The organism is Kitasatospora sp. NPDC042419 (assembly GCF_056437345.1).
On record NZ_JBWKAW010000003.1, the window covers coordinates 56138 to 112691 of the forward strand.

The window sequence follows — 56554 nt, forward strand, 5'->3', positions numbered from 1 at the left end:
TGACCGAGGCCGCGACCCGGATCGCCGACCGCTCCGGGCAGGCCGTGCCGGACGAGATCTGGGACGCGGCGGCGGACCACTTCACCGAGGAGCAGCTCTCCGCGATCATCCTGATGGTCGGGCTGACCAACTTCTTCAACCGGATCAACGCGACGATCCAGGAGCCGGCCGGGGCGACCTGGAGCTGACCGGCCGGTGGTCCGGGGCCGGGCTCAGGACTGGTGCCCGCGCCCCGAGTTCGGCGGGCGGCGCCGGCCCGGGCCCGAGGAGCCGCCGGACCGACCGCCCGACGGACCGGACGACGCGCCGCCGGGCGGACGCTGCCGGGGCGGGCGGCCGGGCCCGAGGGCGGCCTGACGGCGCTGGATCTCCCGCCAGATCCGCGGCGGGCACGGGCCCTGCGGGTGGTCGGAGAGGAAGCTCTCGAACGGCACCCGGCGCGGCACCATCCCGACCTCGACCCAGGACTGCTTGCCGGTCCGGTTCCAGCCCTCGTTCTCCATCCGGATGTAGTCGTCGCGGTGGTCCTTGTCCTTGCTGGTGATCTGCAGGACCTCCGCGTACCCCTGCTGGGCCTGCAGGATCACGCAGTAGTGCCGCGCCGCCTCCGCCCGGTCGCGGAACGGCACCATCGCGACCCACACCTCCCCGGCCTCCGGGCGGGCCACGGTGCGGGTAGCGGTACCGGTGCGGGCGCCGGTGCGGCGCGGCGGGGTCCACTCCCGCTCCGGCGGGCCGCCGGCCCAGGACCGGACGCGCAGCCGCCAGGCCCAGGCGACCGCGCCGACCACGACGCACTGGAGGGCGGGCGCGTCGGTCCCGGTCCCGGTCGCGGCCTCCGCCCCGAAGACCCGGGGGACGAGGAACTCGCCGACCAGGAAGGCGACCAGCGCGGAGAGCCCGGTCAGGGCGGCCGCCCGGGCCGGCACCACCCAGAGCGCGACGCGGCGGCGCCGGCCGGCCTGCCAATCGAGCAGCAGCGCGACCAGGTACGCGACGCCGACCAGCAGCGCCACCTGGGCGGGGGTGGTGTGCAGCGGCGGGGTCTGGCTCTTCATGAGGGCGGGGATCAGGACGGGCAGGGCGAGCAGGTAGCCCAGCACCGTGAAGAAGATCAGCATGAAGACGGCGTTCAGGCATCCCCCGCCGCCACCGGGCCGCCGCCCGCCGCCTCTCGGGCCGCTCCCCGAACTGCCGTACCCGCGCGCCATGTTCGCCACCCCCACCGTGGTCGTCCCGGTCCGGCGCAATGTATCGGACATCCGGTGGTGGCGGGAGGGCGGCGATAATCCCGGCATGACCGCCCGCCGACCCGCCGCCCGGACCTCGCCCGGGGCCGACCCCCGACCCGCCTCCCCGAGCGCCCGCCCCGCCTCCCCGAGCGCCCGGAGCGCCGCCCGGGGCAGCGCGCGGACCGGGTCCTGGACCGCCTTCGGCGGCGACCTGCACCTCGACCTCACCGGGCGGCGGGCCGCCGGCGCCGGGCTGCGGGCCGCCCTGGAGGACGCGCTGCGCGAGGCGGTGCAGGACGGTCGGCTGGCGCCCGGCACCCGGCTGCCGTCCTCCCGGGCCCTCGGCGAGGACCTCGGGATCGCCCGGAACACCGTCGTCGAGGCGTACGGGCAGCTCACCGCCGAGGGGTGGCTCAGCTCGCGGCAGGGGTCCGGCACCACGGTGGCCGAACGGGCCACCCCCCGCCCCGCCGGGCGACCCGCCGCCCTGCCGCCGGGGATCCGGCCCACCGGGCGGCACGACCTGCTGCCCGGGCGGCCGGACCTCTCGCTGTTCCCGCGCACCGCCTGGCTGGCCGCCGCCCGGCGGGCGCTGGCCACGGCGCCGCACGACGTCTTCGACTACGGATCGCCGCTGGGCCGGATCGAGCTGCGGCGGGCGCTCACCGACTACCTGGCCCGGGTCCGCGGGGTGCGCACCGACCCGGACCGGCTGCTGGTCTGCGCCGGGTTCAGCCAGGGCCTCGGCCTGCTCGCCGCCGCCCTGCGCGAGCGCGGCACCGCGCGCGGGCACGGCACCGGCCGCGCCCGCGCCGTGGCCGTCGCCGTGGAGGCGTACGGGCTGCCGCCGCAGCGCGAGGTCCTGCGGGCGGCCGGCCTCGCCCTCGTACCGCTGCCGCTGGACGGGGGCGGCGCGCGCACCGACCTGCTGGCCGGGCCGGCCGCCGCGGCGGCCGGCGCCGTGCTGCTGACCCCCGCGCACCAGTTCCCGACCGGAGCGGCGCTGGCCCCCGACCGCCGGGCGGCGGCCGTCCGCTGGGCCCGCGAGCACGACGGCTACGTGATCGAGGACGACTACGACGGCGAGTTCCGGTACGACCGGCAGCCGCTCGGCGCGATGCAGGCGCTCGACCCGGACCGGGTGGTCTACGGCGGGACGGCCGCCAAGAGCCTGGCGCCGGGCCTGCGGCTGGCCTGGCTGGCGCTGCCCGACGCGCTGGTCGAACCGGTGGCCCGGCTCAAGCGGGTGGCGGACACCATGTCCCCGGTGATCGACCAGCTGACCCTCGCGGAGCTGATCACCTCCGGCCGGTACGACCGGCACGTCCGCCGCTCCCGGCTGCACTACCGGCGGCGCCGGGACCGGCTGGTCGCGGCGCTCGCCGAGCGGGCCCCGCACGTCCGGGTCACCGGGATCGCCGCCGGACTGCACGCCGTCCTGCAACTGCCGCCCGGCGCCGGGCCGGAGGCGGAGCTGGTCACCCGGGCCCGGGCCGCGGGCCTGGTCGTCTCGGGCCTCGCCCCGCACCTCGCCGACCCGTCGCTCGCCCCGGACGCCCCGCCCGCCCTGGTCGTCGGCTACGGCACCCCGCCCGAGCACGCCTTCCCGGCCGCCCTGGACGCGCTCTGCGCCCTGCTGCGCGAGGCGGGGGCGTAGGAAGAGGGCGGAGCGGGAGGGGTCGTGGCCGGGGCGGTCCGCAGCCGGCACGGGAGCGAGCCGGAACGGGAACGGGAGCCGGAACCGCCGCGTCCGGGGCGGGGGCGTCCCGGGCACGGCGGTGGCGGTTCCGCGAGGGGTCGGCGCGGCCCCCGCGGGCTACTTGTTCCGGTTGCCGAGTTCGAAGAGGAGCAGGATGAAGCCGGCGAAGGCGTGGGTGGCGACGGTGTAGATCACCAGCCGGATGCCGACGCGGCGGTTGGCCCACTTGCCGGCGTCGATGGTCTTCGGGGCCGCCGCGGGGGCTGCGGGAGCGGTGGGCGCGGCGGGGACGGTGGTGGCGGGATCAGCCATGGGAGATCTCCTCCGAGTGTTCCGACGTCGGGTCAGTGGTGCGGGGCAGGGCCGCCGCCGAGGCAGAGTTCGCCGCCGGGGCTCTGCAGCAGGGTGTGCATGAAGAGCAGCTCGACCCCGGCCGCCGAGTCGGCGGCGATGCAGTGCGGGGTGAGCGAGTCGAAGTGGGCGGAGTCGCCCTCGGCGAGGAGGTGGACGCGGTCGCCGAGGGTCAGCCTGAGCCGTCCCTGGAGGACGTACAGCCACTCCTCCCCGGGGTGGACGCGGACCACCGCGTCCTGCACGCCCGGGGGGACGTGGACGCGCAGCGCCTGCATGGCGCGGCCGGGGGCGCCCGCCCGCCGGTAGCCCCAGCCGCCGGCCCGGCCGGGTTCGATGGCGCCGCCGCGGACCACCGGGTCGGGTTCGACGAGGCTCTCGCCGAGCAGGCCGGAGACGGAGGTGCCGTAGGCGCGGGCGAGGCCGAGCAGGACGGGCAGCGAGGGCTGCCGCCTCCCGGTCTCCAGTCGGGACAAGTACGCTGGGGAGAGCCCGACCCGGGCGGCGGCGACCTCCAGGGTGAGGCGGCTGCCGAGCCGGTGCTCGCGGAGCCTCGTGGCGAGGCCGGCCACCTCCTGCACCTCGTGGTCGTCGAACTGGTCGCCGGGGGCGGTGGGCGGACCGGCTGGGCTGGTGCTCATGTGTCCAGTGGACACCTCACGTGCCGTACAGGCAAGAAATTTGCCCCGGAGGCAAATCCGCCGCGCGCGCTCGCGCAGGCAGGACGACGCCGGCCCCGGCGGGCCGCCACGGGACGCTACGGCCGCGGGATGTTCCGCAGGTTGGACCGCGCCAGGTCGATCATCCGCCCCACCCCGCCGGAGAGCACCGTCTTCCCGGCCGCCAGCGCGAAGCCCTTCAGCTGGGCGGCGGTGATGCGCGGCGGGATGGAGAGCGCGTTCGGGTCGGTGACCACGTCCACCAGTGCCGGGCCGGGCCGCTCCAGCGCCTCCGCCAGCACCTCGCGGACCCGGGCCGGTTCGGTGACCCGCTTGGCCGGGATGCCCATCGCCCGGGCGATGCCGGCGTAGTCGACGTCGCCGTTGTCGATCTCCGCCTCGGGGTAGCCGGAGACGAGCATCTCCAGCTTGATCATGCCGAGTGCGCCGTTGTTGAACACCACCGTCTTCACCGGCAGCCGGTGCTTGGCCACCGTGAGCAGCTCGCCCAGCAGCATCCCGATCCCGCCGTCGCCGGCCATCGCCACCACCTGCCGCCCCGGGCAGGCCAGTTGGGCGCCGATCGCGTGCGGCAGCGCGTTGGCCATCGAGCCGTGCAGGAAGGAGCCGATCACCCGGCGGCGCCCGTTGGGCTGCAGGTAGCGAGCGGCCCAGACGTTGTTCATGCCGGTGTCGACGGTGAACACCGCGTCGTCGGCGGCCACTTCGTCCAGGACCGAGGCCACGTACTCGGGGTGGATCGGCAGGTGCTTCCCGATGTCCCGGGTGTAGGCGCCGACCACGTCCTCCAGGGCGCGGCAGTGCTTGTCGAGCATGTCGTCCAGGAAGGCCCGGTCGGTCTTCTGTTCCAGCAGCGGCAGCACGGCCCGCAGGGTGGCCGGGACGTCGCCGTGCACGGCCAGCTCCAGCGGGGTGCGGCGGCCGAGCCGGGTGGCGTCGTGGTCCACCTGGACGGTGCGGGCCTGCGGCAGGAAGGAGTCGTACGGGAAGTCGGTGCCGAGCAGGACGACGAGGTCGGCGGAGTGCAGCGCCTCGTGGCAGGCGCCGTAGCCGAGCAGGCCGCTCATGCCGACGTCGTACGGGTTGTCGTACTGGATCCACTCCTTGCCGCGCAGGGAGTGTCCGACCGGCGCGTGCAGGGCGTCCGCGACCGCCATCACCTCGGCGTGCGCCCCGCGTACGCCCGCGCCGCAGAACAGGGTGACGCGGCGTGCGGCGTTGAGCGCCTGGGCGAGGGCCTGCACCTGGGACCACGGCGGCGCGGCGACGGCCTGCTCGGTCAGGAAGCTGCTGGTGCCGGTCGGCCCGGCGGCGGGGAGCGCGGCCACGTCGCCGGGGAAGGCCAGCACGGAGACGCCGCGCGCGCCGAGCGCGTGCTGGACCGCGATCCGCAGCAGCCGGGGCACCTGGGCGGGGGTGGAGACGGTCTCGCACCAGCTGCTGCAGTCGGTGAACACCCGCTCGGGGTGGGTCTCCTGGAAGAAGCCGGTGCCGATCTGGCCGGACGGGATGTGCGAGGCCAGCGCGAGCACCGGAAGACCGCTGCGCTGGGCGTCGTAGAGGCCCTGGATGAGGTGGGTGTTGCCGGGGCCGCAGGAGCCCGCGCAGACCGCCAGGCGACCGCTCAGCTCGGCCTCCGCGGCGGCCGCGAACGCGCCGGCCTCCTCGTTGCGGACGTGCACCCAGCCGATGCCCTCGGCCCGGCGGATGGCGTCCACCACCGGGTTGAGGCTGTCGCCGACCACCCCGTAGACCCGCTCGACCCCGGCCTGCCGGAGCACCTCCACCATCTGCTCGGCCACACTCACCACGGGGCTCTCCTTCACCGGCCGGCGGCTGCCACACGACACCAGCACCGTCCGACGTCCGGGCCCGCTCCGCAGCCGGAGCGGGCCCGGACGGGTGAACCCGGGCGCCTCGCCACCACCGGGCCACCACCGGGCCCCCACCGGACCGCCCCCGCTGCCGGGCCGCCGCGCTACTCCGCCGCCAGGTGCTCCGGCCCCGGCCCGACCCGCCCCCCGGCCACGCCCGCCTGCGGCTGCCGGCGGGCCGGTTCGCGGCCCGGCGGCTGGCTGCACCGCTCCTGGGCGGGCGGGGTGGTGGTCGGCACCGAGACCGGCTCGCCGGCCTTCACCTGGACCGCCGCACCGTCGTGCCGCAGGTGGATCACCTCGCCGCGGCGCAGCGTGTACGTGGTCTCGTCGTGGCCGATCCGGACGCCCAGCAGCTGCCCGCGGACCAGCAGCGAGAAGCTGAGCCGCATCAGCCCGGTGGGCAGCCGGGGCCGGAAGGAGAGCGCCTCGCCGTGGTCGCGCAGGCCGCCGAAGCCGGCCACCAGGGCGACGCAGGCCCCGGCCAGCGAGGCCATGTGCAGTCCGTCCCGGGTGTTGCCGCCGAGGTCGTGCAGGTCCATCAGGGCGGCTTCGGCGGTGTAGTCGTACGCGAGGTCGAGCTGGCCGACCTCGGCGGCGATCACCGCCTGGGTGCAGGCGGAGAGCGAGGAGTCGCGGACGGTCAGCCGCTCGTAGTAGGCGAAGTTGCGGGCCTTCTGCTCGTCGGTGAAGGCGTCGCCGCGGACCTGCATGGCGAGCACCAGGTCGGCCTGTTTGACGACCTGCTTCCGGTACAGGTCGAAGTACGGGTAGTGCAGCAGCAGCGGGTAGTTCTGGGGCGGGGTGTTCTCGAAGTCCCAGAGCTGGTGGTCCGTGAAGCCGTCCGCCTGGGGGTGGACGCCGAGGTTCTCGTCGTAGGGGACGAACATCGCGGCCGCGGCGTCGCGCCAGGCGGCGGTCTCCTCGGTGTCGACGCCGAGCGCGGCGGCCTCGCGCGGGTGCCGGGCGGCGGCCTCGGCGGCGGCGCGCAGGTTGGTCTGCGCCATCAGGTTGGTGAAGACGTTGTTGTCGGCGACGGCGCTGTACTCGTCCGGCCCGGTGACGCCCTCGATGCGGAACTTGCCGACCGCGTCGTGGTGGCCCAGCGAGCGCCACATCCGGGCCGTCTCGACCAGCAGTTCCAGCCCGTACTCGCGCTCGAACCCGACGTCCCCGGTGGCCCGGACGTAGCGGGCGACGGCGGCCGCGATGTCCGCGCCGATGTGGAACGCGGCGGTGCCGGCCGGCCAGTAGCCCGAGCACTCCTCGCCGCGGATGGTCCGCCACGGGAACACCGCTCCGGCGAGGCCGAGCTGGACCGCCCGCTCGCGGGCCAGCGGCAGCGTGGTGTGCCGCCAGCGCAGCGCCTGGTTGACGGCGGACGGCAGGCAGTAGGTGAGCACCGGCAGGACGAAGGTCTCGGTGTCCCAGAAGCTGTGCCCGTCGTAGCCCGGTCCGGTCAGCCCCTTGGCGGGGATGGCCCGTTCCTCGCTCCGGGCGCCGGCCTGGAGGACGTGGAAGACGGCGAACCGCACGGCCTGCTGGAGTTCGACGTCGCCCTCGATCTCGACGTCGCTGGTGTCCCAGAACTCCTCCAGGAACGCGGCCTGTTCGGCCACCAGGCCGTCCCAGCCGGTGTACCGGGCGGCGGTCAGCGCGGCCTCGACCTGGTCCCGGACGGCGGGCAGCGAACGGGTCGCCGACCAGCCGTAGGACATGAACTTCACCAGCCGCAGCCGCTCCCCGGGCCGGAGCACGGTGGTGACGCTGATCCGGCAGTGGTCGGCCTCGGACTCGGCCACGGTGTCCAGCCGGTCCGGGCCCTCGATGACGTGGTCCATGCCGGCCGCGACCCGGATGCCGCTGTACCGGGTGCGGTGGACCAGGACGGCCTTCGTGCCGCCCGCGTGGTTCACCTCGGCGAGCAGCGGCGCCTCCAGCACGGCGGCGGCCCGCGGGTCCCCCTCGGGGCCGCCGGGCAGCTGCTCGTTGGCGACCAGCTCGGACTGGAGCACGATCCGCACCGGGCCGTCCACCGCCTCGACGGTGTACTCGACGGCGGCGATGGCCCGTTGGGTGAGCGAGACCAGCCGGGTGGACTCGACCTTGATGGTCCGCCCGGCCGGGGAGGTCCACTCGGCGGAGCGCCGCAGCAGCCCGTCCCGGAAGTCCAGCCACCGCCGGTGGCTGAGCAGTTCGCCGTACCGGAGGTCGAACGGCTCGTCGTCCACCAGCAGGCGGATGATCTTGCCGTTGGTCACGTTGATGACGCTCTGGCTGGACTCGGGGTAGCCGTACCCGCCCTCCCCGTACGGCAGCGGGCGCAGTTCGAAGACGCCGTTCAGGTAGGTGCCCGGCAGGCCGTGCGGCTCGCCCTCGTCCAGGTTGGCGCGCAGGCCGATGTGGCCGTTGGAGAGCGCGAAGACGGACTCGGCGCGGGCCATCGAGGTCAGGTCGAGGCCCTGTTCGGCGATCTGCCACGGGTCGACGACGAAGGACTGCTCCTGGCCGGTCACGCCGTCTCCCCGGGGATCAGTTCGGCGAGGTCCCGGACCACCACGGTGGCTCCGTCCCGGCGCAGTTCGTCGGCCTGGCCGGTGCGGTCCACCCCGACCACCGCGCCGAAGCCGCCGGCCCGGCCGGAGGCGACCCCGGCCAGCGCGTCCTCGAAGACGGCGGCGTGCGCGGGCTCCACGCCCAGCGCCCGGGCGGCGGCCAGGTAGGTGTCCGGCGCGGGCTTGCCCGGCAGGCCCTCGCGGCGGGCGACGACGCCGTCCACGACGACGTCGAAGAACGCCTCGATGCCGGCGGCGTGCAGCACGTCCCGGCAGTTGGCGCTCGACGAGACGACCGCCGTGGGCAGCCCGAGCGCGCGCAGCCGGCGCACGTACGCGACCGAGCCGTCGTACGGGCGGACGCCCTGCTCGCGGATCATCCGCAGCACGGTGTCGTTCTTGGCCCGGGAGACGCCGTGCACGGTGCGGGCGCCGGGCGGGTCGGTGTCGGTGCCCTCGGGCAGGTCGACGCCCCGGCTGTGCAGGAAGGCCCGGGTGCCGTCGAGTCTCGGGCGGCCGTCCACGTGGGCGTCGTAGTCGGCGACGGCGTCGAAGGGAACGAACGGCCCGCCGGTGCGGGCCGATTCGGCGCGCAGGAAGGCGTCGAAGGTGTCCTTCCAGGCCGCGGCGTGCACCGTGGCGGTCTGGGTGAGCACCCCGTCGAGGTCGAAGAGGAAAGCGCGGATGTCGTCCGGTAGCCCCAGCATGGGTGCAGTCTTACCCGCGGACGCGCGCCGCACCGCCCATTCCCGGCGGCGCGTCGCGGGAACGGGCGGCTCCGGCCCGGCGCGGTGGGGTCAGGGCGAGTCGGGTGTGGCGGTCAGCGCGAAGACGGCGCCCTGCGGGTCCTGGACCACGGCCATCCGCCCGGCCTGCATGTCGAACGGCGGCTGGATCACCGACCCGCCCGCCTTGACCAGGGCGTCCACCGTGGAGTCGGTGTCGTCCACCGAGAAGTACGTCATCCAGTGCGGGGGCGTGCCCGGCGACAGGTACCCGGCGACCGGCTGCATGCCGCCCACCGTGTGGTCGCCGACGTTGAGGGAGTAGAACCCCTCCATGCCCTGGATGGTCCCCGGGCGCAGGCCCAGCGCCTGCTGGTAGAAGCGGCCGGACGCCTCGGTGTCGGTGGTGTTGAGCTCGTTCCAGACCAGCGCGCCGGGCTCGTTGACGATGCCCGCGCCGATGAACTCCAGCTTCTGCCAGACCCCGAAGACCGCGCCGGTCGGGTCGGCGGCGACCAGCATCCGGCCGGTGTCGCCGACCTCCATCACCGGGTACAGGATGGTGCCGCCCGCTCCGGTGATCGCCCGGCCGGTCGCGTCGGCGTCGTCCGAGGCCAGGTAGGTGGTCCAGGAGACCGGCGGCAGCGGCTGGCCCTCGGGGGCCGACCGGGCCATGATCCCGGCGACCGGCCTGCCGTTCAGCGAGCACACGGAGTAGCCGCCGAACTCGGGCGGGCCGACCTCGCCCTGCCAGCCGAACAGGTCACGGTAGAAGTCGAGCGCGGCCTGCTGGTCGCTCGCCATCAGGTCCACCCAACACGGGGTGCCGGGCTTGTACGGTGCGGTGACTACGGGCATTCCTGGGCCTCCCAAGCGATGGTCCTCCGCCGCGGCCGGTCGGGACGCCGCGGCCGTCCGGCCGCGCGACCGAAGGGCCGTACAGGCCCACGATCGCCGCGCCCCCGCGATCCCGCCACCGGACGGCGCCCCGGCGGGCGACCGTTCACCGGGCGTGCCCGGGCGGTGACCCGGCCCCCGCCGCCCCGGCGGCGGCTCCGGCCGGCGTCCCGGCCCGCCGGTCGGCCGGTCGTCCCGCGCGCCGGTCAGCCGCCGGAGCCGTAGGTGGTCTTGGCGCAGATGTCGTCGTCCGCCGAGCGGGTCTCGTCGATGACGCTGGTGGGCAGCGGCTCCGGCACGGCCGGGGTCCCCGGGGTCGTCGGGGCGGCCGAGGCACCGGGGCCGGCGGTGTCCGTCGTGCCGCCGTTGGCCGCCGCGTAGTCCTTGCCGAGGATCACCGTGACGCCCGCGGTCTTCCCGGCCTCGACGCTCGCCCCCGGGAAGAGCGCGGCGACCTTCTCCGCGTTCGCCTTCTGCCCGGCGCCGTACTCGATCATGGTGGTCGCGTACTTGGTGCCGGCCGCCGTGCCCATCTTGGTGGCGGCGAACTTGGCCGCCTTCAGCTGCTCGGTCGCCTTGCCGTCCAGGCCCCGGGAGGTGGTGCCGTTGTAGACGCCCACCTTGATGCTCTGGTTGGCGGTGTCGGAGGCGGTGGTGGTGGGTGCGGCGGGGGTGGTCGGCGCGGCGGGGTCCGCCGACGGGGTCTCGGCCTGCGCGGGCTGCTCGCCGGTGGCGTTCTGGCCGTCGATGGTGCGGTCGGCCTTGAGGGTCGCCCAGAGCTTGTCGGCGTCGCCCTTCGCCAGTTCGAGGACCTCGTTCTTGTTGCTGTCGACGCGGTAGTGCCAGGGCGCGGTGACGAACTTGAGGTCGTGCAGGTCGATGTCCTTCAGCGAGAGGCCGAAGGACATCAGCTTGTCGACCGAGTCGAGCCCCTCGTCGACGGTCAGCGACTTGGTGGCGGCGTCGGCGAGCGGCAGCAGGTTGGCGGGGTTGAGCCCCTGCTTCTTGATCTTCGAGGCGAGCGAGCTGAGGAAGGCCTGCTGACGCTTCATCCGGCCGATGTCGGAGCCGTCGCCGATGCCGTGGCGCAGCCGGACGTAGTCGAGCGCCTGCTGCCCCTGGACCTTCTGCGGCCCCTTCTTCAGGACCACGTTCCCCTTCTTGGGCAGCTTCTCGTTGAGGTCCTTCTCGTAGATGTCCTCCGGCAGGCATATGTCGACGCCGTCCACCGCCTTGGTCATCGCCGCGAAGCCCTGGAAGTCCACCACCATGGTGTGGTTGACGAAGATGCCGGTGATCTTCTCCACGGCGTTCTGGGTGCAGGCCGGGTTGCCCTCCTCCGCCCCTCCGGTCGAGAAGGCCTCGTTGAACTTCCCGGTGTGCTCCTTCGTCCACTGCCCGTTCGGCTGCTTGCACTTGGGCAGCGTGACCATGGTGTCGCGCGGGAACGAGATGCCCACCGCGTGCTTGTGGTCGGCGTACACGTGCAGCAGGATCGTGGTGTCGGAGCGGGCACCGCCGTCCTCGCCGCCGCCCAGGTCGGCGTTGTTCTTGCCGCGGCTGTCGGAGCCGATCAGCAGGATGTTGACCGGCTTGTTGCCGTTGGCGTCGGCCGGCGCCTCCGGCGGGCGCTCGGCGGCGACGCCGTCCGGGCCGAAGGACTTGATGTTGCCGTTGAGCTTCCAGTAGATCGCGCCACCGGTGCCGGCTATCAGCACCAGGGCGCCGGCCGCCGACCAGGCCGCGATCTTCTTGACGTTCCGCTTCGGCTTCCGGCTCGCCCGGGCCGCCGCACGGCCGCCCGTCGCGGGTGGGCCCGCCGGGGGCGTGCCCGGTGCCGCGGGACCGCCGCCGCCCGGTCCGCCGCCGCCCGGACCGCCCCGGCCGGGGCCGCCCTTCCCCTGCGCGGCCCGGCGGGCCTCGGCCCGTCCTCCGGTCCGCGGCGGCGGCACCGATCCGCCGACCACGCCACCGGCCGCGCCGCCGTCCGTCAGCGCACCGGGCGCGTCGTCGCCACGAGCCGGGCTGTCGCCCCACTGACCTGACATGCGTGCACCTTTCACTGCCGGACGCCGCGCCCCCCTGCGACCGGACGCACTGCACACAGAGAAGACGGTCGAGACCGCCTCCGGGTTGCACATACGACGGTCGCAATAACCGACGCGCGCCCGCGGCCGCCGCCGGAACCCCGCCCGGCCCCACCGGCCCCGGTGTTTCCCAGGAGATTCACCGGGAGCGTACAAAACGCCCATACGAACGCCCTGGCCTCGTCACAGGCCCCATCCCGCACGCCGCCGGGGGTGTCCAGTGACGGGTGCATGCTTTATGTTGCACAGGCAGCACACGGGGGAGACGGCAGGCGGCAGATGGCACGGGACTACGACAGTCAGCTCCTGGAGTCCGTGGCGGTACGCCGCCGCAGGATGCGGGACTCACTGCTGTTCGGCGCGGAGCGGGTGCGCCGCGCGGCGGACGAACGGCTCGGGAAGGTGTTCGCGGGCATCGCCATCGCGGCCGTCCTCTGCGCGGGATGCGTCGGCTGGTCCTTCCTCCAGGCGACGCTGGCGAAGCAGAAGGCGGAGCAGGAGAAGCAGCAGCAGCGCCAGGTGCAGCCGTACACGGGGCCCTCCGGATCACCGCTCCCGGCCCCGCCGGGGCACCCCGCGCAGTCACCCCAGCCGAGCGGACCGTAGCGGCCCCGGACCCTCCCGGACACCCCTGGACGCCCCCTGACGTAGAAGCACTGGCCCGAGAGGTCGAGATCGGCGCGATGATAGGTTCCGACAAGTGGTGAGCACAGCAACGACTTCCCCGGCGCGACAGAGCAGGGTGACCCTGATCGGGGAACGGCGCCAGGCCGACGTGGTCCTGCCCGCCGACACCCCGATCGGCATGCTGCTCCCGGACATCCTGCAGCTGCTCGACGACCGGACCGCGTCCCGCCCCATGGCACGTCAGCTGATGACGCCGGACGGCTCCGCGCTGCCGCACGACAGCACGCTGGAGTCGGCGGGAGTGGCCGACGGCGCCGTCCTGCGCCTGGTGCGGACCCACTCCGCGCCACCCGCCCCGGTCGTCCACGACGTCATCGACCTGGTCGCCGACGACCTCAACCTCCAGGCCTGGCGCTGGCGCCCGGCCGCCCGGCGGGGCAGCGCGGGCGTGGCGACCGTCGCCTTCGCGGTGACCGCCGCCCTGCTCGCCCGGCGCGAGTTCGCGCTCGACGCGCTGGCCGGGGTCCTGCTCGGCCTCGCGGCCGCCCTGGCCGCCGTCGGGGCCCTCGTCGCCCGGGTCGGGAAGGGCAACCGGGTCCTGGCCACCGCGCTCCTGCTCGCCTCGGGCGGACTCGGCGTCCTCGGCGCGTGGAGCGCCGCCGACGCCTTCGACTGGTCCCCGAGCGTCCGGCTGGCCGCCGTCGCGGGCGCGCTGACCGTGACGGTCGCCCTGCTCGGCGTCTTCTCCCCGCTCGGCCGCGGCGGCCTGATCGGCGCCGTCGCCGTCGCCGCCGTCACCGCCGTGTGGGAGGCCGTCGCCGCCGTCCAGACCGACCCGGCCCGGATCGGCGCCGTGATGGCGGTGTTCTCCGTGGTGCTGCTCGGGCTGCTGCCGCGCCTCGCGCTGATGGGCTCGGGCCTCACCGCCCTCGACGACCGCCGCTCCGGCGGCGCCTCCGTCAGCCGCCACGAGGTGGGCAATGCCCTCGCCGCCACCCACCGCGGACTCGCGCTCGCGACCATCGCGACCGCGGTCTCGGCCGCCGGCGCGGGCTGGCTGCTCACCCTGGCCGACCGGCCCGACGTGTGGAGCGTGGCACTGCCGTCACTGGTCGCCGTGGTGCTGCTGTCCCGGGCCCGGGCCTTCCCGCTGGTCGCCGAGGTGGTGGCGCTGCTCACCGCCGCCGGGGTCCTCGTGGTGCGCCTGGTGCTGCTGTGGATGCGGCACGACGGCGGCCCCGGGGCGCTGGCGGTCCTGTGCGCCGCCGCGCTGCTGCCGCTGCTGGTGCTGGCGGTCCAGCCGCCCGAGCACACCCAGGTCCGGCTGCGGCGCCTGGCCGACCTCGTCGAGTCCGTCGGCATGGTGGGGCTGTTCCCGCTGGCCGTCGGGGTGTTCGGGGTGTACGGGCAGCTGCTCGACAAGTTCTGAACCGACGTCCGAGTCGGTATCCGAGTCAACGCACAGGAGCTCCGGGCGGGGCGGTACGTGGAGTGGAAGGGGCAGGAGCAGGCATGCCGAACGGAGACAACTGGCAGGGCGACGTCCTGCGCGATCTGAGGGCCCCGGCGCCCGGAACCACCCCGGCACAGGCCCTGGACCAGGCCCAGGCCGCCGCCGCGCAGGCCTTCGCCCAGGCCCTCACCGTCCCGGCGGACGGTTCCGGGCAGGCCCACGGAGCGGTCCCGCCACAGGCCGCCGGACAGCCCGCCGACCCCGGCCCGCCGCCGCAGGCCGTGGCACCCCGCTCCCCCGACTCCCGCCCCACCGTCGACCGGAACCTGGCCGCCGTCGCCCGCAAGCCCCGCAGCGGCGAGCCCTTCGCGACCCGCGCCGCCCGCGCCGTCTGGAAGAACGTCTCCAAGTCCGCCGCCCGCGAGGTCGCCGAGGCCACCCGCACCGCCGAGATCCTCCAGCAGCCGGTGACGACCGGCCGGCAGATCGCCGTCACCTCCATCCGTGGCGGCGCCGGCAAGTCCACCGTCGCGGCCCTGCTCGGCACCACCTACGCCCACTACCGCAAGGACCCGGTCCTCTTCGTCGAGGCCGATCCCGCGCTCGGCTCGCTGCCGGTCAAGCTCGGCGCCGAGACCGTGCGGTGGACCACCAGCGACGTCGCCGACATCGTCAAGCCGCAGATGTCGCTGCTCGACGTCACCGGCTACCTCGTCCAGCTCCGCAACAACTCCTGGCTGCTGCCCGGGAGCCAGGGCCAGATCGGCGCGATGCTCGACGCCCGCGGCTACCAGCGGGTCATGGTCGCCCTGCGCCGCTACTTCGGCATCACCGTCGTCGACTGCCAGACGCTGCCCGCCGAGGTCGCCCGGGTCGCGCTCTCCGCCTCCCAGGCCCGCGTGCTGACCACCCCCGCGACCCTCGACGGCGTCGCCAGCACCCACGAGGTCCTCCAGTGGATGCGGGGCCTGCCGCCGCACGTCATCGCCGGAACGGTCGTCGTGCTCACCCAGCAGACCCCGCACCCGGGACTCGACCTCGACGCGGCGGCGCGCACCCTCCGCTCCACCGGCACGACCGTCCACGTCCTGCCGTACGACCGCCACCTCGCGGCCGGCGGCACCATCCGCACCGACCTGCTCACCCGGGCGACCAGGACGACCGCCACCCGGCTCGCCGCGGACGTCTTCCAGCTCTCCCAGAAGCGCCACTGACGATGAGTACCCGACTGATCCACCGCCCGGCCAGGACGATCAGGCCCCCGGCCGCCCCCGAGGCCCGCACCATCGAGGCACCGCCCAACCTCCCCGAGGGGAAGGCCGGCAACATCGCGATGTCGCTGCTGCCGGTGGCCGGCGTGATGTCCTCGGTCGTGATGATGACGATGGTCCGCAACAGCCAGTTCGCCGCCCTCGGCGCGCTGGTCCTCGTCGTCACCGTGATCGGCTCCCTCGGCCTGGTCTTCTCCCAGCGCGGCAAGGCCCAGCGCACCCGCCGCACCCAGCGCGAGGCCTACCTCTCCTACCTGGAGGACCTCCGCGAGGAGCTCTCCGCCGAGGAGCGCACCCTCGGCGAGCACGCCGGCGTCCTCAACCCGCCGCCGCCCGCCCTGTACGACATCGTCCGCGACCCGGCCCGGCTGTGGGAGCGCCGCCGCGTCGACGGCGACTTCCTGCGGGTCCGCGTCGGCACCGGCGAGATGCCCGTCCGTGACCTGCGGATCGGCCAGCAGAGCTCGTCCGTCCTCACCCCGCCGGACCGCTTCATGCTCAACGAGGCCTCCGCGCTCACCGCCCGCTTCCGCACCGGCACCGAACTCCCGCTCACCGTCCCGCTCGACCGCGTCGGCGACATCAGCGTCGTCGGCCCCCGCGAGGACTGCCTCCGGGTCGCCCGCGCCCTGCTCGTCCAGACCGCCGCCCTGCACGCGCCCGACGACGTGACCGTCGCGCTCGCCGTGCCCGGCGACCGGCTCGCCGACTGGGAGTGGGCCAAGTGGATGCCCCACCTGCTCGACACCGAGCAGCTCGACGGACCGGTCGCCGCCCGCCGCATCGCCCCCTCCGTGGCGCAGCTCGCCCACCAGCTCGGCCCCGAACTGCGCCGCCGCGCCTCCTACGCGGCCGAGGTCCGCCGCGGGCTGTCCGGCCAGGACGCGCTGACCATGACCTCCCGGCTGCTCGTCGTCGCCGACGGGCACGGCGAGGACGCCGTCGACCTGCCGCTCCCCGACGAGGCCGTCGGTCTGCGCGAGATGGGCGTCACCGTCCTGCACCTGCTCGAACAGCGGATCCAGGAACCCGGACAGATCGGCCTGCGGATCACCGTCGACGGCGACCGGGTCCTCATCGAGGACCTCCGCGAGGAGCAGCCGATCAGCGCCCACGGCACCGTGGACGAGGTCGGCGTCCCCTTCGCCGAGGGCCTGGCCCGGATGCTCGCACCGCTGCGGCTGTCCGCCGAGTCGCTCGTCGACGCCCCGCTGTCCGGCCCCGTCGACTTCGCCGACCTGCTCGGCATCGACGACGTCGCCCGCCTCGACCTCGCCCGGATGTGGGCGCCGCGCGGCGAACGCGCCTTCCTGCGCGTCCCCATCGGCATCAGCGACTCCCGCGAGCCCGTGCTGCTCGACCTGAAGGAGTCCTCCGAGCTGGGCATGGGCCCGCACGGCCTCTGCGTCGGCGCCACCGGCTCCGGCAAGTCCGAGCTGCTGCGCACCCTGGTGCTCGCCCTGGTCGCGACGCACCCGCCGGAGGACCTCGCCCTGGTCCTGGTCGACTACAAGGGCGGGGCGACCTTCGCACCGTTCGCGCAGCTGCCGCACGTCGCCGGCGTCATCACCAACCTGGAGAACCAGGCCGGCCTGGTCGAACGCGTCCACGCCTCGCTCGCGGGCGAGGTCAAGCGCCGCCAGCAGGTCCTCAAGGACGCCGGGAACGTCGCCGACATCGGCGCCTACGCCGCGCTGCGCGCCGAGCGCCGGCCCGACCTGGACCCGCTGCCGCACCTGTTCATCGTCATCGACGAGTTCGGCGAACTCCTCACCGCCAAGCCCGACTTCATCGACCTGTTCCTGTCGATCGGCCGGATCGGCCGCTCCATCGGCGTGCACCTGCTGCTGTCCAGCCAGCGCATCGAGGGCGGCAACCTGAAGGGTCTGGACACCTACCTGTCCTACCGGCTGGGCCTGCGGACCTTCTCCGCCGACGAGTCCCGCACCGTCCTGGACACCACGGACGCCTTCCACCTCCCGCCGCTGCCCGGCTTCGGCTACCTCAAGGTCGACACCAGCCACTACGAGCGCTTCAAGGCCAGCTACGTCTCCGGCGGCTACCGGGGCCCCGTCCGGCGCGCCGAGCAGGAGGAGAGCGGACCGCTCGCCCTGGAGTACCCGGCCTTCAACAGCCTCTCCAAGGCCGAGGGCCGGGACCCGCAGGAGCCGACCGGCCGCCGCCGCGAGACCGGCCCGACCGAGATGGGCGTCATCGTCGGACAGCTGGAGCACGCCGCCGCCCAGGCGCGGCAGATCTGGCTGCCGCCGCTGCCCTCCGCCGTCCCGCTCGACGCCGTCGCGGGCCCGCTGGACGTCGGCCCGCGCGGCATGCAGCTCACCCGGCGGCGCGGCCTGCTCCAGGTGCCGCTCGGCCTGCTCGACGACCCGGCGAAGCAGTGGCAGGGCGAGTGGTTCCTGGACCTCACCGTCGCGGGCGGCCACGCCGCCGTCATCGGCGGCCCGCAGTCCGGCAAGACCACGCTGCTGCGCACCCTGGTCCTCTCCCTCGCGCTGACCCACACCCCGCAGGAGGTCGGCGTCTACGGCCTCGACCTGGTCGGCGGCGGCCTCCAGGCCCTCTCCGGGCTGCCGCACGTCGGCGGCATCGCCGGCCGCGCCGACCGCGAGCGGACGGCGCGCACCGTCGAGGAGGTGCGGACCATGCTCACCACCCGCGAGAACGTCTTCCGCGACCACAACATCGACTCCGTCGAGCAGCTGCGCACCCTGCACGCGGCGGGCCGGCTGCCCCAGCTGGCGTCCGCCGAGATCGTCCTGGTCATCGACGGCTTCGGGGCGCTGCGCGACGACTTCGAGGACCTGGACGACGCCGTCGTCGACATCCTCAAGCGCGGCGGCGGCTACGGCATCCACGTCGTGGCCGGCATGCTCCGCTGGAACGACGTGCGCATCGCCACCCAGTCCAACTTCGGCACCCGCGTGGAGCTGCGGCTCAACGACCCCACCGAGTCCAGCATCGAGCGCAAGCTCGCCGCGACCCTCTCCGCCGACGAGCCCGGCCGGGTCCTGACCGACGGCCGGCTCTTCGCCCAGGTCGCCCTGCCCCGGACCGACGGGCTCGCCGACACCGCGGAGCTGGGCACGCTCCTGGAGCACACGGCCCGCACCGTGCGCGCCACCTGGAGCGGCGAAGTGGCCCAGCCGGTACGGGTGCTGCCGCACGTCCTGGAGCCGCACCTGCTCCCGGGCCCGGTCGCCGAGCCCAGGCGGGTGCCGCTCGGCCTCGACCAGGCGGCGCTGGAGCCCGTCGTGCTCGACCTCTTCGAGCACGACCAGCACCTGCTGGTGATGGGCGACAGCGAGTGCGGCAAGACCAACCTGCTGAAGACCGTCGCCCGCGGCCTGATCGAGCGGTACGGCGAGGACGAGCTGGTCTTCGCCGTCATGGACCCGCGGCGCAGCCTGCGCGGCGTGATCCCGGAGGAGTACAGCGGCGGCTACGCGTACAACTCCCGGATGTGCGCGGGCCTGGCCGCCGGCGTCTCCTCCGAGCTGGAGCGGCGGCTGCCCGACGAGAACGCGCCGCTCGACGCCCTGGAGTCCGGCGGCTGGGGCGGCGGCCCGCGGATCGTGGTGCTCGTCGACGACTACGACGTGCTCACCACCGCCGGCCAGAGCCCGCTCGAACCGTTCCTGCCGTACCTGCCCTCGGCCGCCGACATCGGCCTGCACTTCGTGCTGACCCGCCGGGTCGCGGGCGCCTCGCGCGGCATGTACGAGCCGCTGGTGCAGGCCCTGCGCGAGTCGGGGGCGACCGCGGTGGTGATGGCGGGCGACCGCGGCGAGGGGCAGCTGTTCCCCGGGGTGTACGCCTCCCAGCAGCCCGCGGGGCGCGGGGTGCTGGTGCGGCGCGGGCAGGAGAACCGCCTGATCCAGACCGTCCACACGGCCGACTAGCGCCGCCGGCTCCCGACCACCGCCTCCCGCGCCCGCACCACCGCCGTCCACCCCGAAGGACCTCACGACCCCATGACCAAGGACGTCATCACCCTCACCCCGCGGATGCCCGACCCCTGGAGCGTGCTCGCCGGCCTGCTCTCCGGCGGCCCCGACAAGCTGGTGGACACGGCGGGCGAGGACGCGGTCATCCAGCTCTGCGACGAGCAGGGCCGGCCGCTGCTCTCCGTCGAGGCGCCGCTGCTGGTGCAGGTGCGGGGGGAGGCCGAGCGGCTGCTCGGCGCGGACCCGCCGCGGGTCCCGTTCTGGTGGACCGAGGCCCGCGCCACCACGGGCGTCCCGGACGCGGAGCGGCTCGCGGGCACCTTCGCGGCCCGGCTCGCCTCGCTGTCCGGGGGCAGCGCGTGGCCGCCGCAGGTCGCGCGCTCGACGGCCGTGGTGGAGACCGGGGGCCTGAGCGCGGCCCCGGTGCCCGCGGCGGCCCAGCCGGCCGTCGACGTGCTGACCGACAAGGTCGCCGTGGTCATCATGGACCGCCCGGTGGTCGCCATGACCGCCTGGCTCTCCGACGCCTTCCGGGCCGCCGCCGCCAGCGGCCGGGGCCTGCAGATCGTCACCCCGGCCGGGACGACGCTCTCCCCCGCGGTGCTCGCGAACCTGCCGGGCTGGCCGTCCCGCTGGGTCGTCCAGGACGAGCGCGACGGCTACTACGACGGGCTCTCGGGCGCGGTGCTGCGCTGGCAGGAGGGCATGTTCGCCACCGTGGTCCCGGCGGACGCGACGGCCGACGACCCGCGCACCCCGGTGGCGGACGCGTACCAGGAGGTCACGGCCTCCGCCGAGCGGCAGCTGGCGGTCTCCTTCCGGACGGTCCACCCCGCGGACGACCGGCTGGTCCTCGGCGGCGCGCTGGAGACGGTCTGGCGCGCGCTGACCGGGGAGCCGCCGGCCGGCTGGGGCACCGCCGAACCCGCCAACCTGCCCTGGTCCCTCGGGCGGTTGACCGACCTCGCGCACTCCCGGGCGCCCGAGCCGACCTGGTTCGTGGTCGTCGGCAGCCCGGAGCGGCCGGGCATCGCCACCCTGAAGGTCACCCGGACCAAGGCGGGCGTCGAGGAGGACGTGACCCTGGCGTTCGGCTACGGGGCCGGCGAGGAGCCGCCGCTGGACGCGCTGCCGGGGGTCGCCGAGGAGCTGGTGACCCGGCACCGGCTCCAGTCGATGCTGCTCCAACTGCGCAGGGCCCGGCGGGACCTGGCGGTGCCGCCGCGCTTCGAGGGGCCGGGGGTGCCGCTGGCCTTCGTGCTCGGCGCGGAGGAGGTCCGGGCGATGCCGGACGACCGCGCGCGGCGCACGCCGCTGGCGCAGCAGCCGGTGCGGCTGGGCCCGAAGACCCGGCCCGCGTACTACTACCCGCTGCCGGGGGATCCGTCGGACCTCTCGGGGTGGACGGACTTCGAGCGGCTGATGAGGCATTTGAAGGGCGCGTGAAGGACCCTTCACCTTGTCATATGTTCGTCACGGTAACCCTCTACCGGCTTGCGCTGTCGGCATGAGTTGATAGAACGTTGGTAGCAAGTTGGATAGACATTCATTCGGTCGAGCGGACGGGGGAGCGGTATGAAGTTCGACATGGGGACGCAGGCGCTGACCAAGCTGATGTCCGGGTCCCGGACGTCGAGCGGGGACCTGGGCACGCTCATCAAGCAGCTGGTGCAGGCCGCACAGCCGCTGGAGGGCAAGTTCAACGGCCAGGGCAAGGTCGCCTTCGACTCGTTCAAGTCGCGGTCGGACGAGATCACGCAGGCGCTGAACGCCTCGCTGTCGGCCATCCTGGGCGGCCAGTCGGGCATGGAGCAGGCCTTCGGCTCCGGCGACCAGGAGCAGGGCCAGAACGCCAAGAAGCAGATGTCGGCGGCGAACTTCGACGCGGCCCGGTTCTCGGGCAGCCGCTGACGGTCGGCCGCAGGGCCTTCGTAGGAACCTTCGGATCCACAACGGGGAGTGATGTGTGATGGCCGGTGGCACGGACCGCCGTTCGTACGACTCGGGCGCCTCGACCGAGGCGCAGCGCAACATCCAGCTGGTCATCGGCCAGCTGGAGCAGGTGATCGCGGCGCGTGACGCGCAGGTGAAGGCCGCGATGGCGGACTTCACGGCCGACGGCGTGGCGGACGACTACCACGCCAAGGAACTCCGCTGGAAGAACGCCTCCCAGGAGGTGCGGAACATCATCCAGCTGCTCAAGACGACGCTGGAGCAGAACGACGGCACCGCGCAGCAGACGCTGGCGCGCGCGAAGGCGGCGGTCGCCAACATCGGCTGAGCGGGACCCCGGCACCGGCCGGGGAGGTCTTTCGGTAGAACCAACGGGGGTCGTTGATGGCGTCTTGGGACATCAAGCCGCAGGGTGTACAGGGTCAGTTGAAGACTGTCGGCGGGCATGCGGGTGATCTGGAGAAGGCTCTGAACACCCTGATGACGAACCTGTCCCAGGCCGCCCAGAACGCGGGCACCGCCGTGCCCGGTTCGCAGTCGGAGACGCGTCTGCAGGGGCCGGTGCCGGTCGGCGCGCCCCCGCTGTCGCAGAAGGCGATGGGTCCGGTGGCGGCGGCGCTGAGCCAGTACCTGGAAGGCCGGAAGGCCGAGCTGAAGTCGATGTCGGAACGGATCGAGGCGTGCATCCGCGGCGCGGTGAAGGCCACCAACGAGTACATCGAGGGTGACCTGACGGCGGCGAAGCAGGCCCAGGACGCGGCGCGGGCGATCAACCTGGAAGCCCTCCGCGAGCAGCCGGGGGGCAAGAAGTGACCGACAACAAGCCGGTCAACCCGGGCGAGGTCCCGGTCTTCACCGGGAACCTGACGCTGCTGGACGCCAACGTCAAGGCCATCTCGACGAGCGGCCCGGCCATCTCCACCGCCACCGGCAACGTCCACACCAGCTTCGGCGGGCTGCGGGCGTTCTACCAGGCGCCCGAGGCCGAGCAGCTGTTCGCGACCACCAAGCCCGTGCAGGACCTCGGGCTGAAGCTCAGCACCGACCTGTGCACCATCGCCGGGGCCCTGGGCACCTACAGCCGTGACGCGGCGCCGATCGTCAAGAAGCTGGAGCAGCTCAAGCACGACGCGGAGAACTTCCGCAACAAGGCGAACGCCGACGACAAGTGGCGCGAGGACGGCGACCTCGTCGACGAGAACAACGACCGCCGCAACGAGATCGCCGAGGTCTGGACCCAGTTCCAGGCGGTCGAGCGGGCCGCCCACGCGAAGATCGTCGCGCTGGTCGGCGGCTCGCCGCTGAAGGTCAACGACGGCTCCAACGGCAAGGACATGTACGGCTACGACGCCGAGGCGTTGAAGCAGTCCAAGACCCTGCCCTGGGGCGAGGCCGTCGAGGAGTCCATCCCCTGGTGGCAGGTGTGGGAGCACGCCTGGGAGTTCGGCAAGGGCGTCATCGTCGACGGCGTCTGGGGCACCCTGGTGGGCCTCGGCACCCTGGTCGGCTTCCAGGGCTGGGACGCGGCCGGCCAGGCCTGGACCGGCCTCGCCAAGCTCGCCACCGGCCTGGCGATCACCGCCGTGCCGGGTGTCGGACCGCTGTTCCTCTCCGTCCCCGACGACAAGCTCCCCTCCTGGCTGCGGGACTCCCGCACCGCCATGAAGGAGACCGGCAAGGCGCTGCTGGCCTGGGACCAGTGGGGCTCCAACCCCTCCCGCGCCGCCGGCGCGGTCACCTTCAACGTCCTCACCACCGTCTTCACCGGCGGCGCGGGCGGCGCCGCCTCCGGCGCGGGCAAGGCCGGCGCGGCCGCCAAGGCGATCTCCGTCGCGGGCAAGGCCGGCAAGGTCATCGACCCGATGACCTACATCTTCAAGGGCGCGGGCGCCGGCATCACCAAGATCGGCGACGTGATGGCCGGCCTCAAGGGCATCGGCAAGTTCGAGGTCCCCACGATCAACATCGACAAGGCCATCGCCCTGCCCGAGGGCGCCCTCAAGCTGCCCGACGGCACCGTCCGCATCCCCAAGGGCCTCGCCGTGCCCGACGGCGCGTTCAAGGTCGGCGACGACACCGTCAAGTTCCCCAAGAACACCACCACCCTGCCCCCCGGCACCGTCAAGCTCCCGGTCGACGGCCCGCCCAGGTTCATGGACCCCAAGGGCAACATCTACGACTCCGGCGGCAAGGTCACCAGCCACGTCGACGACGCCAAGACCGACATCGTCGACAAGCCCGCCAAGGACCACGCGCCGCTCAAGACCGAGACGCCCGTCAAGGTCGACACCCGCGAGCTCGTCGGTGCCGGCGCCCGCGGCGGGAACGACGGCATCCGCCTCACCTCGGACATATCCGGCCCCGTCAACGTCGCCGGCGACTTCCCCACCGGGCGGGTCAACCCCGGCGACTTCCCGACCGGGCGGGTCAACCCGGCGGACAACTTCCCCACCGGGCGCGTCAACCCCGGCGACAACCTCCCCGGCGGCCACGCGGGCCACGGTCCCACCAACGACCTCAACGCCCCGCGCGGCGGCAGCGGCGACGGCCCCGTCACCCCGGCCACCCACGGCGGCGACGGCCCGGGCACGGGCGGTTCGCACGGCAACGACGGTCCGGGCGGCGGCGGCTCCCACGGCAACGACGGTCCGGGCACGGGCGGCTCCCACGGCAACGACGGTCCGGGCACGGGCGGCTCGCACGGCAACGACACCCCGGGCACCGGCGGCACGCACGGCAACGACACCCCGGGCACCGGCGCGGCCGGCACGGCCGACAACGCGGCCGGCGCCGGCGACAACGCCGCCACCCCGCGCCAGCCCGTGCCCCGTCCCGCGACCATGCTCGACGGCCCGAACCCGTACGGCGAGCGCGGCCGGCTCGACAAGGGCCAGATCGAGGAGATCCAGGTCTACCGGGCGAACGAGGAGCCCGGCTACTTCGAGAAGCACTACAACATCCTCGGCCGCCGCCTGGGCGGAAAGCCGATCGACGAGAGCGGGTTCCCCCCGCCGCAGCTCACCAAGCTGACGGAGGACGGCCCGTGGATCCGCGCCAAGGACTCGCCCGAGGCGCCGGACCCGCACTACCTCGACGTCGACGAGATCCCGCTGGGCGCGGACAAGGTCACGGATCCGGCCCGGCTCAAGATCCTCGACGACCTCGCGCTGAAGCAGAAGAACGCCATCAAGTGGGACAACCTCGTCACGGACTGGATGAACCGCACCGGTCATCCGGACGCCAAGGGCGTCTACCAGGCGTCCCACACCGAGATGAGGGACGCGGCCGAGGCCTTCGGCGAAGGAGCCGCCAAGCACCACTTTGTCGCCGAGAACTACAAGGGGTTCAAGAGCGAGGAACTCCTCGGCCCGAAGAGCGGCAACGACCAGTTCGACCAGGTGTGGGTGCACGAGGACGGCCGCGTCCTGGTCATCGAGGCCAAGAGCGGCCCCAAGACCGAGCTCGGCAAGCGCGACCTCCCCTCGCCCTCCGGCATGCCCGGTGTGAAGGGCCAGTCCGTCTCCCAGGGAAGCCGGGAGTACTTCCTCGACATCCTGCGGGAGATGACCAAGCGCGGCGAGACGGAACTCGTCGAGAAGATCGAGAAGGCGCTCAACACCCCCGGCAAGCTCGACTACGTCGTCGTCAAGGGCGACTACAACACCGGTAGCTACAATGGCCTTCTGTACCAGCGGTTCGACATCAGCAAGGGGACCCTTCCGTGACCGTGACCGTCGAACGCCATCTGGTGGCCCGCCCCGATGCGGAGGCGTTCGCCGACCGGCAGAGTCAGGCGGTCTCCGGGCGCGTCGACCGGCTCGAACAGTCCGCCGAGTCGATCGACTTCGCCTTCAGCACCGCCATCCTCGCGTTCCAGTCCCACATCGCGGGCGACCCGGAGGGGAGCCGGCTGGAGACCTGGCAGGCCGCGGTCGTCGCGATGCAGCTGGGTGACGCCCTGTTCGCCGTGACCGGCGCGGACGAGGGGACGGTCGAGTGCTTCATCGAGGACAAGCAGCGGACCATCCCGGCGATCGGCCTGCGGAAGTTCGCCAACGCCGGGAACTGGTTCAGCGCGTTCTGGCTGGCCGTCGTCTGCCGTGACCGGCAGCGGATGACCCGGCTCGCCGAGATCCCGCTGGAGCGGCTGCGCGCGGCCGAGGGCGCCTACGACGAGTTCGTCTTCCACTGGGTCGACGTCCAGCAGACCTACTGGCTCCGCCGGCCCGAGCTGGTCGAGAAGCTCACCGCGGCGTTCGAGGCCTCGACCCCCGAGGCCTCGCCCAACACCCCGGTCGACGCGCTGCAGGGGATCATGTACCCCCCGCTCAACCTCTTCTACCACTTCGTGCGCGGGCTCAAGGAGGAGTTCAGCCCTGCCCTCGCCGAGGCCCTCAACCTCCACAAGGCCTACTGGACCCTGGACGAGGACCGCGCCACCGACGTCGACGGCGCCCTCCCCCTCGGCCCGTTCGCGATGGCCTGCCTCGCCTACGACGGCAAGTTCCCCATCACCGTCGAGTCCGGCTACCTCCCCAAGTACATCCTCGACCGCTTCTGGTACGGCGAATTCCCCACCTGATCCCACCGGGAAGCCGTGCCCGGGAAGGGGCGCCCGCCGATCACCGGCGGGCGCCCCTTCCTGCTGTCCTGCCGTCCTGCTGTCCTGCTGCGCGCCTGCCGACTGCGTGTCAGGCGGTCGGTACCGCGGGCGCCCGGCGGCTCAGCAGCCTCAGGACGAGCAGTCCCCCGAAGCCGGGGACGAGGGCTCGCCGCTTGGCGCCCGGGAGGGCCGGCGCGGGGGTGAGCCACACCGAGAGGACGGTGGCCAGGTAGGCCGTGCCGTGCACCGGTCCGCCCGCCGAGGTGATCACCCCGGTGTGCACGGTGAAGAGGTTGAGCAGCAGGACGGTGAGCGAGGCGGCCTCGACGGCGGCCGCGATCCGGAGGGTCCGCACGGTCTCAGGCCCCCGTCGTGGAGCCGGGGCGGACGATCATCAGGACGACGACGGTCGCCCACAGCAGGTTGAAGATCCCGGTCGTCATGCCCAGCCGGGTCGCCACCGCGCGGAGTTCCCGCGCCGTGCCGGGGGAGGCCCCCGCGCCGTCGGCGTCCTCGGTGCCGTCAGCGGTGTCAGCGCCGCCGTCAGCGGCGGGGGCGGCGGGGGCGGCGAGCAGTCGCGCCTGTCCCGGGATGATCGACATCAGCAGCAGCGCGGCGGCGACGGCCGTGAGCGCGATCGACGTGAGCAGCCAGGCGTCGGTCAGCACTCCGAGCCGGGCGCCGGTCGCGATCCCGAAGACGGGGACGGCGATGCCGACGACGGTGTAACCGCGGCAGATCCGGTGCAGGATCCCGGCGATCGCGCCGCTGCGTTCCGGGGGCCCCTCGGCCTCGGCGCCCGGGGGCTGGGCGAAGCGGGGGAACATCGAGGCCGCCACGGCGATCGGCCCGATGGCGAGGATCGCGGCCAGGACGTGGAGCGAGAGCAGCAGCTTGGTCACCGGAGGTCCTCGGATCGACTGGCAATGGATTGGCTACCAATCCATAACTAGCACACGGGCGCGCCGCTTGGGTAGGCTGCCTGACTATGAAGACGGATGCGGTACGCGGGCATCTGGACGGACTGCTGCTGTCCGTCCTGGAATCCGGCCCACTGCACGGCTACGCGATCATCACCGCGGTCCACGAGCGCAGCAACGGCGCCCTGGAACTGCGCAAGGGCACCATCTACCCGGCCCTCAACCGCCTGGAGCGGCTCGGACTGCTGCGCAGCGCCTGGGAGTCGGCGGGCGAGCGGCGGCGGCGCCGCTACGAGCTCACCGACGCCGGCCGGCGCAGCCTCGACACCGAGCGGACGCTGTGGCGGGAGTTCACCACCGCGATCGGATCGGTGCTCGAACCCGTGCGGGCCCCCGGGCACGCGACGTGAGGACCCCCGAGGTCGACGCCGTCGCGGCGGTCGCCACGGCGGATCCCGTCGAGGCCCACATGGCGGACCTGACGGCCGCCCTGCACGGCCCCGTCCGGGTCAAGGCCAGGATGGTGGCGGAACTGCGCGAAGGCCTGCTCGACGCCGTCCGCGACCTGTCCCCCGGGCCCGGGCCCGATCCCGACGCCGTCCGCCAGGCGATCGACGAGTTCGGCAGCGTCGCCGAGCTCGCGCCCAGCTTCCAGCGGGAGCTGACCATCGCCCAGGCCCGCCACACCGCGCGCGCGGTGCTCCTGATCGTCCCGTTCCTGTTCCTGTGCTGGTACTTCGTGGAGGCCTCCGGCCGCCGGGCGGGCCGACCGCTGCCGGGACCGGCCCAGCTGGTGATCCTCCACCTGGGCGGCGTCGCGGCGCTCACCGCGCTGCTGGCGGCCGGCTTCCTCGCGGCCACCGGCGCGCTCGCCCGCCGGCTGCCCACCCCGGAACGGCTCCCGCTGGCGGTCGCCTGGACGGGCACCACCGCCGCCGCCGCGCTGGCGCTCAGCGCGCTCACCCTCACCGCCGCCGCCGTCCTGGCGACGAGCTGGCTGCCGGCCGCCGTCGCGGGCGTGGTCACCATCGCCTTCCACGCGAGAATGGCCGCCTCCGCCCGGGCGTGCCGCGAGTGCGCCCTCCTGCCGGTCACGAGTTCCTGACCGGCCTCCGGCCTCCCCCGCGCGCCGCCGAGCACGAGATCACGGTCACGCCCATGACGACGAAGAAACCGTGCGTATCCTCCTCGGACTCGGCCGAAGGCCGGTCCGTGAACATTCCGAAGGCCAGGACCGGGGCGGCCACGATCGCGACCGGAACCACCCGGACCACGGACCACGAGGCGAGCAGCAGCAGTTGGAGCCCGACCACCGCACCACCTGCCGGCGTGCTCCGGAACACTCGCCGGTCCCCTCGGGCGGGTCGGGCGAGGTCTCGCTCCGGCGTTGACGGTGTGTGAGGGCGGAGGAAGCACGAGCCGACCGCGGCCGGCGCCGCGATGCCCGCCCCGCCCGGCTCCCACTGCCGAGCCACCGAGCCGGTCATGACGAAGGGCGTCCTCCCGGAGGGAGAACGCCCTGGTCGGAGACGTTTTGATCTTGTGGGGCGCCAGGGGCTCGAACCCTGAACCTACGGATTAAAAGTCCGCAGCTCTGCCAATTGAGCTAGCGGCCCTACAACGGCGACAGTATGCCAGAGCGTGCCGCCGCGTGCCGCGTTGTCCAGCGTTTGCGCAGATCAGACAGGGTGCGCCCTGCCTAGCGAGGTTCGTCCTGCGATGCATCCTCACCGCTCCTCCGTGGGCACGATCAAGGTTGTGCCGTCGCGTCCCGGATCATCCGCAGGCGTCCGGACACATCATGGACACCGCGGGAGGGGAGCTGACGCGTCGCCAACCGCCCCAGGTCGCCACTCTGCCGCAGAGCCGGCGGTTTGGCGGGTGACCACAAGCCCTGGCTCAGGAGCTTCGCCAATCCAGTTCGGTCAGCCGCCACGGCTCCGGGGCGACGGGCCTCGCTCCGCGCCTGCCGTCGAGGCAAAGCCACCGGCGAGCGACAGAAAGTCCCAGCGCGACCCAATCTGCCGCGTGACCCTCCGTCGTCACCAGCCATACGTCCGACTCCGTCCGGTCCAGCAGCTTCCGACGGTCGCCGACGAGGGGCGGGTCTAGGCCGTCTCCTACAGATCCTGCCGAGGTCCGAGCCCCTGAATTCCAGGAGCCCAGCCCGTTCCGCGCGGGAAGCCCTCACAATGTCTTTGACCAACCCTCATGATGCGAAGGGCCGCAGTATGGATGACGACTCCCCGCACCGGTGGTGGACGCCCCGCACCGCCCCCGTCGCCGCATCGGACTGCGGCCAGCAGGAGCAGGAATCCCGCTTGCGAACAGCCGCCGCCCACGTCCGTGCACGGACCGTGAGGGCCGCTGCGGCGGCCCGCCCGCACCTCGGACCGATCGCTACGACTGTTGCAACCGTCGCCATCTCTACTCTGGTGTCCTCCGCCCTCGGCCGCGGCCAGCCGAACGGCCAAGGTTTGACGCCGTCCCCGTCGTGCCAGCCGACCAGCGGGGGGCCCTCCTCGACATGCCAGGAGTGCGGGCGTCCCCTCACCGATGAGCTATCTCGGCAGGCCGGATACGGGCCGACCTGCGCTCGCTACAGACTCCTCTGACCCCGGAACGACGACGGTCCCCGCACATGCTCGTGTGCGGGAACCGTCCTGTTCACGCCGGTCAGCGGGCTTCTGGTGGGCATGGATGGCGAGGCAGTCGTCGCCCGGCAGGCGCGGCGTACATGGCCGGATAGACTTACCCATATTGATCGTGCACGGAGGTGTTGTGTTGTGGTTCGTTTGCTGAGCGCCGCATGGAAGCGGGCCCTCGGCCGGGGAGGGCGCAGGCTGTCTCGGGCGGAGGCCGTGGAGGCTTCGCGGCGGGAGATCTACGGGCTCTTCGACTAGTCGGAGCGGACCAGCTCCAGAACGGACCTCTCAGCGAGCGCTGGAACCCCGCCCAGCCCCAGGCATTCCTCGCGAAGTCGGGCACTCGACGACGGCGCGCATACATCCCGCGTCACGGGCGGCTTCCGCCGCTTGAGCGTCAGCGCCCGATGGCGACCAGCAGCCTCTTGCCAGACTCCTGCCGGGCCCCAGCCTCGTAGGTCCCGAGAATGGCCTCAGCAAGTCCGACCCAGGCGCCCCATGGGCGCGGAGACTCCGTAGAGCCGCCGGCATTCTCGGGCGCCGGGTGGGCGGTTGTCGAGGCCGCTTCGCCCCGACCGTCAAAGGGTGCCGTCAAGACGGCGGCCAGGTTCAGATCCGTCCACCAGGTGTGCGACACCCGTGTGCCCGAGTGATCAGCGAGGACTTCTTCCCGCAGCACGTTCTCTACGCAGTAGGGGCAGTCGATGGCAGAGGCCGGGCCACCGCACTGCTCCGGCTCGGACCACCGCACGGTGTAGGCCAGATGCGGCGCGCCCGTCGAGCACGAGTCCCACTGCCCGTGCGGGGTTACCCGCAACACCTTCTCGCCTCCGGCGAGCAGGTCACCGAAGGCCTCCTGCTGGGCCAGGCTCGCGCATCCGGGGGCCACTGCTTGGAGCGCCTCCACCAGCTCTGCGACAGGAGCGGCGTCCGGGTAGGACTCGACAAGGATCATGATGTAAGTGTACGAATCACACCCTCGGCCGCGACCTTGTTGATCTGTGATGAGCGCCGCACCGTGGCACTGCCGGCTCCGGCCTCCGGATCAAGCTGTCCCTGCGGGGCCCGCTCCGGGCAGGTCGGCCCACGTCCAGTCGTTCCGGACTGCGAACCGTCGCAGCGCTCCCTCGTTCTTGGGCGTCCGGGGAATCCTCCAGCTGTCCTCGGTCCGCTCCCCCATGCGGTTCAGCGCCACATAGATCTCGTCGCTGAGCGAGGCCGGATTCTGGGGACGCACCTGGAGCCAGTTGTCCCATCGCGACACCTCGACGCGCGGCTGCTGCCCGGCGACTTCCTCGGCAGTCCACAGCGCGCCTTCCTCCTGGGCGGCGACCGAGAGCCCGTACTCGTTCGGCACCAGGCGCAGGGGTTCGTCCTCCCCGCTGTCTATTCGGAAGTTGCGGCCCCGGACTCCCAGCATTCTCCGAATGGCATCAAGTTCGGGCTCCAAGGTTCCGATGCGGGCCGGACAGACCGCGTAGTGGATCAGTCGGCAACGGGCGGCGCGGCGGCCGGGCCTCATCAGCCCGTCCTCGTCCTCACTCCAGGCCACTCGCGCCGGCATCCGGTCGCGGGGGTAGTCCTTCGGCTGGAAGGGCACCCACTTGCCACGCAGGGTCATCCGCCACTCGACGCTGGTCAGACACTCCCGGCAGCGGGAGTACGGCGAGTAGTGCGCGCCACTCGGGCGCCCGATCGCCCCGGCCCACGCCTCTAGGACCTTCTTCCGGTCCTCGTTCCCATAGTCACCGTCCGCCACCGGGCCGCCCTCCCCGCACCTTTCGGAGGTCCAGAGTCCATCAATCACCGAAGAATACGATGCGCCACCAGCAGTCGTCAGCTGCCTATCTCCGGGTCGAAATACCGTCAGGCATGCCTACGAAGACCGGCCGCAACGAATTGGTATTCCGACATGACGAGAAGTGAGATATCTGCAACATGACCTGGTTTGCCCGCTTTCGGGGAACTAGGGTGGCTTTCCTGTACGCCGGGCGGGGCCGGCGGCGAGGCGCAAGGGGGAAGCATGGGACTGAGGCTCTTCCGTACCAACGGCGGCCTGGCGGAGGAGATCGCCGCGTCGGCGGCCGCGCTGGAGCGGCAGCTGCAGGCCTACATCGAGCGCAACATGGCGGCGCTGCTCGGTGTCCGGTTCCTGGACTCGGAGGTGTCCACGGGTCCCGTGCACGCCGGGCGGATCGACTCGTTGGGCCTGGACGAGGACGGGTCGCCGGTGGTGGTGGAGTACAAGCGCGGGCGTGACGAGAACGTCATCAACCAGGGCCTCTTCTACATGGCTTGGCTCCGCGACCACCAGGCCGACTTCGAGGCGCTCGTATCCCGCAAGCTCGGTGCCGCTGCGGTCAACGAGGTCGACTGGACGAGCCCGCGGATCATCTGTGTGGCTGCGGCATACAGCCGCTACGACCGGCACGCCGTTGGCGAGATCGGCCGCCGCATCGACCTGGTCGAGTACCAGTACTTCGGCGAGGAGCTGCTGTCGCTGGACCTGGTGGCCTCCACGGCCGGCGCCTCGTCCCGGGCCGGTCAGGGCAGCGCCGCCGCACCGGCTGCCGGTCGCCGTACGGTCGCTCAGCGGCTGGCCAGCACACCGGTCGAGGTCCAGACGCTGTACAAGGAGCTCGACGGTCGGCTGTTGGCGTTCGGTGACGCCCACAGCGTGGAGTTGCGGCACTACATCGCCTACCGCAGGAGCGGGAACTTCGCCACGGTGAAGGTGCTCTCCGGGGGACTCCGGGTCTTCCTCCGCCTGGACCCGAAGTCCGTCCCCCTGGAGCCGGGGTTCACCCGGGACGTGTCGAGGATCGGGCACCACGGGACCGGGGACCTGGAGGTTCGGATCGGCTCGGCAGCGGACCTCGACCGGGCCATGCCGCTGCTGCGGGCGAGCTTCGACGCGGTCGCCTGAGCGCCGCGCCGGATCCTGGGCGGGCGGGCCCTGCGGCCCGCCCGCCCAGCGCTTCGCGCCTGCCCGGCCCGGTCCGCCGGGGGGTGTGGCAGCCGGTCCGGCGTGGAGCAGGGCGCGATTCGCGACCCGATGGGGGCGCTCTCGGTGCCCAACGAGCGTCTGCCCGCCCAGGCACGCCCGTGGAGCTTCAGCGACTGCGGCCTGCGGGCTTCGCATGATGGCCGTGCACGGGGCCGAGGGCTTCGCTTCTTCCGGTGCCCGGGGGAAGGGTTCGGATCCGCGCCGCGTGGATCTGCCCCGGCCGAGCGACTGTTGGCAGGCGTTCCAGCGCCCCGGTGATCGGGACAAGGCTCTCCGGAACGGCCGTGCTCCGGCCCTGGGCCGTGGTCAGGGGAACTGTGCGGTCCTCGAGCCACTCCGCGATCGCGTCGTAGGAATCGAACTCGGCCAGTCGCACTGTCCGCTTGCATGTCCGCTCGTCCCAGCGCCATTGTTCGAGGAGCAGGAGGCGGCTCTGGTCTTCGGGGTCCGCCGTGGTGTCCTTGAGGATGGCCCAGGTCTCGTACTGCTGGTGGGTGTCGGTGTCGTGGTTGACAACGTGGTACCGATCACCGAACAGCCTGAGGTGTTCGAGGAGTTGGGCCTCCTGCAGCGTGCTTGGGCCTCTGGGTGTGCCCACGTCGGAGCGGAACACGGCGGGGTCGGCGCCGCGGCTGATCAGCCAGGCGGCTCCGAGTTCGAAGGTCGGTCGGCCCGCCTTGTCGATGGTGAACGTGCGCTCGGCCGGGTCGAGGCGGATGTGCGCACACAAGATCCGGTTGACGCCGGGGTAGTCCCAGTCGGCGCCTCTGTCTGCGTAGATCAGGTACTCGTCGAGGCTGTCGCGGCTCACGCTCCGGGAGAGGAAGTCGTACGTCCCGTGGGCATAGAACCAGTCGGCCTTGAGGAACTGATCCTGCGCGTCGGCGCTCGCATCGTCGGCGGGTGTCCAGTCGTGGAAGTGGAAGTCCGGAACGGGGGCTCCAGGTTGCGTCGGTGCCAGTGCAGGGCTTTGAGCCCCGCACTGCTTCATGGGTGACCTCGGGCCAGTTCACCAGCTCCGTCTTGCCGGACCTGAGGTGATGTCGATGGGTGGCGCAGCGGGCGCGGGCGTGGTGTCGCTCGACCGGAGGGGGAGGGTTGGGCTCGTGGTCCGGGCGGCTGCGGCACGTGTGGCGACCTGGGCGTCGCCGTGTTGCGGGGGCGGCTCGGCGGGAGCGACGGCGTAGACCTCCAGGTATTGGCCGATTGCGCTGCGCAGGGGTTAGGGGTCGAGCTCTCCCGAGCGGTGAATGCGGTCGAGGTCGTGGAGCGTGTGGACGAAGCCGGTGCGGGGGACGGTGCCGTGGGCGTCGAAGTCGAAGCGGTTCGAGCCCAGTTCGGCGCCGTTCTCCAGCAGGACGGCGCGGATCAGGATCCCGTTGTAGGTGTTGTCCCGGATCCCGGCCTGGGCGAGTTCGGCGGTGAGCAGTACGCCGCCCCGGCGGGCGACGGCCTGGCGGCCGGTGGCGAGACCGTCTGCCAACGGGGCGAGGACGGTGGGGACGGTGGCATGGGTGGGCTTCAGGATTCCTCGTCAGGGGCGACGGTCAGCAGAGGCGGCGGTGCCCGGACGGCGCCGCGCTCTTCACTTCTCCGGTGAGTACTGCTGCGGGCGCGGCTTTGGTTGTCCTGGTACGGGCGGCCAGCGTCCGCGCGGACGGGCCGGACGGGCCGGACGGGCCGGACGGGGTCTGCGGGACGAGCGGGCGGACGTCGAGGTACAGCAGGTGCTCGGAGGTGAGGTCGCGGCCGAGGCGGGCCACCGGTGTGGGGTCGGTCATGGCGGCCGTGACGGCTTCCAGCAGCGGGGCCGGGATGTTCTCCGACATCTCGACGGTCCAGCCCTCGACTTCGCCCGGACCGAGCTTGCCGGCGCTGATCTGCCAGGCGCGGCTCTCCCCGGCGAACATCTGCCCGGCGGGGGCGGTGCAGCGGTAGACGCTGGCCGTCTCGGCGTCCGGCGAGTCCCACATCAGGTGCTCGCGGGTGCTGTTGTCGTGCCAGCCTGCGGCGATGACCGGCGCGAGGCCGTGTGCGGTGTGCCGGGACGGCCGGACCAGCTCGGCCGCGTTGGCGGCGAGGACGGTGTGCAGGGCGGCCACGATCTCCGGCGGGGTGCGGCGGTCCGCGCTGGCCCGCCAGACCTCCTCGCCGCCCAGCGGGTAGTGGAGGGAGGCAGTCCAGCTCGTCCCCTTATCGTCGATGGTCGACTGGGCGCGCAGCCGTCGGCACGGGCTGGTGTACACCGTGGTGTCGCCCTGCTCCTCAGTGGTCCAGCCCTGGTCGGTCAAGGGCTTGGCCGCGGAGGTGCGGTCATGGCCGGGGCCGGCGAGGTAGACCGGGGTGACGAGGGCCAGCGGCGCGGGCCTGAAGTCCGGGGCGAAGAGCTCCGGGGTGCGCTCGGCAGCCCCGGTCAGCAGGCGGTCGATCTCGTGGAGCGCCTGCTTGTGCTGGGCGGTCGGCAGTGATCCCCAGGTCCACTTGGTGCCGTCGCCGACCGGCCGGTCGTGCAGCGAATCGGCGATTCCGCTGAGGTCCACCCCGTTGATCTGCGCCGCAGCGGCGTAGGCTGCCGCGTCCTTCAGGTCGCCTATGGTGAAGGCGAGTTCGCTGAGCTTCGCAGCGAGGGGCGGGGTCGGCTTTCGGCTCGCGGGCAGCGGGTCGAGGTTGGCGCCCAGGGGAAGGTCGAGGAGTGCCGGTGCACTCGCCGCGGCCGCGACGACCATGTCGGTCACCAGCAGGTACGCCAGGGCTTTTTGCTCCGACGGCAGTTGGCCCCACGTCGTGGGGGTGCCGGTTCGGCTGCTGGGGATGAGCCGGTCCTCGATGTACATGTCGGGTGTGAGGTCGAGGTCCTCGGTCCACTCCAGCGCTTCCTCGCAGACCTCGGCTGCCGCTTCCCGCAGGTCCGTCTCGGTGTACGGGCGGGCAGCCTCGCGCGGCTCGGGAGCCTGTGGATCGGTGTCGGCGAGCACACCATCGACCGTGTGGCCGAGGTGGGCGAGCAGTTCCTCGTCCACCCAGTCCCGGTCGCGCTGAAGGGGGGTGGGGTCGGTGAGGGCCTGGGCGAGGGCGTCGACGACGACGGTGGGGGCGGTCGTCGTGAGCATGGCCTGCCAGTACGGCGGGTAGCCCCCCGTGTCGCGGGGGCCGACCTCGACGTACAGGTGGGGCTGGCTCATCAGGTCGAACGGGTCGCCGTGCGGGTCGATGCGGATCTGGACGCGGGCGAGGTGGTCGGGGGCCTCCAGGTCGAGGCGCCCGTCGCGGTAGGTGCTGCGCCAGCCGGCGTCGAGGAGGGTGTGGATCAGGGTCCGGCGGTCGGTGGGGGCCTTGAGCGCCGGATGGCTCTCGCCGGTCCAGTCGATGGCCGAGCCGGTGCGGGCGAGTTCCTCGGTGACGGCGAGGACGATCTCGGGCGGGGTCTCCTGGGAGAAGCCCGCTTGCCACTCGGGCGGCCCGAGCGGTTCCTTCGCCGCAGCGATGCGCCACCACGCGCCGGGGTCGAGTTGGCCGGCCCCGAGGCGGAATCGATGGTCGGGACTCCAGCCAAACTCTTGGTTGAGTTCGGTCGCATCGGCGCGGCCCCACCCCCATCGTGTGACGAGCCGGTCGAAGACCTGGTTGCTGTAGTCGCGCCCGGCCAGGTACCGGGGGGTGACGTCGATCATCGTGTCCGGGTCGGCGACGGGGCACCTCCGTGCGGGTCTCGGGGTGTCGGGGCAGGTGGGCCGTCCGGGCCGGGAAGGCCTGCGGTGTGGGCTTGTGCGGAGAGGTGCCGGGCCTGCTGCTCCAGCAGCCGGGTCAGGTCGGGGTCGATGCCGAGGCCGTCGACCCCGGCGGCGGTGAGGAGGTCGGCCGCGAACTCGATGCGCAGGACGACGTCCTGGGGGTGGGTCTCGGCGGGCAGCTCGTGCACGCCGGCGTCCGGCCGGTAGGCGAAGCCGGCCTTCTCCAGCTGGCGGGCGGCGTCGGGGTGGCGCTCGGGCCGGGCCCCGACGGCCACCACGGTGGTGCCGAACGTGCCGAAGGTGACGAGGGATGGGGTGGTGTCGGTCATCGGCGCCGACCGGGGTGGGGTTCTGCCGACGGTGCCTGTACCGGTGTCTGCGGCGCGGGAGTGGTGCCGGTACTGGTCGAGTGGGTTCCGGCGGTGGCTGCTGCCTGGCGGGGGCTGGACCGGTGTGGTTCCCAGCTGGCGCCCATGGTGGTGATGCGTGTCGCGGTGTCGCCAAGCCTTCGTTGGAGTTCGCCGAGGGTGTCGGCGCTCTCGGCGAGGAGGTCGGACAGGTCGTCGCCCGGCCCGTGGCCGAGCCTCGCGCTCCAGGCAGCGGCGCCCTCGGTGAAGGCGACGAGCTGGGCGAGGGCGCCGTCGGGCCCGAGGACGGCCTGGGTGAGGCGTGCTGTTCCGTCGTATCCGGTGTCGCCCGTGCTCAGGCGGTGGGTCAGGTCGGCGAGGGCGGCTGCCGGGTCGGGGACGGCGGTGGGGACGAAGGCGGCGGTGGGCGGCGGGGTGCCGAGTGCCGGGTCGAGGTCGACCGTGAAGCCGTTGGCGTGCAGGAGACTCGCCGCTGAGGAGGCTGCCCGGTTCTGGTCCTGCTCGCTGAGGTGGTGGGGCAGTTGGGCGTGGAGCGTGCCGCCTGCGATGTGCATGTCGTTGAAACCCTCGCGCCGCAGGAGGGTGAGCGCGAGGTCGTCGAAGGGGCCTTCGGCGATGGTGCCGGTGGTCGCCGAGCGGCTGATCGTGTAGGTGGGTGGGATGGGGTTTCTCCTTGTCGGCCGCGGTGCAGGCGTCGGGCGCGGCGGCGCTGCACGGGAATGGGTAGCGGCTGGGGTCAGCGGCGTCTCGGGCCGGGCGTGGTCGTGGTCCAGGCGAGCCGGGTGCTGGCGTCGGCGGGGGCGGCTAGGAGGATCCTCGGGGCGGTGCGGACTCGGGCTGCGGCCCGCTGGAGGTCGGCCGGGGTGGGAGCCGGTGGGGTGATCGGCGTGATCGAGGCCGTTCGTCGGCTGTAGGGGCCGAGTTCGCTGCGGTAGCGCGGGATGGGGGCGGGGTCGAGCATGGCGGCGGAGGCGGCGTCGAGGATCCGGGACGGTGTGCCGCTGCTGAACCGTCCGTACCAGCCTGTCCTGGACACGGTGCCGATGGTGTACCGGCCGTCCTGGCCGGCCTGTTCGGCGTCCTCGCGGGCGAGCGGGCGCAGGCTGTAGGTGACCTTGGCCAGGGTGTCGGGTGAGTGCAGGGTGAGCTGTCCGGTATCGACTTCGTGGGCGGTCCAGCCGGCTGCGGCGTAGGGTGCGATCCACTCCAGTGGGCCGGCGGTGCGCTCGGTGAGCCATGCGTCCTCGCTCGGCCGGTAGAGGTCGGCGAGTTTCGTGGTGACGGCGGTGACGATCTCGGTCGGTGTGTCATCGGAGAAGCTCGCCACCCAGTGGGGGTCGGCGAAGGGCCCCGGGGCGACGGCGAGCTGCCACAGGGTGTCCCAGTCCTGCTCCGGGATGAACCCGATGCGGATCCGACCGTCTGCGGTGGTCAGGTAGAAGTTGCCGTACTCGTCGTTGTGGGCCCGAGTGTCCGGTAGGTCGAGGAGCGGTTGAAGGGCGAAGTCCCCGGTGTAGCGGCTGCCTGCCAGGTAGACGGGGTGGACGTGGGTGTCGCCGTCGGTCTCGGTTGCCGCGGCCTGGGTGGTGGAGGTCAGGTGGGTCTCCGTAGGGATCGGGGGTGGGGCCTTGGCGGTGGGCGGGTCCGGCTCCTGCTCGGAAGCGCGGCAGGAGCGTTGGTGGTCCTGGTGGCCGTCGCCCGCAGGCGCGGCCACGGCTGCGGTGCTGGTGCCCGGTTCGGTACGACCGCCGGAACGGCATTCGTGCTCTCCCGTTGTGGCACCGGGTCGGTCACGAGCGTCGCTTCGCCTGCCTGATGGCCGACTCGGTGGAACCGGGCCGGAGCGCATGAGCGCCAGGGGACGTGTGGCGTCCGCGGACGGCGGCGGCGGCTCGGCGCGGGTGCCGCGCCTCGGCGCGGACCTGCGTCAGGTTGGGCGCGGGCACCTGGTTCATGAGCCGCGTGGCGGGCAGCGGCTGGACGACCTCGTCGAGAGCGGCCGTGATCAGCATGCTCGGGGTGTTCCGGGTGAACTGGGCCTGCCATCGGGCGTCGGCGTATCCTCGCGGGCCTGCCCACAGAGTGACTTCCACCGCCGAGGCGGGGTGGTGCGCACCGGATTCCTGTGTGCGGATGCCGCCCGTACGGTCGGGGCGGATGAACTCCTGCGCGGGCTGGTACTCCTGCCAGGGCGGGTCGCCCGCCGCCACGGACTGCAGAATCGCTTCGCGGCGGGGGTGCCGACCCCACAGGAGTTCGTCGCTCGCAGTCGCCGAGAAGGAGTTCAGCGCTGCGGACAGCTGGCGGGCCGCGGCCATCACCACCTCGACCGGCGTCCGGGTGCAGAACGTGGCCCGCCAGTCGAGTTCGCCGACCGGCGACTCGTAGGAGGCGATGGTCCAGCGTGGTCCGGTTGTCGCCTCGTGGTCGAGTTCGATCCTGGCGGTGAGCTGTTCGTGGACGGCGACCGAGGTCTCGTCGTTCGGACGGTAGCGCTTCCAGCCGGGGCAGTCCTCGAAGAACTCGGCAAAGCCCGCATCGGGGTCGCCGGGACCGGCCAGGTGGCCCGGGGTGACGGTGACGAGGGTGTCGGGAGCCAGGGCCCGGCTTCCGGAGGCCGGGGGCGACGGGATGTGGTCATCGCTCACGGACGGGCCTGCGGGCGGCGGCGGGCCACCGGGTGGGTGCGCAGGAGGGACCGGTGGAGCATGGGGATCTGGGAGGCGTGGCGCTCGTAGTGGCCGGGGTCGGTGACGGTGCGCACTGCGGCGAGGAGGACGGCGGTGGGGATGCAGCGGCTGAACTCGGCTCGCCACCAGTCGTCTTGGTGGCCGCGGGCCCCGGCGCGGAGGGTGAAGACGGTGTCGAGCGGGTCGCTGCCGGAGCGTTCGACGAAGCGGTGGACGCGCAGGGCGGCGGTGCCGTCGGGGTTGTCGAGGGTGAGGGTGGTGCGCAGGTCGCCGGCGCGGGTCCAGTGGTGGGCGCGCGTGGTTTCGGCGTCGAGGGCGTCCGCGGTACCGGCGACCGGGTGGTCGTGTCCCCAGAGCTGCCGGTCGCGTTCGGCGTCGGTGCTCTGGGCCAGGGCGAAGGCGAGGCGGCGGGCCACGGCCGTCACGACCTCGGCCGGGGTTCGGGCATCGAACGTGGCGTGCCATTCGAGCAGGCCGGCGGGGTGGCTCAGGGAGGCCATCGTCCAGCGTGGCCCGTCGTCGTCCGGGTCGAGGGTCAGCAGGACGGGGTGCCGCTGGTGCGCGGCGACGAGCTGGTTGCCGACCGGTGTCAGCGTCCAGTCCTCGCGTCCCCTGGTGAACGTGTGCAGGGCGTGCGGGGCGTCGCCGGGGCCGGCGAGGTATCCGGGGTGGACGACCATCGGCATGTCGTGGGCGGGCGGCGGCGTCATCGGTGCTCCAGAGAGGTGGGGGCGGCCCCGGTTGTTCCGGGGCCGCCCTGCGTGCGGGTTCTACAGCAGGCTGGCGGCGCGTTCGGCCTTGAGGAGCGCGGCGATCTTGCGGGCCCGCGCGGTGCCGACGGGGATGCCGCGGGCGCGCAGGCCCTCGGCCAGGGCCGTCGCCGAGGTGCGTCCGGTCTCGGCGACGACCTTGCGGGCGGCGGCGAGCAGCGTCTCCAGCGGCGCGCTCGCCCGGCCGGCGTGCGGGCCGTCGGCCGTCTCCGGTGCGAAGCCGCAGGTGGGGTGCTCGTCGAGCGGGTGGCAGGCCGCGGCGATGAGGTGGGCGGGTGTCGCCGCGTCGAAGTGGGCGTGCCAGCGGCGTCCGTCGTCGTGCAGGCCCCACAGCCGCCACCCCGCTCGGGTGAGGTAGGTGCGGTCCAGGCCGAAGGCCCGGGGGCAGCCGCACCAAGCGGGCGAGGTGGCGCCGGGGCAGTGCCTGGCCGAGGCCAGGAGGTCGTCCGGGTCCTCGACAGCGGGTCCCACGAGCGCGCGCTGCTGGTCGTAGCGGTCGGGCTGCGCGAGGTCGTGGGCGAGCGCGCACATCAGCGAGCCGATCACCGTGTCGGGCGCGGTGTCGTCGAAGCGGGCGCGCCACAGCGGCTCGCCGGTCGGCCCGTTGTAGGCGGCGACGGTGACGGCGCTGTCCCAGGCGGGTGTCGACGGGAAGTGCAGCCGAACCCGCTGGCAGGGGCTGGCGAACACCTCTCCGCCGTCCGGGAGCTGGTGCAGGCTCCAGCCGTCGAAGCAGTCCTTGTCCGGGGTTTCGGGCTCGGCGGCGGGCATGGCGGGGCAGTTGCTGGGCAGGTCGACTCCAAGATCGGGATGGGGCGGCGCGCGGAGGAGCAGGGCGGGCTACGCGGGCTGCACGGCGGCTTCCTCGGCGGCGAGCTTGGCCTCGGCAAGGCGCTGCTCGGCGATGTCGGCGTAGTGGTCGGTCAGTTCCACGCCGAGGAAGGAACGGCCTTCGAGGAGAGCGGCGACCCCGGTGGACCCGGATCCGGCGGTGAAGTCGAGGATCCGGCCGCCGGGCGGGCAGATCTGCACCAGCTCGCGCATCATGCCGACCGGCTTCTGCGTGATGTGCTGGCGCTTGGAGCCGCTGGGCTGGCTGCCCTCCAGGAGCCCCTTGAGGTAGACCGGGTTGCGGTCGCCGTCCATCGCTCCCTTGGAGCCCCAGACCACGAACTCGGCGTTCTGGGTGAAGCGCCCCTTCTGCGGGCGGGCGGAGGGCTTGTACCAGGGCACGATGCCGCGCCACAGCCAGCCGCCGGCCTGCATCGCGTCGGTGGTGGTCGGCAACTGCCTCCAGTCCGCGAAGATGCAGGCGGTGCCGCCGTCCACCGTCAGCCGGTAGGCCTCGGCGAGCAGCTGGGACAGCCAGAAGCCGTACGACCTCTGGTCTTTGTTCTCGCCGGGGAAGTCCGGCAGGACCCGCTTGGAGCCCGCGGTCGTGTACTTGTCGCGGGCGGACCGGCCGACGCGCTCCTGGGTGGTGCGGCCTCCGCTGTTGTAGGGCGGGTCGCAGATCACGCAGTCAAAGGAGCCGCTCTCCAGTTCACTCAGGCGGGTCAGGGCATCGCCCCGGTGGAGGGTGTAGTCGGGCAAGGAACCTCGCAAGATGGGGGCCAACAGGCTGCGCCATGGCCTTTCGGCGGCGCACAGAAAGGCCCGCGGCGTGGTACACCGGCGGGCCTGGAGAGACCATAGGCGCCGCAATATCTCCCGTGCAAGGAATTCACGCATATTCGCGGATATCCGTGAATTCCTTGCACGGGAGATATGCGGGCCCTTAGCGTGTTAACCGACGCCGAGAGTGCCTTGACCAGCACCGATGGAAGCGGGAACTTCCGCCGGTTACTGCGGGCGCCAATCTCTCGGGTGTTATTCGACCCTCTCACCGCTGCGCCGGGACGCCTTTGGACGAGCCGCCCGCGCTCCACACGATCGGAGTTTCCACGTGACGGGAATCAACCTGCCCATCTCCACCTTTGCCCGCCCGCCGGGCGCCGACCGAAAGGGTGCGGCCGACCGGCGGGCCGTGTGAAGAAGGTCGCCGCCGGTCTCGGCGCCGCCGTTCTTCTGACACCGTTCGCGCTGATCCTTCCCCTGGCGATCGTCACCGCCAAGGACGCCTCCGCCGCGTGCTCGACCTCGGGCAATCCACAGGCTGTGGACGCGGCGGCGGTCGAAGCCGCGGTCAAGCAGATCCTGGGCGGCCAGGTCGGGCCGACCACCCCGGTGCCGGGCCTGGATCTGCCGAGCGTGCAGATCCCAATGGCCCAACAGATCGTCGCCACCGGTGTCGCGCTGCAGGTCCCTCCCCGGGCCCAGGTGATCGCGCTGGCCACCGCCATGCAGGAGTCGCGGCTGCGGAACCTGAACGGCGGCGACCGCGACTCGCTCGGCCTCTTCCAGCAACGCCCGTCCCAGGGCTGGGGATCCGTCGAGCAGATCATGGACCCGGTGTACGCGAGCACGTCCTTCTACAAGGCGCTGCTGAAGGTGAAGGGCTGGCAGGAGATGCCGCTCACCGTCGCCGCGCAGGAGGTGCAGCGCAGCGGATTCCCCGACGCCTACGCGCAATGGGAGACGCTGGCCATCGCCCTGCAGCAGGCGGTCGGTGCGGCCATCGGCGCCCCGGCGACAGGCACCGCGCCCGTCGCCGGCGCCGGGTCGTGCACACCGCCGGGTACGGACACCGACTGGGGACTGATCCCGGCGGGCGCCCTTCCGCCCGGCTACCAGATCCCTACCGACGTGCCGCAGGCCGTCCAGTCCGCGATCCGTTGGGCGCTGGGCCAGTTGGGCACGCCGTACCAGTGGGGCGGGCTGTGCACTGACAGCCACGGCCCGGATCCGATGGGCCGCTGCGACTGCTCCAGCCTGATGCAGCAGGCGTACAAGGCCGGCGGCGCCACCCTCGCCCGCGTCACCTACGACCAGGTCAAGCAGGGCTCCGTCGTCACGCTCGGCGACCTGCGGGCCGGTGACCTGCTGTTCACCGAACCCGGCCCCAAGGGGCCCGAGCACGTGGGCATGTACATCGGTTCCGGCCTCGTCGTGCACGCCCCGCACACGGGTGACGTGGTGCGGATCGCTCAGTTCAGTGCGTGGAAATCCGGCGTGACCGACATCCGCCGCGTCGCCCCCTGAGCTTTCGCCTCTCCCCCTTTTTCTCTCTCTTTCTCTCGCGCCGCGACGGCGCCGCTTCGCGCTCTCGCGCGCCCAAATCCCCTTCCGGAGAACCCGTTTGTCGTCGCTCATCCTTGCCGCCGAGGCTGTCTCCCACCTCGCCTACGATCCGGGTGTCGCCCCGGCCGAGGGCGGTCTGCCGGGCCTCACGGTCCTCAAGCAGGTCGTGTCCTCGATCAACCTGTTCGCCGTGGTCGCGACCGTAGGCGCGATGTGCGTCGCCGGCGTCGTCTGGGCCTGGGGCCACCACTCGGGATCACACGGAGCCGAACAGAAGGGCAAGCAGGGCGCCATGGTCGCCGGGGGCGTCGCCCTGCTCCTCGGCGCCGCCAACGGGCTCGTGGCCTTCTTCTCCGCGCTCGGGACGCAGGTCAAGTAAGTGCCCAAGCCCCTTTCCACCAGCGGCGGTTCGCCCTTGCGGCACCGGCTGCTGATCGGACTGGGCGTGCTGCTGGTCGTCGGCCTGCTGGCCGGGCTCCTCGCCCGGCTGGCAGGCGGCGGCCACACCGCCCCTCCCCCGGCCGGCCCCTCGCCCGCCGCCCGCCCTGATCCCACACCCGCCCCACCGGTCGGACCGCCGGACACCCTGCCCGCGGAAGCGGGCCCCACCGTCGCCCGGCCGCCGCACACCACCAGCCCGACCGGCTTCGCTGCGGCGTTCGCCCAGACACTGTGGACCTACGACGCCCGCGCGGTCACCCAGGAGGGCTTCGTCTCCGGCCTGCGACTGTGGCTCACCCCGGAGATCGAGTACGCCGACGGCGCCAGCGTCGAGGGCCAGGTGCCGGACCCGGTGCTGTGGTCCCGGCTGCGCGACAACGCCCAGACCTCCACGGCCCGCGACATCGAGGCCCACGTCCCCGCGACCTACGCCCAGGCCATCGCGAATGACCCGACCGCCCTCACCAGGGCGTACATCTACGCCGTCACCGTCACCGGCAAGGTCGACATCGCCTGGAGCGACGGCGGCCGGGGCGCCGAGGCCCGCGCGCTGACCCTCGCCGTCCAGTGCCGCCCGGGCAAGGACTGCACGCTCGCCGCCATCGCCCCCACCGTCTACCCCTGACCCCCGTCCCGCTCTACCACTAGGAGGACACCATCGGATTTTGTGATCTTCCGGGTGCGGGGTTGCTGTGCGACACCGTCGTCGGCGGCGTGTCCGACTCCATCACCTCCAGCATCGGCAACTGGATCGCGAAGTCGGCCGGCGACCTCGCCAAGTCGGCCGTCGACCTCGCCAGCCGTGCCGTCGACCAGACCACCAACGTCGACCTCGGTGCCGCCTGGTTCCGCACCAACTACGCCCTCATCCTGCCCATCGCCCTGACCATGATCGTGATGACCTTCACGCTTCAACTGGTGAGGGCCGCCTGGAGACGTGACGGCCAGGCCCTCGGCCAGGCCGTCACCGCCACCATCAGCTCAGTGTTCTTCGCCATGTGCGCGATCTCCTTCACCAGCGTCGCGCTGGTGGTCGTCGACGCGCTGTCGCGTGGGCTGTTCACCATCGCCAACTCCTCGATGGACGATGCAGTGCGGCGCCTCGTCAAGGTCAGCATGATCACCATCACCACCCCGCTGGGCTGGGCCGTACCGTCCCTGGTCGCGCTCGGCTGCGCCGTCGGCGCGATCCTCTACTGGGGCATGATGATCTTCCGCAAGGTGTCGATCCTCGTGCTGGTGATCCTCGCGCCGTTCGCTGCCGCGGGCGGCCCGTGGGAGCCGACCCGCGACTGGAAGCGCCGCTGGGTGGAGGCGACCGCCACCGTCGTGTTCTCCAAGCTCGTGATGACGATCATCATGCTGGTCGGCGTGTCCGCCCTCGGGAAGTCCGACACCAAGGACGGCATACAGGCTCTCAGCGACATCATCGCCGGCTTGGTCGTCATGGCCCTGGTCCTCCTGTCGCCCTTCATGATCTACAAGTTCGTCCACTGGGCCGGTGACGGGCAGTCGCACGACCTGCACCGCTCGACCGCCGCCGGCCTGCAGGTCGCGAGCGCCGCCGCCAAGAAGGGCGGACAGATGGCCATGGGCGCAGGCGGCGGAGCCGCGGCCGGGGCCGGCGCCGCCGGATCCACCCCGCAGGGCCCGGCCCAGATCCCCGGCACGCAGTCCGGCGCCACTGCCAACGCCTCCGGCAGCGGCGCCGCACCGCAGGGTCCTGGAGCAGTCGACCTCGCCAAGGCCGCGCCCACCTCGTTCAAGTACGGGCAGCAGCGCAGCGGCGACGGCGACGGCGGCGTTCCGCTGATCAGCCGCTCCGACCGCGCCGACGGTGACAAGGGCCGACCGCTCGTCACCCGCGCCGAATCCCCCGGCGCCTCCGCTCCTTCCGGCAGCTCGACAGCCTCGGCAGCCCACGCGGCGGCCGGCTCCCCTGCCCTGAAGACCTCGGGCACGGCAGCCCCGGCTTCCTCCGCCACGGCACCCGCCGCCCCCGCCTCCGCCGGGCCGGCCTTCGATCCCGTGATCGCACAGCCCTCCGGGCCTTCCGCCGCAGGCGCGGCCTCCGGCGCCGGCCAGCGCTTCACGTTCCCCCAGCGCCCGCCGTCCCCCTGACGGCCCGGCGCTTCCCCCCGCCCCATGTGCAGAAACGTCTCTGCCTGCTCCTCCCGGTCCTGCCCCGTCGGGAGGAGCAGGGGCAGGCTCCCCGCCCCCGCACCCCGAGAGCATCCCCTGACGCCCAGCGAGACACCCGCCACGATCAAGTTCCCCTCCCGCTCCCGCCGGGGCATCCTCCTCGGCCTCACCCTCCCCCAGCTCGTCGCCACCGCCTTCGGCGGTGCCCTCCTGCTCGCCGTCCTGATGACCGTCGGCATCCTCGGCGCCCTCGCCCTGACCCCGCTGTGGGTACTGCTCGCCGTCGCCGTCGTCTTCCGCATACGCGGCCGGTCCCTCGCCGAGTGGGCACCGATCGGCCTGCGCTACTGGCTGCGCCGCACCCGCGGGCAGCTGATCTGGCTGGCCCGGCCCTCCACCCGGCCAACCGTCGAGGGCCTGCTGCACCTGCCCGGCACCGCCGCCTCGCTGCGCGCGGTCACCTCGCCCGACGGGCGGCTCGGCGCCGTCCACGACCAGCAGCAGGGGACACTCACCGCCGTCACCCGCGTCTCCTCCCGGGCCTTCGCCCTGCTCGACCCGGCCACGCAGTCCGACAACGTCCGCGGCTGGGGCCGGGCACTCGCCGCCCTGTCCCGCTCCGGACAGATCGCCCGCATCCAGGTCCTGGAACGCACCGTCCCCGACAGCGGCGACGCCCTGCAGCGGTACTGGCTGGAACACGGCCTGCCCAACACCCCGGTCGCCGGCCCGATCTACGCCGACCTGCTCGCAGCCGCCGGCCCCGCCGCGGCCCCCCACGAGGCCTACATCGCCATCGCCCTCGACCTGCGCGAGGCCCGGCGCCTGATCAACCAGGCCGGCGGCGGCCTGGCCGGTGCATTCTCGGTCCTGGCCCAGCTCACCGCCTCGCTCGACCAGTCCGTGCGCGGCGCGGGCCTGGTGCCCGGCGGCTGGCTCACCGCCGGCGAGATCGCCGCCGTCGTTCGCACCGCCTACGACCCCGCCGTCCTCGGCGCCCTGGAACGCTGGTCCGACTCCGGCCGCCCCGAGGCCGACGTCGCCGCCGCCGGCCCCGTCGTCCTCGTCGAGGAACCCGAGAAGATCCGCACCGACAGCGCGCACCACGCCACCTTCTGGATCGAGCAGTGGCCCCGCACCGAAACCTCGGCAGGCTTCCTCCACCAGCTCCTGTACTCCTCGGGCGTGCGGCGAACGCTGTCCCTGCACTACACGCCGCAGCAGATCGACGCCGCCCTCAAGGACGTCCAGCGCAAGAAGGCCACCATCGTGGCCGACGCCGCCGAGCGTGTGCGCCGGGGCCAGGTCGACTCCGAGGCCGACACCGTCGAGTACGCCGACGTGAAGGCACGCGAGCTCCAGCTGATCGCCGGACACGCCGATGTCGCCATGACCGGCCTGCTCGTGGTGTCCGCCGACGACGCCGAGCAGCTCAGCGCCGCCTGCGCCCAGGTCGAGACCGCCGCCGTCGCCGCCCTGATCGACCTGCGCCGCCTCACCCTCCAGCAGGCCGAGGCCTTCACCGCCGCCGCCCTCCCGCTGGCCCGCCTCTGACCGCCGAAGGGCACCCCATGCACGACGAGCCGAACCTGATCGGGTTCGCCACCACCGCCCTCGCCTGCCACCGCGACACCGAGCTGACCAGCGACCAGCCACTGACGCGCGTCGAACTCGACGCCCTGCACGAGCACGCCGTCACGCTGCACGTGCTCCTCGACCACGCCACGGTCCGCACCCGCGCCCACGCCACCGCCGAGGGCGACCAGCTCCACAACGCCAGGATCCGGATGTGGCAGGTCAGCGAGTACCTGCACGCCGCCTACCACGCCGCCCCCCGCCCCGACGGACGCGCGCCCACCCGAGAGGCCTGCGCACTGCGCCTTCCCGAAGGCGCCCCCGACCTCACCATCTGCCAGCGCCACCTCAAGGCCTCCACCCGCGTGCGGCAGATCAGCACCCCCACCGACCTGATCCGCCGCTGAGCCCGGAGAGAGCGCCCGCCCCTTGACCAAGAACACCAGCGCCAGCGCCCTGTTCACGCCCAGCCGCAGCGACCGGGACCGCCGCCGCCAGGCCCGCCGCGACCTCGCCGCCGCCCACCGCGAGGCCCGCCTCGCCAACCAGCCCCGCCGACGCACCACGACTCAGGTCGACGAACTCGACGCCCGCCCCGTCTACCCGTCCTCCGGCCGCCCCGGCGCCGCCTCCGCCCGCGGCGGCAAGCTCAAACTCCCCGCCCACCGCATGACCACCGCGACCGCGAGCGGAGCGTTCCCCTTCCTCGCCGAGGGCGGCCTCGGCGCCGGCGGCATGTACATCGGCCGCGACGTCCACGCCGAAGCCGGCTTCTCGTTCGACCCCTTCGAGTTGTACGGCCGCATCGAAGGGTTCACGAATCCGAACCTGTTGCTCGCCGGCGTCATCGGCATGGGCAAGAGCGCACTCGCCAAGTCCCTTGCCCTGCGCAGCATCGCCCACGGCTACAAGATCTACATCCCCTGCGACCCCAAGGGCGAGTGGACCCCGGTGGCCGAGGCCCTCGGCGGGCGGACCATCGCGCTCGGCCCCGGCATGAGCGGCCGGCTCAACCCGCTCGACGCCCCCACGACGCCTGCCGCTGCCGACCCGGCCGAGTGGGCGACCGAAGTCCGCAAGCGCCGCCTCCTGCTCCTCGCCTCGCTGGCCCGCACCGTGCTGCACCGCGACCTGGTGCCGATGGAGCACACCGCTCTCGACGTCGCGCTGGACGAGGTCGTCGCCGAAGCCCACCGTACCGACCGGGTGCCGCTGCTCGGCGACGTCGCCGCCATGCTCGGCAACGCCCGACGCCTCGACGACGCCCTCGGAGACCCCGCGCGACGCCTCGGCGCAGCGGCTGAGGACCTCGCGCACGCCCTGCGCCGTCTCGTCCAGGGCGACCTGGCCGGAATGTTCGACGCCCCGTCGACCGTGAGGTTCGATCCGACGGCGCCGATGCTCAGCATCGACCTCTCCAGCCTCGGCACCGCCGGCGACGACACCGGCCTGATCCTCGCCATGACCTGCGCCTCCGCATGGATGGAAGCCGCCCTGTCCGACCCCGCCGGTGGACGGCGCTGGGTCGTCTACGACGAGGCGTGGCGTCTGATGCGCCACCTGCCGCTGCTGGAGCGCATGCAGCAGCAGTGGAAGCTCAGCCGAGGCCTCGGCATCGCCAACCTCCTGGTGATCCACCGCCTGTCGGACCTGCTGTCCGCGGGCGACGCCGGATCCCGGGGCCGCGCCCTCGCGGAGGGCCTCCTCAGCGACTGCGCCACCCGCATCATCTACCGCCAGGAACCCGACCAGCTCGCCGCCACCGCGAGCCTGCTCGGCCTGACCGGCGTCGAGACCCAGGCCATCGCCGCCCTCACCCGCGGCCGGGGCCTCTACAAGATCGCGGGCAGGTCTTTCGTGGTCCAGCATCTTCTGCATCCGGCCGAGCGTGAACTGTTCGACACCGACGCAAGGATGCAGGCCGCGCCTCGCGAACCAGCCAGCGTCAGCGTGTGACAGCGCGAGCCCTGACACAGCGGTCGGCGACGGCCCTTCCCCTCAACTCTAGGACACCACCATCGAGTTCCACCCCACCGCCAACACCTTCCCGATGCTCGACGACGAGGAACTCCTCTCTCTCGCCGAAGAGATCAAGGCCAAGGGTCAGTACAACCCGATCATGCTCGACACCAGCGGTCGACTCCTCGACGGCCGCAACCGCCTCAAGGCCTGCGAGATCGCCGGCGTAGAGCCGCGATTCGCCACCTACGACGGCCCGGACCCGGCCGACTTCGCGCTGCAGATCAACATCCGTAGGCGCAACCTGACCAAGGGGCAGGTTGCCATGGTCACAGCGAGGAACTGTTCAGCGGCTGAACAGGACGGCCGTTCTGCGGGTGAACGGTCCGCTCGTTCAATCGCTGAACGGACCGGCGTCTCGCTTGGCCGGATCGGTCAGGCACTGACCGTCCTCCGCCACGCCCCCGACCTCGTGGACCAGGTCATCAACGGCGCCGTCGGCCTGGACGACGCGTACAAGGCCGCTCGGGAGACCAAGGCCCAGGCGGACTCCGTCGAGAACCAGCTCGCCCGGCTCCGCGCGGAAGACCCCGAGCTGGCGGATCGCGTCGTCGAAGGCGACTTGAGCCTGCCCGCCGCGTGGGCCGAGCGCAAGGAACGCGCCGAGGAGGAGATCCGCAGGCGCAAGGTCGCCACCCAGTTCCTGTGCGAGGTGGTTCCGCCGCTCGCGCAGGCACGCGGTACCGACACCGTGGCGCTCTACGACCCGCAGTTCATGCTGACCGGCCGGGCGATCACCGGCGAGGTGATCGAGCAGGCCATGGTGGCGCTCACCGAGATGGCCCAGGCGTGGCGGGAGCGTGAGGCCGCATGAGTGTGACTGCCGAACTCCGGCTGTGGGAGATCGTCGACGAGGCAGCGCACGCCGTAACCGACCAGAGCGGGCGGTTCCGCAAGGGCGACCTCGAAGCCGAGGTCCGCCAGCGTCTCGCCGCCACCGACCTCGAAGCCCACGTACAGGCCGCCGCTCTCGACAAGCTCGTCCACGGCCTGGTCCGCGGGTGGGGTGAGCGCCGCAGCCCCAACCCCCGGCGGAAGTCCGGGATGTTCCACCCCGAGGGCGTGCTGAAGCTGGGCTCGGGGATCTGGGTGTGGATGGACCTTGCCACGCCTACAGACCTTCTGGAATGGGGACGGCTCTCCACCCGTAACCTCGCGCGCGTCGCTCGCGCCGAGGCCGACCGGCAGGACTACGTCGCCGAGCGCCTCGACGCCTTCCGCCAGCACGGCGACCTGCTCCTCGGCCAGCTGGAACGGATCGTCTTCGGCTACGTCCACGACCCGGACTCCAGCCCCGACGCCGAGTAGACCCCCGTCACACCCCGCCCGACCGGACCACCCGCATCGGAGGCCTGTGCCCTCACCCACCATCACCTTCGCCGCCGACCCCGCCGGCGCCACCCTCGCCGCCGAGCCGGTCGACCGGGCCAGCCGTCAGTGGCTGGAGCAGGCCGGACTCGTGCGCGACGACGCGACCGGGCTGCACCGGCCCCCTCGGGACACCTCGCCGTCGGTCGTACCGCGGCTCGTCATCGACGCCACACGGCTGCTCACCGCAGCCGGCTACGACGTGCTCCGCCTCTACAGCGAGGCCGAGCAGCGGCAGGCCGTGGCCGAGCCCGCGACCGATGCGCCGTCGCTGACGCGCCTGCCGGGGACGATCTGGGTCCATGCCGTGGCCGCGGACGTGGCGGCCGGGCGTCTCGTGGTCCACGCGCGCCTGAGCCAAGCCGCCGGTCCCACCCGCCTGCTGGCGAGCTACCCGGCCGACGGCACCGCGGCGGTGCTCACCACCGAGGGCAACCGCTTCTTCGACGTCATCACCTACGACGACCTCGATGCGGCGGCGGTCGTCCTCGGGCACGAGCCGATCCTGCCAATCCCTGCGTCGGACACCCCTCGGGCGGATGCCGCGACCGCCCGGTCCGCCGCGGCGGCCCCGCCCCAGCGCGATGCCCTGCCCGCCGAGGCGCCGGCCCTCACCGCAGCACCCCGCGCCACCGGGATGCGCCAGTGAGCGCCGAGCCGTCGTACCCGCCGCCGCCCTCACCGAACAGGGCGGCCCCGACCCGCACAACCGCCGCAGCCGGTAGCAGGCCCGCCTCGTTCCGACGTTCGGAGATCATCTGTCCACACGCTCCGTCATCGCCCGCCCCACACCGAGCGGCTACCGCGGGATCTACTGCCACAGCGACGGCCTCCCCAGCCACCAACTCCCGCTGATTCTGGGCGCGTTCCAGTACCGGTTCGACGCGGACGTCGACGCCCTCGCCCGTCACCTCGTCGACGACGTCCCGGTGGGGTGGTCCGCCCTCGGCGCCGAACTTCTGGACGGCGCACCCGACGAGGTGCGCACCGCCCCTGGCGTCAGCCGGTGGCCCGGCCGCCAGTACAGCGCCGGGCCAAGGGCGGACGGCCGGGTGGAGCACCGGGCGGTCATCACGGACCGCACCACCGCCGGGCTCAGCTGGGCGTACGTGCTGCACGCCCATGGTGTCGAGGTGATCGGGCTGAGCGAGCACCGGCGGGGCCCGGTCGTGCCGTGGTCCACGGACCCGCGCGGGCGGTTCACCGACGCCCCCGCCGCCTGGCGCCTGGACGCACCCCTCCCGATCCTCTCCCGTCCGGGCCCGGCCGCTGCCGCCTCCGCCCGCTCGACCTCCGCCCGCGTCCGGTCGGCGCCGACCCCGGCGGCCTTGCCTGCCGCGCCGCCCCTGGCAGCGCCTGCTTCGCCGGGCCGTGGGCTGTGAACTCGCCCGCCGCCTGCGTCTGCCCGTACCACTGCTTGAAAGGAATCCTTTGCCTGTCCCGCCGTCCCTGACCCGCCTCGACTCCCGGGTGGAGGCCGCCCTCGGCGCCAGCATCGCGGTGCTGCACGCCGAACAGGCGCGCCCCGGCGCCGCCGAGGCTCGGGTACTGGATGCCCATCGCGCGCTGACGAAGGCGGAGACCGCCGTCGCGTTCGAGCGAATACGGCTGCTGATCTGCGCGGACCGGCAGCGCCGGGTCGACGACCGGCTGCTCGCGGACCTCGGCGTCCAGTTGGAGGTCCTGGAGGACGCCGCTGCCTCCCGCGACCAGGCCGAGGCCGATCTGCTGGAGCACCTCCAGGCTCTGCAGAACCGCGACGCACCGAGGTCTCCGGCCGCGCCGGGTCGGAGCCGATGACGGGCCGTGTGGCACCGCAGCCGCTTCGCTTCGGTTGGAACTACGACCTGGGCGAGTTCGTCCTGGCTCCGCGCTACCCCAGGCCGGCTGTTACGCGGGTCCTGGCCGATGCCGGCTTCCACCTGCGGTCCGAGCCGTTCGGCGCGTGGCACATGGGCACCTCGCTGCCCATGTTCGATCAGAGCGCCGCGGCGGAAGCCGCGATCGGCCGCCTGATCGCCGAGGGCGTCGAGGTACGCAACTGGCACGAGCCGCAGCAGGGTTCGACCGCCGTACTGCGGCACTACGGGTGGCTGAACTCCGAGGCTCCGTTCCCCGACGCCGCAGAGACCGCCCGCCGGGCGCGGAGCGAGGCCGACGGGCGGCTGGGCCGCGTCCGCCTGAGCTCCGACACGCGGGCCGTCACCGAGCAGATCGCCGAGGGCGAGGTCGAGGTGGAGGCCCGGCGCACGTTCGACGACGACGAATGGATGATCGCCGCCGACCGCGGCACCGGGCGCTACCTGGAACTGCGCCATCACCGCCCCACCGGGGCGCTGTCGATCACCGTGGACGCGCCGCAGACGTTCGCCGGCCACATCCGCCGGGAGTTCCGGCTGCTGGTCCTGCGCGAGACCCGTCCGCCGACGGCAGCCCGCATGCGCGCCGCACGCGCTGCCAGCCGCGCGCCCAGCAGCCGGCAGGCACCGGTGGCTCCGGTCCCTGCACCCCCCGCCGCGGCCCCCGCCCGCCGACGGTGATCCCCCACCCCCAACCCACAGCGAGGATTCCATGGCTGACATCACCTTCGGCACCGGCGCCGACGGCGCCATCACCGCCCGACTCGGCCCCCGTGCCCCCGACGCGGCACACCGGCTCCTGGAGCAGAACGGCGCCGTCGCGCTCCAGGACGACCGCGGGGTGTACGAGTTCCGCGGCGACGACGCCGTTTCCCGGGCCGCCCAGGCCGCGTACCTGCTGGACGCCGGCGAGCTGACCGTCGAAACGGGCGCCCGGGAAGACCCCGCCCGCGCGGCAACGTTCGGCGCCGACGTGGTCTTCGCACGCCACCCGGCCGAGGGGATCGTCGCCGCCACCGCCACCGACGCCACCGAGGGCCTGGTGCCCGACGTCCTGCGCCAGTTCGGGTGGCGCTACGACGGGTCCGCCCCCGACCGCGACATCTACCTGCCGCCGACCGGAGCCGGGGACCGGCAGTCGCTGATCTCCGCGGCCAGGGCGAGCCTGGTCCTGCAGGGCCTGGGCCTGCAGGTCGCCACCGTCGGCCTCGCCACGCCCCCCGCCTCCGCAGACCGCCTGGCCGAGGCCGCCGAGGACCTCGTGCTCGAACAGGTCAACCTGCTCACGCTCACCGACAGCCGGGACGTCGCCGACCTGCTGGACACCGCGCTCGACCCGAAGTCCGGGGCGCTGCCGAACCTCTCCCAGTTGCTCGCCGACGTGAGCACGTTCATCGACCAGGTGCCCGCCGAGCAGGGCGAGCTGCTCGCCGCCCGCGCCGACATCGCCCTCAGCCAGACGGCAGGGCTGTCCGACACCCTGCGCGACCTGCAGGCCGCCCTCGCCGACCTGGGCTCCGTCGTCGAAGCGCCGATCGCGACCGCGCGCAGCGTCCGGGCCACCGCCGCGAGCGCCGTCACCGCCCGCGGCCTCGGCGTCGGCCCCATCATCCAAGCGGCCCCGTCCGTGCAGGCGCTCTCCACCGCACCCACGCACGCCGCCAGCCTCTAGGAGCCCCGCATCACCGACCGCCCCGTCATCCAGATCACCCGCCACCCCGAGCACGGCGTCGCCGTCACCGGTCTCGACCACGCCACCTACCGCCAGCGCCGGCTGCTGGCCGACTACGGCTTCACCCCGCTCGCGGGCACCAGCGGCGACCTCGCGTTCACCGGCCGGACCGACAACCTGCTGCTCCACGCCCGCCAGACCGTGGCGGCCCTGCGCTCCACTGGTGCCGACGTCCGCCCGGACCGGGCGTTCGAGTACGACGCCCACCCCGGCTACCCGTCCCCCTCCTCGGCCGCCGCCGCGCCCGGCACGAAGATCGTCACCGGCCGTGTCTCCCCCGCTCCCGACGCCCCGCTCGTCACCGGTCCCGCCGCGTCGGCCCGGGCCGACGTCACGGTGGGCACCCACCACGAGCACGGCATCACCGCCACCAACAACACCGCCGACCCCGCCGCCGCCAAGCACCTCGCGGCCGCCGGCTTCTACCGGGTCCCCGGCCACCCGACGCTGTTCTCCCTCACCGAGCAGCAGGCCAACGGCCCCGAGCGGGCCATGGACACCGTGGCCCGGCTGCGCGCGGCCGGCCTGAGCGTGGCGGCCGACCTGCCGTACGACCCGGACCGCTCGCCGGACAACACGGCGGACCAGTTCCACACCCACCTGGTCAAGGTCACCGCGCCGCCCGCGCCCTCCCGGCCGCGTCCGGCCGGGGACGACCCGTTCGCCACCCGGATCATCCCCGCGCCCGACCTCGGCCCCGGCAAGCGGCCCGAACCGGAGTCCGGAGGGGACCCGTTCGCCACCCGCGTGCACCCGGCCCCCGCGGAATCCGGCAGCCGGATGGGCGCCCTGCTGAACAACCGGCAGAACACCCTGGCCGCGATCGAGGAGATCCTCACGGGCCTCGCCCAGCAGCTGCGCGACGACCCGCAGGCCCTGGACCCCGAGCAGGTCTCCGCCGTGCTGGAGAGCGCCCAGACCACCCTCGGCGGCGTCCGCAAGGACCTGGAGACCATCTCCGCCGCCTCCCCCGCGCGCACCCGCGCCGCCGCCCCCGCCGCCCGGCCGCCGGTCGGGGCCACCCTCGGCGCCCGTGCCAAGGCCGCCCGCGCCACCAGCCTCCAGCTCGGCCGGGTCGGCGCGGCCCAGCCCGTCGAGGCCGCCGCGCAGCCGGTCGACCCCCGCCACGCCTACAGCATCCACGCCCGCTGAACCCTGCGAAGGAGCCTTACTTGGCCGTGAAGACCCGATGGCCCGTCACCCACTCCTGCGGACACGAGGTCGAGCACGACCTGTCCGCCCGCCCGGCCGACCGGCGTGCCGGCTACGCCCGCTGGCTCGCCGGCCGCGACTGCACGGACTGCTGGCGCGCCGACCGCGAGAGCGACGGCGTGGAACGGGCCGCATGGATCGCCGCCCGCCGCGCCGAGGAGCAGCAGGCCGCCGCCGCGTGGGCCGAGCAGTACCGCATGCCGCCGCTGACCGGGCCGCAGACGATCCTCGCCTGGGGCGAGCGCTCGCGCCACCAGCTCGTCACCGCCGCCTACCGGGCCCTCGTCGTCGAGGGCACGCTCCCGGAGGAGCGGTGGGAGGAGGTCGAGGGCCGCGCCCGCACCGTGGATCGCGCCGGGTGGTGGATCGACCAGCGCGAAGCTCCGGCCGGTGACCTGCCCGAGCTGCTGGAGGCCGCCACCGACGCGGACCGCAGCACCGAGAACCCGTACTAGGCGAGGCCCCGACCGTGTCCCCCACCCCCGCCACCGCCCGCCCCTGCCCGCCGGACGACGCCGAGAGCGCCCGCACCGCCGCGCAGGCCGTGCGGCGCCTGGGCGACTCCCTCGCCGACAGCAGCCTGCCCGCCGACATCGCCCGGCCCCTCGCCCTGCTGGAGCCCCTGCTCGCCGAGGTCGAGGAGACCCTTCGACTCGCCGCCGAGAGCACCGCCGGCGGCGGCACACGCGCCGCCCGGCAGACGGCCGAGCAGCTCGTACAGGCCGGCGCCACCGCAATCCTGCTGCGTCTGCACCTGGAGCAGATCAGCACCCGCCTGGCCGGCTACGGCCTCGCCTTCCCGGCGGAGCCCGCCACGCTCTCGCCCCGGGCGGCAGCCGCACACAGCCACTCCACGGAGTCCGCCGCCCGGCCCGTCCATGCGGGCGCGCCGACGCCGGCACCCGTCATCGCGGTGGCGCCCG

Annotated in this window: 56 protein-coding genes and 1 tRNA gene (2 of these 57 cut by a window edge); 33 read left to right on the forward strand and 24 right to left on the reverse strand. The window is 73.2% G+C overall.

The features are described from left to right. Positions 1–188 carry the end of a carboxymuconolactone decarboxylase family protein gene (locus AC067J_RS07390; RefSeq protein WP_478297000.1) on the forward strand. 283 nt of this gene lie to the left of the window's left edge, so only the last 188 of its 471 coding nucleotides appear in the window; its start codon lies off the left edge, out of view; it ends in the stop codon at positions 186–188. A 24-nt stretch (positions 189–212) separates the two neighbouring features. On the opposite strand, the gene AC067J_RS07395 is transcribed toward AC067J_RS07390, so the two are convergent. Continuing rightward, the gene (locus tag AC067J_RS07395; RefSeq protein ID WP_478297001.1) at positions 213–1121 is read right to left on the reverse strand and encodes a TgpA N-terminal domain-containing protein; all 909 of its coding nucleotides are present in this window, start codon (positions 1119–1121) and stop codon (positions 213–215) included. On the opposite strand from AC067J_RS07395, the gene pdxR reads away from it, so the two are divergent. Then, positions 1105–2889, forward strand: coding sequence for a MocR-like pyridoxine biosynthesis transcription factor PdxR (pdxR, locus tag AC067J_RS07400; protein WP_478297002.1), 1785 nt, complete (start codon positions 1105–1107; stop codon positions 2887–2889). The two genes, AC067J_RS07395 and pdxR, sit on opposite strands and share 17 nt — an antisense overlap. A 159-nt stretch (positions 2890–3048) precedes the next feature. Here the strand turns inward: pdxR and AC067J_RS07405 are convergent, their stop codons facing one another. The 7 genes from AC067J_RS07405 to AC067J_RS07435 all read right to left on the reverse strand — a co-directional run bounded on the left by AC067J_RS07405 (position 3049) and on the right by AC067J_RS07435 (position 12061). Beyond that, the gene (locus AC067J_RS07405; protein ID WP_478297003.1) at positions 3049–3243 is read right to left on the reverse strand and encodes a DUF6126 family protein; all 195 of its coding nucleotides are present in this window, start codon (positions 3241–3243) and stop codon (positions 3049–3051) included. 32 nt (positions 3244–3275) lie between these two features. Beyond that, positions 3276–3923 (reverse strand): helix-turn-helix domain-containing protein, encoded by a 648-nt coding sequence (locus tag AC067J_RS07410; RefSeq protein WP_478297004.1) that lies wholly within the window; start codon positions 3921–3923, stop codon positions 3276–3278. Positions 3924–4039: 116 nt separating this feature from the next. Beyond that, on the reverse strand, positions 4040–5752 hold the full coding sequence (locus AC067J_RS07415) for a pyruvate dehydrogenase (protein ID WP_478297374.1): 1713 nt from the start codon (positions 5750–5752) through the stop codon (positions 4040–4042). Positions 5753–5940: 188 nt separating this feature from the next. Next, positions 5941–8352, reverse strand: a complete 2412-nt coding sequence (locus AC067J_RS07420) for a glycoside hydrolase family 65 protein (protein ID WP_478297005.1) — start codon at positions 8350–8352, stop codon at positions 5941–5943. Continuing rightward, complete coding sequence (locus AC067J_RS07425; RefSeq protein WP_478297006.1) at positions 8349–9098, reverse strand: HAD family hydrolase; 750 nt, start codon at positions 9096–9098, stop codon at positions 8349–8351. Before AC067J_RS07425 ends, AC067J_RS07420 begins: the two co-directional genes overlap by 4 nt. A gap of 90 nt (positions 9099–9188) precedes the next feature. After that, positions 9189–9974 carry a VOC family protein gene (locus AC067J_RS07430; RefSeq protein WP_478297007.1) on the reverse strand — a complete coding sequence of 262 codons (786 nt, stop codon included), beginning with the start codon at positions 9972–9974 and terminating at the stop codon, positions 9189–9191. Between the two features lie 245 nt (positions 9975–10219). Further along, positions 10220–12061, reverse strand: a complete 1842-nt coding sequence (locus AC067J_RS07435) for an LCP family protein (RefSeq protein ID WP_478297008.1) — start codon at positions 12059–12061, stop codon at positions 10220–10222. A 318-nt stretch (positions 12062–12379) separates the two neighbouring features. Here AC067J_RS07435 and AC067J_RS07440 point away from each other — a divergent pair, with 318 nt between their 5' ends. From AC067J_RS07440 to AC067J_RS07485, 10 genes are all read left to right on the forward strand, one after another. Beyond that, positions 12380–12706 carry a hypothetical protein gene (locus tag AC067J_RS07440; protein WP_478297009.1) on the forward strand — a complete coding sequence of 109 codons (327 nt, stop codon included), beginning with the start codon at positions 12380–12382 and terminating at the stop codon, positions 12704–12706. 94 nt (positions 12707–12800) lie between these two features. Then, positions 12801–14156 carry a type VII secretion integral membrane protein EccD gene (gene eccD, locus AC067J_RS07445; RefSeq protein ID WP_478297010.1) on the forward strand — a complete coding sequence of 452 codons (1356 nt, stop codon included), beginning with the start codon at positions 12801–12803 and terminating at the stop codon, positions 14154–14156. 83 nt (positions 14157–14239) lie between these two features. Continuing rightward, positions 14240–15394, forward strand: a complete 1155-nt coding sequence (locus AC067J_RS07450; RefSeq protein ID WP_478297011.1) for a CpaE/TadZ family protein — start codon at positions 14240–14242, stop codon at positions 15392–15394. Between the two features lie 2 nt (positions 15395–15396). Further along, entirely contained in the window at positions 15397–19371 is a 3975-nt protein-coding gene (gene eccCa / locus AC067J_RS07455; protein ID WP_478297012.1) for a type VII secretion protein EccCa, read from the forward strand. Between the two features lie 72 nt (positions 19372–19443). Then, positions 19444–20862, forward strand: coding sequence for a DUF6177 family protein (locus AC067J_RS07460; protein WP_478297013.1), 1419 nt, complete (start codon positions 19444–19446; stop codon positions 20860–20862). Between the two features lie 129 nt (positions 20863–20991). Beyond that, positions 20992–21327 (forward strand): hypothetical protein, encoded by a 336-nt coding sequence (locus AC067J_RS07465; protein WP_478297014.1) that lies wholly within the window; start codon positions 20992–20994, stop codon positions 21325–21327. 58 nt (positions 21328–21385) lie between these two features. Then, on the forward strand, positions 21386–21697 hold the full coding sequence (locus AC067J_RS07470) for a pore-forming ESAT-6 family protein (RefSeq protein WP_327679575.1): 312 nt from the start codon (positions 21386–21388) through the stop codon (positions 21695–21697). Positions 21698–21753: 56 nt separating this feature from the next. Further along, positions 21754–22182, forward strand: a complete 429-nt coding sequence (locus AC067J_RS07475; RefSeq protein ID WP_478297015.1) for a DUF6507 family protein — start codon at positions 21754–21756, stop codon at positions 22180–22182. Further along, a complete protein-coding gene (locus tag AC067J_RS07480; RefSeq protein ID WP_478297016.1) occupies positions 22179–25094 on the forward strand; it encodes a hypothetical protein in 2916 nt (971 codons plus the stop codon). The genes AC067J_RS07475 and AC067J_RS07480 overlap by 4 nt, the downstream gene beginning before the upstream one ends. Beyond that, positions 25091–25951: an immunity 49 family protein gene (locus tag AC067J_RS07485; protein WP_478297017.1), complete on the forward strand. Its 861-nt coding sequence runs from the start codon at positions 25091–25093 to the stop codon at positions 25949–25951. The genes AC067J_RS07480 and AC067J_RS07485 overlap by 4 nt, the downstream gene beginning before the upstream one ends. A 109-nt stretch (positions 25952–26060) precedes the next feature. On the opposite strand, the gene AC067J_RS07490 is transcribed toward AC067J_RS07485, so the two are convergent. Together AC067J_RS07490 and AC067J_RS07495 are read right to left on the reverse strand one after the other, a co-directional pair. Continuing rightward, on the reverse strand, positions 26061–26327 hold the full coding sequence (locus AC067J_RS07490) for a hypothetical protein (protein WP_478297018.1): 267 nt from the start codon (positions 26325–26327) through the stop codon (positions 26061–26063). A 4-nt stretch (positions 26328–26331) separates the two neighbouring features. Next, positions 26332–26874 carry a hypothetical protein gene (locus AC067J_RS07495; RefSeq protein WP_478297019.1) on the reverse strand — a complete coding sequence of 181 codons (543 nt, stop codon included), beginning with the start codon at positions 26872–26874 and terminating at the stop codon, positions 26332–26334. Between the two features lie 86 nt (positions 26875–26960). Between AC067J_RS07495 and AC067J_RS07500 the strand changes: the two genes are divergently transcribed. Together AC067J_RS07500 and AC067J_RS07505 are read left to right on the forward strand one after the other, a co-directional pair. Then, positions 26961–27302, forward strand: coding sequence for a PadR family transcriptional regulator (locus AC067J_RS07500; protein WP_478297020.1), 342 nt, complete (start codon positions 26961–26963; stop codon positions 27300–27302). Further along, positions 27299–27997, forward strand: coding sequence for a permease prefix domain 1-containing protein (locus AC067J_RS07505; RefSeq protein ID WP_478297021.1), 699 nt, complete (start codon positions 27299–27301; stop codon positions 27995–27997). The genes AC067J_RS07500 and AC067J_RS07505 overlap by 4 nt, the downstream gene beginning before the upstream one ends. Here the strand turns inward: AC067J_RS07505 and AC067J_RS07510 are convergent. Both AC067J_RS07510 and AC067J_RS07515 read right to left on the reverse strand, forming a co-directional pair. Next, a complete protein-coding gene (locus AC067J_RS07510; RefSeq protein ID WP_478297022.1) occupies positions 27984–28235 on the reverse strand; it encodes a hypothetical protein in 252 nt (83 codons plus the stop codon). The two genes, AC067J_RS07505 and AC067J_RS07510, sit on opposite strands and share 14 nt — an antisense overlap. 200 nt (positions 28236–28435) lie before the next feature. Beyond that, positions 28436–28508 (reverse strand) — tRNA-Lys (locus tag AC067J_RS07515). Positions 28509–29123: 615 nt separating this feature from the next. Between AC067J_RS07515 and AC067J_RS07520 the strand changes: the two genes are divergently transcribed. Further along, positions 29124–29507, forward strand: a complete 384-nt coding sequence (locus AC067J_RS07520) for a DUF6011 domain-containing protein (RefSeq protein ID WP_401002292.1) — start codon at positions 29124–29126, stop codon at positions 29505–29507. Between the two features lie 427 nt (positions 29508–29934). Here the strand turns inward: AC067J_RS07520 and AC067J_RS07525 are convergent, their stop codons facing one another. Beyond that, entirely contained in the window at positions 29935–30492 is a 558-nt protein-coding gene (locus AC067J_RS07525) for a hypothetical protein (protein ID WP_401002293.1), read from the reverse strand. Between the two features lie 90 nt (positions 30493–30582). Further along, positions 30583–31296, reverse strand: coding sequence for a DUF6083 domain-containing protein (locus AC067J_RS07530; protein WP_478297023.1), 714 nt, complete (start codon positions 31294–31296; stop codon positions 30583–30585). Positions 31297–31560: 264 nt separating this feature from the next. Between AC067J_RS07530 and AC067J_RS07535 the strand changes: the two genes are divergently transcribed. Further along, positions 31561–32463: a DUF5655 domain-containing protein gene (locus AC067J_RS07535; protein ID WP_478297024.1), complete on the forward strand. Its 903-nt coding sequence runs from the start codon at positions 31561–31563 to the stop codon at positions 32461–32463. A gap of 187 nt (positions 32464–32650) precedes the next feature. Here the strand turns inward: AC067J_RS07535 and AC067J_RS07540 are convergent, their stop codons facing one another. The 10 genes from AC067J_RS07540 to AC067J_RS07585 all read right to left on the reverse strand — a co-directional run bounded on the left by AC067J_RS07540 (position 32651) and on the right by AC067J_RS07585 (position 41696). After that, complete coding sequence (locus AC067J_RS07540; RefSeq protein ID WP_478297025.1) at positions 32651–33535, reverse strand: hypothetical protein; 885 nt, start codon at positions 33533–33535, stop codon at positions 32651–32653. Between the two features lie 231 nt (positions 33536–33766). Beyond that, a complete protein-coding gene (locus AC067J_RS07545) occupies positions 33767–34027 on the reverse strand; it encodes a hypothetical protein (RefSeq protein ID WP_478297026.1) in 261 nt (86 codons plus the stop codon). A 64-nt stretch (positions 34028–34091) separates the two neighbouring features. Next, positions 34092–36215, reverse strand: a complete 2124-nt coding sequence (locus AC067J_RS07550; RefSeq protein WP_478297027.1) for an SPDY domain-containing protein — start codon at positions 36213–36215, stop codon at positions 34092–34094. Then, entirely contained in the window at positions 36212–36604 is a 393-nt protein-coding gene (locus AC067J_RS07555) for a hypothetical protein (RefSeq protein WP_478297028.1), read from the reverse strand. Before AC067J_RS07555 ends, AC067J_RS07550 begins: the two co-directional genes overlap by 4 nt. Then, entirely contained in the window at positions 36601–37197 is a 597-nt protein-coding gene (locus tag AC067J_RS07560; RefSeq protein ID WP_401002300.1) for a hypothetical protein, read from the reverse strand. Before AC067J_RS07560 ends, AC067J_RS07555 begins: the two co-directional genes overlap by 4 nt. 182 nt (positions 37198–37379) lie before the next feature. After that, positions 37380–38357 (reverse strand): SPDY domain-containing protein, encoded by a 978-nt coding sequence (locus tag AC067J_RS07565; RefSeq protein WP_478297029.1) that lies wholly within the window; start codon positions 38355–38357, stop codon positions 37380–37382. A gap of 76 nt (positions 38358–38433) precedes the next feature. Beyond that, positions 38434–39291, reverse strand: coding sequence for a DUF317 domain-containing protein (locus tag AC067J_RS07570; protein ID WP_401002302.1), 858 nt, complete (start codon positions 39289–39291; stop codon positions 38434–38436). Then, a complete protein-coding gene (locus AC067J_RS07575; RefSeq protein ID WP_401002303.1) occupies positions 39288–40043 on the reverse strand; it encodes an SPDY domain-containing protein in 756 nt (251 codons plus the stop codon). Before AC067J_RS07575 ends, AC067J_RS07570 begins: the two co-directional genes overlap by 4 nt. Positions 40044–40103: 60 nt before the next feature. Further along, on the reverse strand, positions 40104–40874 hold the full coding sequence (locus AC067J_RS07580; RefSeq protein ID WP_401002304.1) for an SPDY domain-containing protein: 771 nt from the start codon (positions 40872–40874) through the stop codon (positions 40104–40106). A 69-nt stretch (positions 40875–40943) separates the two neighbouring features. Then, positions 40944–41696 carry a DNA-methyltransferase gene (locus AC067J_RS07585; protein WP_478297030.1) on the reverse strand — a complete coding sequence of 251 codons (753 nt, stop codon included), beginning with the start codon at positions 41694–41696 and terminating at the stop codon, positions 40944–40946. Between the two features lie 435 nt (positions 41697–42131). Here AC067J_RS07585 and AC067J_RS07590 point away from each other — a divergent pair, with 435 nt between their 5' ends. The 17 genes from AC067J_RS07590 to AC067J_RS07670 form a co-directional block, all read left to right on the forward strand. Next, on the forward strand, positions 42132–43244 hold the full coding sequence (locus AC067J_RS07590) for a C40 family peptidase (RefSeq protein WP_401002306.1): 1113 nt from the start codon (positions 42132–42134) through the stop codon (positions 43242–43244). A gap of 97 nt (positions 43245–43341) precedes the next feature. After that, positions 43342–43662, forward strand: a complete 321-nt coding sequence (locus tag AC067J_RS07595) for a DUF6112 family protein (protein ID WP_401002307.1) — start codon at positions 43342–43344, stop codon at positions 43660–43662. Further along, on the forward strand, positions 43663–44349 hold the full coding sequence (locus AC067J_RS07600) for a hypothetical protein (RefSeq protein WP_478297031.1): 687 nt from the start codon (positions 43663–43665) through the stop codon (positions 44347–44349). Between the two features lie 89 nt (positions 44350–44438). Beyond that, on the forward strand, positions 44439–45845 hold the full coding sequence (locus AC067J_RS07605) for an SCO6881 family protein (RefSeq protein ID WP_478297032.1): 1407 nt from the start codon (positions 44439–44441) through the stop codon (positions 45843–45845). A 24-nt stretch (positions 45846–45869) separates the two neighbouring features. Further along, a complete protein-coding gene (locus AC067J_RS07610; protein WP_401002310.1) occupies positions 45870–47420 on the forward strand; it encodes an SCO6880 family protein in 1551 nt (516 codons plus the stop codon). A 17-nt stretch (positions 47421–47437) separates the two neighbouring features. After that, positions 47438–47848 (forward strand): DUF6238 family protein, encoded by a 411-nt coding sequence (locus AC067J_RS07615; RefSeq protein ID WP_401002311.1) that lies wholly within the window; start codon positions 47438–47440, stop codon positions 47846–47848. A 22-nt stretch (positions 47849–47870) separates the two neighbouring features. After that, the gene (locus tag AC067J_RS07620) at positions 47871–49397 is read left to right on the forward strand and encodes an ATP-binding protein (RefSeq protein WP_401002312.1); all 1527 of its coding nucleotides are present in this window, start codon (positions 47871–47873) and stop codon (positions 49395–49397) included. A gap of 94 nt (positions 49398–49491) precedes the next feature. Continuing rightward, complete coding sequence (locus tag AC067J_RS07625; protein WP_401002313.1) at positions 49492–50274, forward strand: ParB N-terminal domain-containing protein; 783 nt, start codon at positions 49492–49494, stop codon at positions 50272–50274. Next, complete coding sequence (locus AC067J_RS07630) at positions 50271–50768, forward strand: hypothetical protein (RefSeq protein ID WP_401002314.1); 498 nt, start codon at positions 50271–50273, stop codon at positions 50766–50768. Before AC067J_RS07625 ends, AC067J_RS07630 begins: the two co-directional genes overlap by 4 nt. A 46-nt stretch (positions 50769–50814) precedes the next feature. Continuing rightward, the gene (locus AC067J_RS07635; RefSeq protein ID WP_478297033.1) at positions 50815–51477 is read left to right on the forward strand and encodes a hypothetical protein; all 663 of its coding nucleotides are present in this window, start codon (positions 50815–50817) and stop codon (positions 51475–51477) included. Positions 51478–51757: 280 nt separating this feature from the next. Then, positions 51758–52210 (forward strand): hypothetical protein, encoded by a 453-nt coding sequence (locus AC067J_RS07640; protein WP_401002316.1) that lies wholly within the window; start codon positions 51758–51760, stop codon positions 52208–52210. A 49-nt stretch (positions 52211–52259) separates the two neighbouring features. Next, positions 52260–52628 carry a hypothetical protein gene (locus AC067J_RS07645; RefSeq protein ID WP_401002317.1) on the forward strand — a complete coding sequence of 123 codons (369 nt, stop codon included), beginning with the start codon at positions 52260–52262 and terminating at the stop codon, positions 52626–52628. Between the two features lie 8 nt (positions 52629–52636). Continuing rightward, positions 52637–53368 carry a hypothetical protein gene (locus AC067J_RS07650; protein ID WP_478297034.1) on the forward strand — a complete coding sequence of 244 codons (732 nt, stop codon included), beginning with the start codon at positions 52637–52639 and terminating at the stop codon, positions 53366–53368. 31 nt (positions 53369–53399) lie between these two features. Then, positions 53400–54359: a hypothetical protein gene (locus AC067J_RS07655; protein ID WP_401002319.1), complete on the forward strand. Its 960-nt coding sequence runs from the start codon at positions 53400–53402 to the stop codon at positions 54357–54359. A gap of 201 nt (positions 54360–54560) precedes the next feature. Then, positions 54561–55571, forward strand: coding sequence for a hypothetical protein (locus tag AC067J_RS07660; protein WP_401002320.1), 1011 nt, complete (start codon positions 54561–54563; stop codon positions 55569–55571). A 20-nt stretch (positions 55572–55591) separates the two neighbouring features. Further along, positions 55592–56086 carry a hypothetical protein gene (locus AC067J_RS07665; RefSeq protein WP_401002321.1) on the forward strand — a complete coding sequence of 165 codons (495 nt, stop codon included), beginning with the start codon at positions 55592–55594 and terminating at the stop codon, positions 56084–56086. 14 nt (positions 56087–56100) lie between these two features. Then, a protein-coding gene (locus tag AC067J_RS07670) for a hypothetical protein (RefSeq protein WP_478297035.1) crosses the window boundary here: on the forward strand, positions 56101–56554 show its 5' portion. Its footprint extends 23 nt past the window's final position; only the first 454 of its 477 coding nucleotides appear in the window; it begins with the start codon at positions 56101–56103; its stop codon lies beyond the right edge, outside the window.

Excerpts from the sequence above, each read along its gene's own strand:
- AC067J_RS07395 (WP_478297001.1), bottom strand. The coding sequence starts at position 1,121 with ATGCTGATCTTCTTCACGGTGCTGGGCTACCTGCTCGCCCTGCCCGTC.
- AC067J_RS07405 (WP_478297003.1), bottom strand. The coding sequence starts at position 3,243 with ATGGCTGATCCCGCCACCACCGTCCCCGCCGCGCCCACCGCTCCCGCA.
- AC067J_RS07410 (WP_478297004.1), bottom strand. The coding sequence starts at position 3,923 with ATGAGCACCAGCCCAGCCGGTCCGCCCACCGCCCCCGGCGACCAGTTC.
- AC067J_RS07415 (WP_478297374.1), bottom strand. The coding sequence starts at position 5,752 with ATGGTGGAGGTGCTCCGGCAGGCCGGGGTCGAGCGGGTCTACGGGGTG.
- AC067J_RS07425 (WP_478297006.1), bottom strand. The coding sequence starts at position 9,098 with ATGCTGGGGCTACCGGACGACATCCGCGCTTTCCTCTTCGACCTCGAC.
- AC067J_RS07430 (WP_478297007.1), bottom strand. The coding sequence starts at position 9,974 with ATGCCCGTAGTCACCGCACCGTACAAGCCCGGCACCCCGTGTTGGGTG.
- AC067J_RS07435 (WP_478297008.1), bottom strand. The coding sequence starts at position 12,061 with ATGTCAGGTCAGTGGGGCGACAGCCCGGCTCGTGGCGACGACGCGCCC.
- AC067J_RS07440 (WP_478297009.1), top strand. The coding sequence starts at position 12,380 with ATGGCACGGGACTACGACAGTCAGCTCCTGGAGTCCGTGGCGGTACGC.
- AC067J_RS07450 (WP_478297011.1), top strand. The coding sequence starts at position 14,240 with ATGCCGAACGGAGACAACTGGCAGGGCGACGTCCTGCGCGATCTGAGG.
- eccCa (WP_478297012.1), top strand. The coding sequence starts at position 15,397 with ATGAGTACCCGACTGATCCACCGCCCGGCCAGGACGATCAGGCCCCCG.
- AC067J_RS07460 (WP_478297013.1), top strand. The coding sequence starts at position 19,444 with ATGACCAAGGACGTCATCACCCTCACCCCGCGGATGCCCGACCCCTGG.
- AC067J_RS07465 (WP_478297014.1), top strand. The coding sequence starts at position 20,992 with ATGAAGTTCGACATGGGGACGCAGGCGCTGACCAAGCTGATGTCCGGG.
- AC067J_RS07470 (WP_327679575.1), top strand. The coding sequence starts at position 21,386 with ATGGCCGGTGGCACGGACCGCCGTTCGTACGACTCGGGCGCCTCGACC.
- AC067J_RS07475 (WP_478297015.1), top strand. The coding sequence starts at position 21,754 with ATGGCGTCTTGGGACATCAAGCCGCAGGGTGTACAGGGTCAGTTGAAG.
- AC067J_RS07500 (WP_478297020.1), top strand. The coding sequence starts at position 26,961 with ATGAAGACGGATGCGGTACGCGGGCATCTGGACGGACTGCTGCTGTCC.
- AC067J_RS07520 (WP_401002292.1), top strand. The coding sequence starts at position 29,124 with ATGGATGACGACTCCCCGCACCGGTGGTGGACGCCCCGCACCGCCCCC.
- AC067J_RS07525 (WP_401002293.1), bottom strand. The coding sequence starts at position 30,492 with ATGATCCTTGTCGAGTCCTACCCGGACGCCGCTCCTGTCGCAGAGCTG.
- AC067J_RS07535 (WP_478297024.1), top strand. The coding sequence starts at position 31,561 with ATGGGACTGAGGCTCTTCCGTACCAACGGCGGCCTGGCGGAGGAGATC.
- AC067J_RS07540 (WP_478297025.1), bottom strand. The coding sequence starts at position 33,535 with ATGAAGCAGTGCGGGGCTCAAAGCCCTGCACTGGCACCGACGCAACCT.
- AC067J_RS07550 (WP_478297027.1), bottom strand. The coding sequence starts at position 36,215 with ATGATCGACGTCACCCCCCGGTACCTGGCCGGGCGCGACTACAGCAAC.
- AC067J_RS07555 (WP_478297028.1), bottom strand. The coding sequence starts at position 36,604 with ATGACCGACACCACCCCATCCCTCGTCACCTTCGGCACGTTCGGCACC.
- AC067J_RS07560 (WP_401002300.1), bottom strand. The coding sequence starts at position 37,197 with ATGCACATCGCAGGCGGCACGCTCCACGCCCAACTGCCCCACCACCTC.
- AC067J_RS07575 (WP_401002303.1), bottom strand. The coding sequence starts at position 40,043 with ATGACGCCGCCGCCCGCCCACGACATGCCGATGGTCGTCCACCCCGGA.
- AC067J_RS07580 (WP_401002304.1), bottom strand. The coding sequence starts at position 40,874 with ATGCCCGCCGCCGAGCCCGAAACCCCGGACAAGGACTGCTTCGACGGC.
- AC067J_RS07610 (WP_401002310.1), top strand. The coding sequence starts at position 45,870 with ATGTGCAGAAACGTCTCTGCCTGCTCCTCCCGGTCCTGCCCCGTCGGG.
- AC067J_RS07615 (WP_401002311.1), top strand. The coding sequence starts at position 47,438 with ATGCACGACGAGCCGAACCTGATCGGGTTCGCCACCACCGCCCTCGCC.
- AC067J_RS07625 (WP_401002313.1), top strand. The coding sequence starts at position 49,492 with ATGCTCGACGACGAGGAACTCCTCTCTCTCGCCGAAGAGATCAAGGCC.
- AC067J_RS07630 (WP_401002314.1), top strand. The coding sequence starts at position 50,271 with ATGAGTGTGACTGCCGAACTCCGGCTGTGGGAGATCGTCGACGAGGCA.
- AC067J_RS07655 (WP_401002319.1), top strand. The coding sequence starts at position 53,400 with ATGGCTGACATCACCTTCGGCACCGGCGCCGACGGCGCCATCACCGCC.